The organism is Phocaeicola plebeius (assembly GCF_003437535.1).
GTDB lineage: Bacteria > Bacteroidota > Bacteroidia > Bacteroidales > Bacteroidaceae > Phocaeicola > Phocaeicola plebeius_A.
The window spans coordinates 115,343-173,013 of sequence record NZ_QSQT01000003.1; the positions used below are offsets into that span (position 1 = coordinate 115,343).

Genomic DNA, 57,671 nt, shown 5'->3' on the forward strand with positions numbered 1-57,671 from the left:
TCGTATTCTGAGCATACAGAAGAAAACTATCAGTTTTTAATTATTGATAAGTTCAATTCCGATGGATATTCTTTTAAAGTAAGTCCGTTGGTTGTTTATGGTTTGAAAGATAACTTAGCTATGGGAGGACGTTTTTCTTATGGACGTACTTTGACCAAATTTGATAATCTGAATTTTGATTTGGGAGATGATCTTTCAATTAATTTGAACGATACGTATGAACTGACGCATTCATACACTGTAATGGCTATCATGCGAAATTACATCAATTTGGGAAGTAGCAAACGATTTGCATTGTTTGCAGAAACACAGTTGAAATTTGGAGGTAGTCAGTCAAAACTTGTGACTAAATCAGGGCAGGAAGTGAGTGGAACCTATTCCACTTCTACTGATTTGGGTATTGGTGTTTCTCCGGGTATTGTTGCTTTTGTAAATAACTATACGGCTGTAGAAGTGAGTGTGGGAGTTCTAGGTGTGGATTTTGGCAAAGTACATCAGAAAAAAGACCAGATTTATACTGCAGATCGTTCTTCCAGTTCTGCAAATTTTCGTATTAACTTATTTTCTATTGGCTTAGGTATAGCCTTTTATTTGTAACAGAATGAGAAAGATAATATTATTCCTTTTCTTGTGCTTGGGAGTAAGTGTACAGAAAACTTTGTCCCAAGTACGCGATACGATTGTGATACATGATACGGTGTATGTTGAGAAACCTAAGAAAAAACCAATAACAGTAGATTCAAACAATCTGATAAAGATGAAAGCGATTGGTCGTTATGATCGTGGAATATTGAACTATCGTTTTGTTCCCAAAGGAAAATGGATTGGAGGATTAACCTTCTCGTACGTGAACTTGGACAGTGATAATAGCAGCATGTTGTATGCTATTTTGGGTGATATGGATGCTACGTTTACAATGAAGTCAATTCATCCGTTTGTGGGATATGCACTGAAAGACAATGTGGTGGTGGGAGCCAAGTTTGGTTACAGCCATATTGTGGGTGATTTGGGTAATATAGATTTGAATCTGGGAGATGATTTGAGTTTTAATATAGGAAATATGCGTTATACGGAAGATATGTATTCTTTCGGGGTTTTTAATCGCTCTTATGTGGGATTGGATGAAAATGGAATATTCGGATTGTTTAATGAAACAGCTTTGACTTATAAGCGGGGAACATCGAACTTTTCAGATGGAGAAGGAGATAGTATGACTCATACGGAGACAGATGTGAATGAGATACATCTGGGGATTAATCCGGGAGTAGCTGTTTATATTACTAAAAATGTGTGTGCGGAAATGTCCTTTGGAGTTGCCGGATTTAAGTATCGTTGGGAGAAACAACGGGATGACTCAGGAGCGGTAGGAAAAAGGAATAGTAGTGGCGCTAATTTTAAGATTAATCTTTTTAATATTAATATTGGTATAACCTTTTGCATGTAGTTATGTGGAATACATTATATAGAATTGCTATTAGTATAATACTGGCTGGTACTCTAAGCTGTTGCATCAAAAATGATATACCTTTTGCTAAGGTACCTCTTTCTATTACAGGTATAGAAGTTGAGGGGCAGTCGGGAAGTGCGGTCATTTCGGAAAGTGAAAGTACTGTGACGGTTACTTTGCAGGAAACGGTAAACCCTAAAAAGGTGATGTTGAAAACTTTTACTTATACAGAAAAGGCTTCTTCTACTTTGACAGCCGGTACAGAGATAGATTTAAGCCAGCCTTATGAGGTTACTTTATCCCTTTATCAGGATTATAAATGGGAGATAATTGGAAATCAGCCTATAGCACGTCGCATGATAATTGATGGGCAGCTTGGAAATTCGGAGTTTGATGTGAAAAATCATTTAGCTACTGCTTCAATTCGAAAGAGTGCTGATTTAAAGGATATTGTTTTGTCTGATTTAAAATTGGGACCAGAAGGAGCTTTGAATGACGGAGTGAGTGGAACTCCGGAGGTTCAATGGACATTTTATCGTGATTTTGCCCAGGCATCTGTACATGTGACTTTTAGTGATTTTGTGGATGAGACTTGGACTCTCCGCGTTTACAAAAGTGATAAGGATGTGGTTACAGAATCTGCTGATGGATGGGTTAATGTGGCATGGTTATATGGTGCTGGTGTGGCCGATACGGAATGTGGCTTTGATATTCGTGAAGATGGAAGTGAAGACTGGACACGTGTAGATCAGAAGTATGTGACCATGGATGGAGGTCAATTTACAGCTCGTGTCCCTCATTTGAAGGCGAATACTACTTATGAATGTCGTGCTTACTCTGGCGATCAGGTCGGAGATGTGGTAACTTTCTCTACCACGGAGACAGTATCTGTACCTAATATGGGATTTGAAGACTGGCATCAGGAAGAGAAGGTGATTTGTCCATGGGCACAGGACGGGACTCGATTCTGGGATACTGGAAACCATGGAAGTACTACGTTAAGCGAGAAAGATAATATTACATTATCTACAGAAGACATTCGTCCTGGTAGTACAGGGAAGTTGGCTGCTGTATTGAAATCTCAGAAAATTGTAGTAAAATTTGCTGCTGGAAATCTATTTATTGGTGAATATAAGGAGACAAAGGGAACTAATGGCGTTTTAGGTTTTGGAAGAAGTTTTACTTCCTATCCGACTCGTTTAAAAGGTTATTTTAAATATCAGACTGCTTTGATTACGGAAGCTATTGATAAATATGCTTCATTAAAGAATCAACCGGATACTTGTATCGTATGGGTAGCTTTAGGTGATTGGGAACTTCAGGAAAATCCTAATAGTGGTGAAAAAACTGCGGTGGAAGTGCAGACGGATGACAAGGGAACAGGAAAGTATTTTGATAAGAACGATTCGCATATCATAGCTTACGGTGAGATGACATGTGGAGAAAATGTAAATGAATACACTCCTTTCTCTGTGGAACTTGAGTATAGGGCAACGAATCGGAAACCTACAGCCTTGCTGATTGTTTGTTCTGCCAGCAAATATGGAGACTATTTTACAGGGGCTCCAGGGGCTACTATGTGGGTGGATGATTTTAGCTTGGAATATGATTATGATGATTAGTCAGTAAGGTTATTGTAAAAGAATTGTAGCTGAATTTAGCTATACCATGGTAAACAAGTGTATTACTTTATTTGTTAGTAATAGATGCAACAAACTGGATGCCAGGGATACCAGTCCCACGGGAGATGGAAAAACATGCTGGGAGGCTTCTTCTTCGAACCTGATGCACTGGTGGCTGAATGCGAACCGTAGTTATGTGGAACGTTATCTGGAATACAAACGTCGTCTGAACCCGGAATTTTCGATTCCTTCGGCTTATCCGGATTCAAAGCATAGTGAGATTTATCAGGGATTCAAGAATCGTTTTGGCAATAAGTCGGGGTATATCGTATCGGGTGTAAACTGGTTCTTGTCAGGAATCTGCAACCGGGTGATGTATCCTCAGGATGTGCCGGAACAGGAAAATGCGGGCTTCTTTTTTGACGTGTTCGGTCGATATTCGCTGGTGAAGCAGTATGGCAACGGGTATATGACGAAGGAGGAGTTTAATAACGCCATCAAATTGGCAAAGAAGCAGGGAATGGCCGTCGGACTGGATATTTTTATTCAAGGAGGTGGGCATGCCATAAATCTTTGGGGAGCTGAGTTTGATGAGAAGGGAGAGGTGAGTACGATTTACCTTGTAGATAACAACGATGGAAATTTGGGTGACTGGATTTACAAGGCTAAAATTGTGTATGAACAGGATGCTTCAAGTGGAGCTTTGTTTACTTATATGAAATGGGTTTATAATGAAGACTTGAAGATAAAAATTATGGATTTGGTACTGTTGGATAAAGGTACTTCTTATTGGGAGTCATTCTTTAAAAACAAAAACGGGTGAAACTTGAAAGTTCAAGTCCCACCCGGATTTATAAATTAAGAATTAAAGTTTTATACAATTCCCTGAGCCATCATAGCGTTAGCTACTTTCATGAATCCGGCTACGTTAGCACCCTTCACATAGTTGATATAACCATCGGGTTCTGTACCGTATTTCACGCAAGCTTCGTGGATGTTCTTCATGATGCTCTTCAGTTTTTCGTCTACTTCTTCCTGACTCCAGCTCAGCTTGATAGAGTTCTGAGTCATTTCCAGACCTGATACTGATACACCACCTGCATTGGCTGCCTTACCCGGAGCGTAAAGAATCTTCGCATCCTGGAATACGCGGATTGCTTCTGGAGTAGAAGGCATGTTGGCTCCTTCTGATACAGCAAATACGCCGTTTGCTACCAGTGCTTTAGCATCGTCACCGTTGATTTCATTCTGAGTGGCAGAAGGAAGAGCGATGTCTGCTTTTTCATTCCATGGACGAGCACCTGCTACATACTTGCAACCGTATTTTTCTGCATATTCACGGATACGTCCGCGATAGAGGTTCTTCAATTCCATGATGTAATCCAGTTTTTCGCGGTCGATACCGTCCGGATCATAGATGTAACCGTCAGAGTCGGACATGGTAACTACTTTAGCACCCAACTGAATCAGTTTTTCTACAGTATACTGTGCTACGTTTCCTGAACCAGATACCAGACAAGTCTTACCCTTGATGTCGATGTTACGAGTTTTCAGCATTTCCAGCAAGAAATAGATGTTACCGTAACCTGTAGCTTCCGGACGGATAAGTGAACCACCAAATTCACGGCCTTTACCAGTCAACACACCGCTGAATTCGCGAGTCAGTTTTTTGTACATACCGAACATGTAACCTACTTCACGGCCGCCTACACCTATATCACCGGCAGGAACGTCAGTTTCAGGACCGATGTGGCGCCACAATTCCAGCATGAATGCCTGGCAGAAACGCATTACTTCTGCATTTGACTTACCGCGTGGAGAGAAGTCAGATCCACCTTTACCACCACCCATCGGAAGAGTAGTCAGTGAGTTCTTGAAGGTCTGTTCGAATGCCAGGAACTTCAAAATTCCCAGGTTTACAGAGCTGTGGAAACGGATACCGCCTTTGTACGGGCCGATAGCGTTGTTGTGTTGTACACGGTAACCCATGTTGGTCTGGATGTTACCTTTGTCGTCCATCCAAGTGACGCGGAACTGGTATACGCGATCTGGAATACACAGACGTTCAATCAAGTTTACTTTGTCGAATTCAGGGTGTTTGTTGTATTCCTCTTCGATAGTTCCTAACACTTCTTCTACTGCCTGATGATACTCAGGTTCATTGGGGAATCTTCTTTTCAGATCTTCCAGAACTTTAGCTGCATTCATAATTAAAAAAGATTATCTGTCTTATTTATTGGTTTTGAAAAATCACAGTAATATGTTTCTTCTTGTTTGATGTGCCAAAAATATAGATAAAAATTTATTTATGCAACAATAAATCAAGAAAAGTGAGAAAAAAGCGTCAAAAATCCCTTTTTATCTATTTATTCGTGTTTATTTGTTTCTGCTTTTAAGAGATTTAATTACAGGGATAAACACCAAAGCTCCTGATATGAGAATCATAATGACAAGCGGACCGTCAATTTTGGGAGTAGAGGTGAGTACTAAAAAGCAAAGTGCGGCCCAGCATAAAGTAAGTACGACACATTGTGTATGATTGAGTGGTTTTCTCATGGCTTTTAGAAAAATAATACACGGAGGAACGGTGGCAAGGGTGAATGTTTGGCTTGCAGCTGCTCCTCCGTGTAGGGTGAAATAAATCAGTAATGTTTATTGTGCTTTTTTCTTCTTGTCGACAATGGCATCAATGCAGGCGATAGCTGTGATATTGACAATATCGCGTACAGAGCTTTCAATGTCGGTGAAGTGAATTGGTTTGTTCAATCCCATCTGAATCGGGCCGATTACTTCAGTTTCACTCATGCTTTGGATGAGTTGGTAGGTTGCATTGGCTGAACTCAGGTTAGGGAATACCAATGTGTTTACTTCTTTTCCTTTTAAGCGTGTGAAAGGATATTTCTCATCGCGAAGGGCATTGTTCAAGGCGAATTTCACTTGCATTTCACCGTCAATAGCCAAATCCGGGTATTCCTGATGCAGCTGGTTGATGGCTTCGTGTACCTTTGCCGGACTTCCTTCTGCATCGGAACCGAAGTTGGAGTAAGACAGCATGGCCATTACCGGTTCCTGGTTGAAGAAACGTACAGCCTTGGCCGACAGTTTGGCAATGTCTATCAAGGTATCGGTGTCCGGATGACGGTTAATCAATGTATCGGCAATGAAATAAGTTCCTTTCTTGGAGTTCAGAATATGCATGGTACCGAAATGTTTGTATCCCGGTTGGATACCGATAACTTCCTTGGCAACCTTGATCGTGTTGGAGTACTTGGTGTACAATCCGGTTACAAAGGCATCTGCTTCGCCGGTTTCCACCATCATCATACCAAAGTAGTTGCGTTCGAACATCTTGTCGTTTGCTTCCTGGAAGTTGGCTCCTTCGCGGGCACGTTTTTCGCAGAGGATGCGTGCATAACGTTCGCGACGTTCTGATTCACGGTCGTGGCGCAGGTTGACAATTTCAATGCCCTCCAGGCTCAGGTCAAGTTCCTTGGCTAATTTTTCGATGCGTTCTTCGTTACCCAAAAGAATCGGATGGCAGATACCTTCAGCTTTGGCTTCTACTGCAGCTTTCAGCATGTTCGGATGAATACCTTCGGCAAATACCACATGTTGCGGGTTGCGGCGAGCTGTTTCATACAACTGGCGGGTCAGCTTGTTTTCCTGTCCCATCAGTTCTCTCAAGTGATTCTTGTATTCATCCCAGTCGGTAATCTGTTTGCGGGCTACACCTGATTCCATGGCAGCCTTAGCTACGGCCATGGACACTTCGGTAATCAGACGCGGGTCGACCGGTTTCGGGATGAAGTATTCAGGTCCGAAAGTCAGGTTGTTCACATGATAAGCTTCGTTGACAACGTCGGGTACAGGTTTCTTAGCCAGGTCGGCAATGGCATGTACGGCAGCCAGCTTCATCTCTTCGTTGATGGCAGTGGCACGCGTATCAAGTGCACCACGGAAGATATAAGGGAATCCGATGACATTGTTTATCTGGTTCGGATAGTCAGAACGTCCGGTTGACATCAATACGTCCGGGCGAGAAGCCATGGCATCTTCGTATGAAATTTCCGGAGTCGGGTTGGCCAAAGCAAATACGATAGGATGAGAAGCCATGCTGCGTACCATATCCTGACTCAGCACGTTACCTCTGGAAAGGCCGAGGAATACATCGGCTCCCTTGATGGCTTCTGCCAGTGTGTGGATGTCAGTACGGTCGGTCGCAAAGTATCTTTTCTGTTCGTTCAGGTCTGTACGGTCTTTAGAAATCACCCCTTTACTGTCGAGCATGACAATGTTTTCCAGGCGTGCACCGAGAGCTACATATAATTTAGTGCAAGATACGGCAGATGCACCGGCACCGTTGACTACTATTTTTACCTCTTCAATTTTCTTTCCGGCTACTTCCAGCGCATTCAGCAATCCGGCACTGGAGATGATGGCTGTACCGTGCTGGTCGTCGTGCATTACCGGAATGTCCAGTTCTTCCTTCAGTCTCTGTTCTATTTTGAAGCATTCAGGAGCTTTGATGTCTTCCAGATTGATACCTCCGAAAGTAGGAGCAATGGCTTTTACCGCTTCGATAAATTTATCCGGGTCTTTTTCATTTACTTCAATATCGAATACGTCAATTCCGGCATAAATTTTAAACAGCAGTCCCTTTCCTTCCATTACGGGTTTTCCGCTCATGGCACCTATATCTCCTAAACCTAATACAGCTGTTCCGTTAGAGATTACGGCTACCAAGTTACCTTTGTCGGTATAGTCGTATGCGGTATCCGGATTCTTTTGGATTTCCAGACACGGTTCTGCTACTCCCGGTGAATAAGCCAATGATAAATCTCGTTGAGTTTGATAAGGTTTGGTGGGGACCACTTCTATTTTCCCCGGTTTGCCTTGTGAGTGATAGAGCAAGGCTGCTTCTTTCGTTATTTTTGTCATATTTCTTCGTTTTTTAGTTGTTTCAAAGAATAATGTATCGCGCAAATGTAGGAATAAAATAACAAATGGACTGTTTTTTTCTGAAAAAAACTATAAAATGAACGAAGGTTGTTTTGGAGTATTGAAGATTTTTTGTCGATAGTTTTTGTCGATTGGTCTGATAATATTGGCTATATGTAATGATATTAGGGCATTATGGTTATTCTTAGTTAAAGTCACTTTCCGGACCTTGATTTTTTTTCTATATTTGCACGATAAAAAACTAGAGAAGGGTGTAAAGTTTTCAGTGGAAAACTTTAATAGAGAGAAGAGATAAAACAAATTTTATATATGAATATAAGTATGAGCACAAAAAGAAACAGAAGTTTTTCTTCTAGCCGAGTGGCATTCTATGCATTGACTCTTTCGGTGCTGACTGCATGTGGAGGCGGTCAGGGGGGTATGAAAATGGGTGATGATGAATTTGCGGTTGAAACACTTGCAGCTGCTTCTAGCAATCAGACAACCCAGTATCCCGCTACAATTAAAGGTTTGCAGGATATTGAAATTCGTCCGCAAGTATCAGGATTTATCGTGAAGTTGTGTGTAGACGAAGGTGCTACAGTTCGCAAGGGACAAGCTTTGTTCCAGATTGATCCTACACAGTATAAGGCTGCATACGATCAGGCTAAAGCAAGCGTGGCTTCAGCAAAAGCTAACTTGGAAACTGTTACTTCAACTGAAGCAAACAAGAAGATGCTGCATGAGCAGAAAATTATCAGTGATTTTGAATACCAGACAGCTGTAAATAACCTGCTTTCTGCTAAGGCAAGTTTGGCACAGGCAGAAGCTTCTTATGCGGCTGCAAAACAGAATTTGGGCTTCTGTACCGTAACCAGTCCTTCAGATGGAGTTATTGGTACTTTCCCGTATCGTGTAGGTGCATTGGTTGGTCCTTCTGCAGCTGAACCGTTGACTACCGTTTCTCAGATTGGAGATATGTACGTATATTTCTCAATGACTGAAAAACAGTTGCTGGCTTTGACTAAAGCAGGTGGTACATTGAAGGAACAGTTGGAAAAGATGCCTGCTGTCAAATTGCAGTTGTCTGATGGAACAATGTATTCAGAAGAAGGTAAGATTGATGCCGTAAGTGGTGTAATCGACCAGACTACTGGTTCTGTAAGCATGCGTGCAATTTTCCCGAACAAGCAGAATATCCTTCGTAGTGGAGGTATGGCCAACGTGGTATTCCCATACACTATGAGCGACATTATCTTGATTCCTCAAACTGCTACTCAGGAAATTCAGGACAAGAAGTTTGTGTATGTATTACAGTCTGATAATACTATCAAGCATACAGAAGTGCAGGTTTCTAACTTGAATGATGGTAAACATTACATCGTGACAGGTGGGCTGAAGCCTGGGGATAAGATTGTTGTAGAAGGTGTTCAGACATTGAAAGACGGACAAAAGATTACTCCGATTACACAGGCTGAAAAAGAAGCTAAATTCCAGAAGGCGTTACAAGACCAGCGGGATGGTAACATTCAGACAGCTTTTAAATAATAAAAAATGATTCTTATGGTGCTGGGGGAATGTGTTTGATGAAAACCCTCGGGACTGTAATTATAAATGGTATTTAAAGAATGAAACTAGATAAATTTATTAACCGTCCGGTACTGTCAACCGTAATTTCTATTTTGATAGTAATTCTGGGTGTGATTGGTTTGGCCACCCTGCCGGTTACACAATATCCGGACATTGCACCTCCTACCGTATCGGTAAGAGCAACTTATACAGGTGCGAATGCACAGACTGTGTTGAACTCAGTGATTGCTCCGCTGGAAGACCAGATTAACGGTGTAGAAAACATGATGTACATTCAGTCTAGTGCCTCAAACAATGGTTCAGCTGATATCAGCATTTATTTTAACCAGGGTACTGACCCGGATATGGCTGCGGTCAACGTACAGAACCGTGTGTCTATGGCACAAGGTCTGTTGCCGGCAGAAGTTACCAAAGTGGGTGTGACCACACAGAAACGTCAGAACTCTATGTTGTTGATTTTCTCTTTGTATGATGCAGAAGATAAGTATAACATTGAGTTTATTGAAAACTATGCCAAGATTAACTTGATTCCGGAAGTTCAGCGTGTAAAAGGTGTGGGTGATGCCAACGTGATGGGTCAGGACTACTCTATGCGTATTTGGTTGAAGCCGGATGTGATGGCGCAGTACAATTTGGTTCCGTCTGATATCTCTGGTGTATTGGCAGAACAGAATATTGAAGCTGCACCTGGACAGTTTGGTGAACGTGGTAATCAGACTTTCCAGTACACCATTCGTTACAAAGGTCGTTTGCAGCAGACTGAAGAATTTGAAGATATTGTAGTGAAGGCTCTGCCTAACGGTGAAGTACTCCGTTTGGGAGATGTAGCCCGTATCGAACTGGGACGTCTGGCTTATACCTTTAATAATACAGTAAACGGTCATAAGGCTGTAACTTGTATCGTATTCCAGATGGCAGGAACCAATGCGACAGAAACAATCAACAACTTGTTGGATGTTATTAGTAAGGCTGAAGAAAGCTTGCCTGCCGGATTGAAGATTAACGTGGCTCAGAATGCCAATGACTTCTTGTATGCGTCTATTCACGAAGTTATCAAGACTTTGATTGAGGCGTTTGTGCTGGTGTTCATCGTAGTATATGTGTTCTTGCAGGATATGCGTTCTACATTGATTCCGGCCATTGCCATTCCGGTAGCCTTGATTGCTACTTTCTTCGTATTGAAACTGATTGGATTTAGTGTGAACTTGCTGACACTTTCGGCGATGGTGCTTGCCATTGCGATTGTGGTCGACGATGCCATTGTGGTGGTGGAAGGTGTACATGCCAAGTTGGACCAGGGATACAAATCATCTCGTGAGGCTTCTATCGATGCCATGAGCGAACTCGGTGGTGCACTGGTTTCTATTACATTGGTCATGATGTCCGTGTTTATCCCGGTAAGTTTCATGGGAGGTACGGCCGGTACATTCTATCGTCAGTTCGGTATTACGATGGCGATTTCTATCGCATTCTCTGCGTTGAACGCGTTGACACTTTCTCCGGCATTGTGTGCTATTTTCCTGAAACCGCATGATTCAGAACACAAGCAGAAGAAGATGAGTATGGTCGATCGTTTCCATACCTCTTTCAATGCTGCATACGATTCATTGCTGAAGAGCTATAAGAAGCGTGTCGTATTCTTTATTCATAAGAAATGGCTTTCATTCGGACTGGTGGCTGCATCTATCGTATTGTTGATGTTCTTTATGAAAACCACTCCGACTGGTATGGTGCCGAATGAAGATACCGGTACTATCATGGGTGCTGTGACATTGCCTCCTGGTACTTCTCAGGAACGCGCTATGGAAGTGTTGGCCAAGGTAGATAGCCTGGTAGCTGCAGAACCTGCCGTTCAGTCTCGTACTATCATTTCTGGATATAGCTTTATTGGTGGTCAAGGACCTTCTTACGGTTCTGTCATCATCAAGCTGAAAGACTGGGAAGAACGTTCCATGATGCAGAATTCAGATATTATCTATTCTACTTTGTTCTTGCGTGCACAGAAAGTCATTAAGGATGCACAGGTATTGTTCTTTGCTCCTCCGATGATTCCGGGTTATTCAGTATCAAGTGATATTGAGTTGAACATGCAGGATAAGACCGGTGGTACGCTGGATCACTTCTTTGAAGTGGTAAAAAGCTATACAGCTGCACTGGAAGCACGTCCGGAAATCAACTCTGCGAAGACTACCTTCAACCCGAGCTTCCCGCAGTATCAGCTTGACATTGATGCGGCAGCTTGTAAAAAGGCAGGTATCAGCCCGAGCGATATTCTTTCTACTATGCAGGGATATTTTGGAGGTTTGTATGCTTCTAACTTCAACCGTTTCGGTAAGATGTATCGTGTAATGATTCAGGCTGAACCGGATGCTACTAAAAACATGGAATCGTTGAACGGAGTGAAAGTACGTGGTAGCAATGGAGAAATGGCTCCTATCACACAGTTCGTAAGCATGAAGAAAGTATACGGCCCGGATATTATCAACCGTTTCAACCTGTATACTTCAATGAAGGTGATGGTGGCTCCTGCTTCTGGTTATACTTCAGGTCAGGCATTGCAGGCTATTGCTGAAGTGGCTAAGGAAAATCTTCCGATGGGATTCGGTTACGAATTGGGAGGTATGGCACGTGAGGAAGCACAGACAAGTGGCAGTACAACAGGTATTATCTTCGTACTTTGCTTCGTCTTCGTTTACTTGCTGCTGAGTGCCCAGTATGAAAGTTACATCCTGCCGTTGGCCGTATTGCTTTCTGTTCCGTTCGGTTTGATGGGTAGCTTCATCTTCGTCAACGGATTTAGTGCATTGGGAAGCATTCCTGCATTGAAGATGATTTTGGGAACCATGTCAAATGATATTTACATGCAGATTGCCTTGATTATGTTGATGGGTCTGTTGGCTAAGAATGCCATCTTGATTGTAGAGTTTGCTCTTGACCGTCGTAAACAAGGTATGAGTATTTCCTGGGCAGCCGTATTGGGTGCTGCAGCCCGTCTTCGTCCGATTTTGATGACTTCATTGGCCATGATTGTCGGTTTGATTCCGTTGATGTTGGCTATGGGTGTAGGAGCTCACGGTAACCGTACATTGGGTGCTTCGGCTATTGGTGGTATGTTAATCGGTATGATTTTCCAGATTTTCATCGTTCCGGTATTGTTCGTGGTATTCCAGTGGTTGCAAGAAAAAGTGAAACCAATGGAATGGGATAGCCTCGATGAAAGTGAAGTGGAAGCTGAAATTGAACAGTATTCTCCTAATACGCATAAATAAGATTGATAATGAAAAAACAGATAATAGGAATGATGTGTCTGGCTGCTATGATGAGCAGTTGCCACATTTACAAAGCTTATGACCGTCCGGAAACGATAGATGCCTCAGGTGTCTATCGTGACCCGGCTTCGGCAACCGATACACTGGCTGCCGATACGGCCAATATGGGAAACTTGCCTTGGAAAGAGATTTTCCGTGATGCCAAACTGCAGGCCTTGATTGAAGAAGGACTGGCTAACAATGTAGATATGCAGGCGGCTGCTCTCCGTGTACAGGAAGCGAAAGTGATGCTGACTGCCGCTAAATTGTCTTATTTGCCTTCTATTAATCTGGCTCCGCAAGGTTCTACAACCAGCATGGGAGGTGGAAACTATGTAAAGGCATACCAGCTTCCAGTGTCTGCCAGTTGGGAAATTGACTTGTTCGGAAAGATTTTGAATACCAAACGTGGGCAGAAAGTAGCCTACGAACAGAGCCAGTATGCAGAACAGGCTGTACGTTCACAGATTATTTGTGGTATAGCTAATGTGTACTATTCTTTGCTGATGCTCGACCGTCAGGTAGAAATTACGACTGAAACGGCTGCTATCTATAAAGAAAACGTACGAGTAATGGAAGCCATGAAAATTGCCGGTATGACAACCGAAGCTGCTGTAGCACAGATGCGTGCTGCCAGCCATCAGGTAGAGGCTTCGTTGATGGATTTGAAACGTCAGGTGCGTGAAACAGAAAATTCACTTGCTGTACTGTTGGCTAAGGCTCCTCAGACCATCGAACGCAGTACATTGGACGAACAGGTTATGCCGGAAGAACTGGCAGCGGGTGTACCGATGCAGTTATTGGAAAACCGTCCGGACGTGAAGATGGCTGAAATGACGCTTGCGGCTGCTTATTATACCACCAACTCTGCACGTGCAGCTTTCTATCCGGGCTTGAACATTACTGGTCTGGCAGGATGGACAAACGGTTCAGGTATTACAGTGGCTAATCCGGGTGAATTTATGCTGCAGGCTTTGGCTTCATTGGCTCAGCCTATTTTCAATAACGGTAAGCTGATTGCCAACCTGAAGGTTTCAAAGGCAGAAGAAAAGATTGCTCAGATGAATTATCAGCAGACTATTCTGGAAGCTGGAAAGGAAGTGAGCGATGCTCTGTATCTGTTCGATACACAGAATAAGAAACTGGTGGAAGACCGTGGACAGGTAGAGCAGTTGGATAAGGCAGTGACTTATACCAAGGCCTTGTTCCAGAGCGGAGATGCCACTTATCTGGAAATCCTGACCGCACAGCAGAATCTGCTGAGTGCACAGTTGTCAGAGGTAGCTGATAATTTCCAGCGTATGCAAGCTGTGATCAACTTGTACAGTGCGTTGGGAGGAGGAAGAAATTGATTAACCTTAAAATGAGAAAACTATGATAAGTCCTTTAGCTTATGTAGATCCGTCAGCCAAATTGGGTAAGAACGTGACGGTTCATCCATTTGCCTATATCGACAAGAATGTAGAGATAGGTGATGACAACGTGATTATGCCTTATGCCAGTCTGATGAGCGGCACACGTATGGGAAATGGAAATACAGTTTATCAGGGAGCTGTTGTGGCAGCAGTTCCCCAGGATTTTGCCTTTACAGGTGAAGAAACACTGGCTATTATCGGCAATAACAATGTGATTCGTGAAAATGCCGTGATTATTCGCGGTACACATGCTTCACATGCTACAAAAGTGGGTGATGGCAACTTCATCATGAGTGGAGCCCGTCTTTCTCATGACGTGGAAGTGGGTAACCGTTGCATTATCGGTAACGGTTCACAGGTTTCGGGCAACTGTATCATCTATGACAATGCCATCCTTACTTCCAATGTGCTGATGCAGGGAAATACACGTCTGGGAAGCTTCTCAGTAGTGCAGGGCGGATGCCGTTTCATTAAGGACATTCCTCCATATATTGTAGCAGCCCATGAACCGATTGCATTCTATAGCATTAATACAAAGGTGCTGGAGCATACCGGTTTTTCTGAAACCATTATCAAACACATTGCACAGGCATACCGTATCCTTTATAAGGCAAATACTTCATTGCATGATGCATTGGGACGTATTCGTGAACAGATTCCTAACGGACCGGAAATTGAAAACATTATCCAGTTTGTGGAAACTTCAAAATTAGGAATTATTCATTGATGTAGATAATGGCAGGGCGAAGAAAGGAAAACGACCGTGAAGAGTTAAAGTTGCGTGTGGTGGAAACAGCCTCCAAATCTTTTATGACTTTGGGGATTAAGGCTGTCCACATGGACGATATAGCAAGTTCGCTTTCTATATCCAAGCGTACGCTTTATGAACTGTTTGGAGATAAAGAAGAACTTCTGCTGGAAGTTTTCCGTTTTTATCGTCATTGTATGAATGAGTATATGCAAGAGATTGCTTCCAGCGCGAATAATGTGCTGGAAGTAATCCTTACATTTTATGAGCGTAAGTTCAATGAGTTGTGTTCGGTAAACCCTCTGTTCTTTCGTGACTTGCGCAAATATTCCAAGGTGTTGGACTATATACATGATGACCGTCGCAGGGGAGATGCTGATGCACTGGCCTATTTTCAAAAAGGGGTAGAGCAAGGTATTTTTCGTAGTGACATCAATTTTCAGATTATTAATCAGGCCATGGCCATGCAGATGGACTTATTGATTTATTCAGACATTACAGACCATTATCCGCTGGCCGAAATCTATAGTGAAATCACTATTCTACACATGCGGGGGATTACCACGGAAAAAGGTTACCGCATGGTCGATGATTTCTTGAAGAATATTCGAGAGAAACATACCAGATAATTTTGTACTTAAACTCCTCTATCTTTGATTTCTCGAAGATAGGATGCGGTTCGGCAATACTTGCACTCAAAAGCAAGCTTTTGGTTTGGTATTGCACTCACCTTTCGCTATCTTTGCACCCGGTTTTAGAGGAAAGTTCATGAAAAATAAATTATTATACACTTTTCTGTTCACCCTTCTGGTGGTGGCAGGCTTGTTTGCCATGCATTTTTTGCCGTCTGTTTCTTTTCGTGGCGAACCTTTGAGAAGGGTTGATTTGCTTTCAGACATTCGTATAAAGAAGGAAATAGCAGAACCTATGGATTCTGATACCTTGGTGTTGCCGCCTCCTGTAAAGCCTGCTTTTGTGGATACCTGCAAGAGTGGAATGGTCTGCATTGAAGAATATGCTGATTCTGCAGGGCGTGGAATGGAGTATTTCTATGAAGCTTTGGGAAAGGTGTCTTCTTTGGACCGCCCGGTACGTATTGCCTATTTCGGAGATTCATTTATTGAGGCCGATATTCTGACCGGTGATTTGCGCGAAATGTTGCAGAAGCGTTTTGGCGGATGTGGGGTGGGATATGTGCCCATCACAACGAAAATAGCTGGTTTCCGTCCTACGGTACACCATTCGTTTGGTGGATGGGGCAGTCACTCCATTACAGATTCCACCTATTTTGACCGTTCCCGTCAGGACATTTCCAATCATTATTTTATTCCTTCTTCGGGAGCTTATGTCAGCCTGAAAGGTGAGAAACGCTTCTTGTCGCATATTGATACCTGCGAAGTGTCTACCTGTTATTTCCTGACTTCCGATTCTTTGCGGTTGGCTGCATCTGTCAATGGAGGAGAGGCACAGCCATTTTCTGTGGGTGGAAAAGAAGAGTTGCAGTCTGTGTCTGTGAACGGACGTATCGGATCTGTGCGCTGGAAAGTGGAGCAGCTGGATTCTACAGCTTTGTTCTATGCCGTGACGATGGATCCGCGTCAAGGTGTGGTAGTCGATAATTTCAGTACCCGTGGAAGCAGCGGACAGCAGTTGGGTAATATTCCGATGTCGATACTTCGTCAGTATAACCGTCTGCGTACATACGATTTGATTGTGTTGCAGTACGGGCTGAATGTAGCTTCAGACAAGGTAATGAACTATACCTATTACAAGGATGCGATGAAACCGATAGTGGAGCGTTTGAAGACGGCCTTTCCGGAGGCTTCTGTCCTGATTGTCGGGGTGGGAGATAGAGAAAACAAGGATGAAAACGGCGAATTGCGTACCATGCCGGGGGTGAAGCGCCTGATTCGTTACCAGCAGGCACTTGCGGCAGAAACGGGTGTGGCATTCTGGAATATGTTCGAAGCCATGGGAGGAGAAGGTAGTATGGTAGAGATGGTGAACCACAAGCCTCAGATGGCCAATTATGACTATACTCACATCAATTTCAGGGGAGGAAAGCACATTGCCGGACTTTTGTTTGAAACGTTGATGTACGGCAAGGAACAGTACGAAAAACGAAAAGCTTATGAAATGGAGTGAGATACGTTTTTGGAGGATATTCTTCGGATTCCTTTTGGGGGCATTGCCGCTTTTAGCGCAGGATGTGTTGCCGGAGAAGTCGCGTCCGGACCGTCATTCCGGTCATGTGTCCGACAGCGAGGCCATGCAGCAGCTGATGCGCTTTGTGGAAGTCAGCAATCCGATGCCTGCCGGCTTTAAGGGAACAACTGAGAATACGATTACAGACCCTACGCATGAACTGGAGCCTTTCTGGCAGAAGCTTTCCGTGCTCGACCGTCCGTTACGTATCGTGCACATCGGCGATTCTCATGTGCGGGGGCATGTGTATCCTTATATTGTACGGCGTCAGCTGGAAGACGATTTCGGACGGGAGGCCGTGCTCGATATGCAGGTGAGTTACCGTACTTCGGGACTGGCGCAGGAAACGGGGGCCGCAGGAATTGTGTATCACATAGTAGGAGTAAACGGAGCGACTTGTGCTTCTTTTGCTACACCTGAGAATATTCGTCAGATTATCGAACTGAATCCGGACCTGGTTATTCTTTCGTTCGGCACCAATGAAGCGCATGGTCGCCGTTATTTTTCGGCGGAGCACTTGGCACAGATGGATAATCTGTTAGAAGAATTGAAGAAAGGATGTCCGCAGGCGGTATATCTGCTGACCACTCCTCCCGGAGCGTATGTCCGCAATGGCCGACGGGGCGCAAGAGTAATCAATCCTCGTACGAAATTAGTGGTAAAGACAGAACTGGATTATGCGGCTTCGCGGAAACTCGCTATATGGGATATGTATCACGTGGTAGGAGGTGAACGTTATGCTTGTCTGAACTGGAGTAATGGAAACTATTTCCAGCGTGACAAGATTCATTTCACGCAGGAAGGATATATTTTGCAGGGACTATTATTACACGAAGCGATTATCAAATCATACAACAATTATGTGGAAACTCAACTGGACGGAACTTGGAATTGACTTGGACAGACTGAAAGAGGTATTGACATACGATGCGGCGCAGCCGATGATTTTCAGCAGCGGCTTCTTCCTGCTTCTTTTTCTCGGATTCAGCCTGGTGTATCTGCTTTTGCAGAAACGGACTACGGCACGCCTGCTGTTTGTCACCTTGTTTTCTTATTATTTCTATTATAAAAGCAGCGGAACCTATTTCTTCCTGCTGGGCATTGTCACGGTGTCCGACTTCCTGCTGGCGCGCAGGATGGAGATGACGGTGGAGCACTGGAAGCGGAAGATGCTGGTGGTGTGCAGCTTGTGTATCAACCTCGGGCTGCTATGTTATTTCAAGTACACCAATTTCTTTTACGAAATGCTGGCTCCGTTGTGGAACGGACGGTTCGAGCCGCTGGACATATTCCTTCCGGTAGGGATTTCTTTCTTTACCTTCCAGTCGCTGAGCTATACCATCGACGTGTACCGGCGTGATTTGAAACCCTTGTCCAGTCTGCTGGATTATGCTTTCTATGTGTCTTTCTTCCCGCAGCTGGTGGCAGGACCTATCGTGCGTGCCCGCGATTTCATTCCGCAAATCCGCCGGCCCTTGTCCGTCACGTCCGAGATGTTCGGTCAGGGCATCTTCTTTATCGTGAGCGGTTTGTTCAAGAAGGCGGTGATTTCGGACTACATCAGCGTGAACTTCGTGGAGCGTATTTTCGACAATCCGGGATTGTATTCCGGACTGGAAAACCTGTTTGGGATTTACGGATATGCCTTGCAGATATACTGTGACTTTTCGGGCTACAGTGACATGGCTATCGGACTTGCCCTGCTGCTGGGATTCCATTTCCCTCCCAACTTTGATTCGCCTTATAAGGCGGACAGTGTGACCGATTTCTGGCATCGCTGGCACATCTCCTTGTCTACCTGGTTGCGCGACTATCTGTATATTTCCCTGGGCGGTAACCGAAAGGGAAAAATCCGTACCTACATCAACCTGATACTGACCATGCTTTTAGGTGGTTTGTGGCACGGTGCTTCGTGGAACTTTGTGGTGTGGGGCGGATTGCACGGAGTGGCATTGGCCTTACATAAGTTTTTCCGTAACCTATTGGGGCGGCCCAAACAATATCGCAGCCGGGGAATACGTAAATTCTTTGCCGTGGTGCTGACCTTCCATTTTGTGTGTTTCTGTTGGATATTCTTCCGAAACTCCACGTTTGAGGCTTCGGTGACTATGATTCGCCAGATATTTACAGCCTTCCATCCGGAATTGCTGGAGCAGCTTTTGACGGGCTACTGGAAAGTGTTTGCATTGATGGGAGTAGGCTTCTTGCTTCATTTCTGTCCCGACAGCTGGCAGAATGCGTGCAGCCGGGGCATGGTGCGTATGCCGCTCATAGCCCAGGCACTGATAATGATTGCGCTGATTTATCTGGTCATTCAGGTGAAAAGCAGCGATATTCAGCCGTTTATCTACTTCCAGTTCTGATGTGTGAGGTCGTATAGGCGTGTAAGAGTAAAACTATTTTAGTTTTCACTCCCTATTTTTTCAGGAAAAAATTAGGAGAAAAGACCGAATAATTGTATTTTTGTCACGCTTTCGAAATATCCTTTCTCAAAAAAGGACGTTGGAAAGTGTGCTTATTGATATTTGCGCCCGTAGTTCAATGGATAGAATAAAGGATTCCGGTTCCTTCGATTGGGGTTCGACTCCCCACGGGCGTACATAAAGCTTATTAGACTGAAAAAGAACGGTTTAATAAGCTTTTTTGTTTATAGATACCAGCCTTCAGACATCGCGATTTGTACTTTCGGAAAAAACGCTCCTACGTTTGTGCTAAAACGCCTTTGCGTTTGATATAAAACGTACTTGCGTTTCATGTAAAACGCACTTGTGTTTTAAGTAAAACGTACTTGCGTTTTGATTGAAGCGTCAAAGCGTTTTCCGGTAAATGCAAAGGCCTTTTCTGAGGGTGAAAAAAATCACTGTTTAAAGTTGACTGAGAGATGAAAAACTACATGTTTGAAATTTGTGCGAACTCTGCAGAGAGTTGCGTGGCTGCCCAGCAGGGAGGTGCTCATCGGGTAGAATTGTGTGCCGGCATGCCGGAAGGTGGAACTACTCCGTCGTTGGGCGAGATAAAAGTGGCCCGTAAGTTGATTGACATCCGTCTGCATGTCATTATCCGTCCGCGTGGAGGAGATTTTCTGTACACGCCTTCTGAACTGGAGATTATGGAAGAAGATATTCGGGCTGCCCGTCAGGCGGGAGCTGATGGAGTGGTGTTCGGTTGCCTTACACCGGAAGGCGAGCTGGACAAGCCGGCCATGCAGCGTCTGATGGAAGCTTCCAAAGGACTTTCGGTGACTTTCCACCGTGCATTTGATTATGTCAAATCTCCCCGTGAGGCACTTGAAGAACTGATAGGCATGGGGGTGAACCGTGTGCTGACTTCTGGCCAGATGCCTACGGCCATGGAAGGGGCACCTTTGCTGGCTGAACTGGTGAAGCAGGCGGGCGACCGCATTATCATCATGCCGGGCTGCGGAGTGAACGAACATAACATTGCGGAACTGGCCCGTGTGACGGGAGCCGGTGAGTTCCATTTTTCGGCACGCGAACAAAAAGAAAGCCGGATGCTTCTTCGCAATCCGGCTTTGTCGATGGGAGGTACGGATATGGATGAATATGCTCATCCGGTCACGACTCCCGAAAAGGTGCGTCGCACCATTGAGGCGCTTACAGTCCGTGGATAACATGGAGCAGTTGCTCGCCCATGCCGATGGTGTATCCGTGTGATTCGAAGACTACACGGTTGAACGTATCGCCCAGGATAATCACCGGCAGGGTGGGTTTGCTGCCCAGCTTCATATTTTCAGCAATCATTTTCAGAATGCTTCCGTCTTTGTCTATACCGAACACTACGTTCGACGGAAGGTTAGGGAATTCCTTGCGGTCGAATTTCTTATAGGCCGCTTCGTCAGTGAAGAGCAGTACAATCGTACGTCCCCATTTCTCAAATTCCGCTTTCTTTACTTCGATGTCTTTCAGGGCATGATTGGTCGGTTCCTGACCTACGCCCAATACGCCGACAATGTAATATCCTCTTCCGGTAGTGTTGAGGACAGATACTTGTTCATCGGTGCCCGGACGGGTGTAGAGTGCTTCGGAATTGAAGCTGCCGATGACACGTACTTCTTCCGTATTGTTGCGCATGCAGAGAGGAGTCACTGTGGTCTTTCCTTTGTCGACAGAGAAGAATGAAACCTGGCTCAATACGCCTCCGTTGGCCATACGGCTACCCGTTACCATCATATAATAACCGGTCGACATGCTGCTTCCGTTTTTCAGCAGAGAAGCCCAGCTGGCATCTTCCGGATGGTTCTGCAACTGGAATGTGCCGTTGTCATACTTCGACAGGGTGAAGTGAGTGTAATATTTCGGATTGTCCAGTCGAGGAATAGCCTGGTAAGTAGCTTTCAATACACCTTCCGACAGACTTCCACCTTCTGAACTTTCAAAGTCCACCAATACCGGTTTTCCGTTGAGGCGGTAGCAGATGTTACCGTTTACTTCATCCTTCCAGGCGGGGATACCTAAGCTACGGGCAGCAGCTACGAAGAAAATGTCTCTGGACTGTGAGTCGGTTACACGGCTGCGCCATACACCTTCGGGTGAGGTAATGGTGAATATCGTACTCAGGTCGTTGCGGATAGACAGGCTGTCCTTACACCATTTCATGAGCACTTGCGGGTCAGCTTTGATTTGTGCGGCTAGTTCGGCAGACAAGGCTTTCTGCAGGTAGGTACGGTAAGGAGTCAGCATTTCAGTGGCAATACGCGGTGCAAGCACTTCTTTTACGTCAGCTTTCGCATCGGTAGCATACAAATGGTCTTCCAGAATGCTGCAAGGTGTGTCGCGCAGGTCTTTATCAGCCAGTGTGCTGAGCAATTCCAATGCACGGGCACCCTGTCCCTTTTCCGCAGCATTCGACAGGAACTGCATGATGTCCGCATGGTTTCCTCTGGATTTCAGAATGTATGTGCTTGTTTGGTTCACATCCAGTTTCAGTCCTTCTGCAAAAGCCTTGGCCTTTTCTTCGGTGGGGAAGCTGGCTACGTAAGCATTGCGGATAGAATCTTCCTGAGCCATACGCCGGTTGTTTTCCTTACGCTGTGCATCGGTCACTTCCGGGAAGTTGGCTTTTTCAGCCGGTGGCACAATGTGCAAGGTATCGGTAAATACATCTCCCGGACGGTGAGAAAGCGTTAATGTGACTTCTTTATCTTTTCCGAAAGAAACTTTCTGCAAGCCGAAGTGGTCATTTGCCGAAGCGTAGACTACCATGTCGCCCAATCCGGCAGAAAGTGATGCTTTTCCTTGTGCGTCGGTCGTTTTGTTGGCTACGGTGAAGAATTCAGCGTAATTGTAAATCTTGAACTCTACGTGTGCACCTTCTACGGCCTTACCCTGAGCATCTACCACCGTGACAGTGACGGGGGCACTCTGTCCGTAGTTGTCGATGATGTTGATTTCCGTATAGTTGGCAGTGGTTTTCATCACTTCTTCCGGTCCGTCGTATGCACCGAATACTTTGGTGTGCATCAGCATACCTCTGCTGGCAGGAGCATTGAACCATCCTAAGTTCAGTACCGGTTCCGGTTCGCAGGCACCAAGGAAGTACCATTTGCCGTCCACCCAGGCTTCTACCCAGGCATGGTTGTCGTCAGTATGTGCCCAGCGCGGGGTGTACACCTGACGGGCAGGGATACCTACGGCACGGAGAGCGGCTACCAGGAAGGTCGATTCTTCACCGCAACGTCCGTAAGCTGTTTTCACAGTAGCCATCGGGGCACTGGTACGGATGTCGGTCGGGGTATAGATTACTTTTTCATGGCACCAGTGGTTTACTTCCAGCACGGCATCGTACATGGATAGTTTTTCCACACGCGGCATCAGTTCCTGGCGGAACACTTCGCGTGCATTATCCAGGTTTTCGTTGTTTACTCTGACAGGGAGTACAAAGTGGCGGAATATCATGTCGGGAATTCCGGCTCCCCATGAAGTCTCTTTTCGGTTCTGAAGTGCCAGACGTACATTTTTCAGGTAGAATTCTCCGGAATAGTCGGAAATATCGCCCGGAGTCATGTAGGCATACAGGAACATCATGGCTTCCCGTTCCTCCAGCGACATGTCTTCATTGAAGATGTCAAAAAGATTTCCCCGGTTGAGAATCTCCTTCTTCTGTCCGAAATCAGCTTCCACTTTGTTACGGTAGTCGGTCTCTTTCAGAAAATGGTTGGGAGAAGTCGAGGTACACGACGGGAAGAGGCAACTGAGCCAAAATGCAAATGCGGGAATGAGTAGTTTTTTCATGCAGATAAAAAGATTTGGTAAATACAGAAATAAAAAAGACACGGAAACGAGAAGTTCTTCCTTTCGGGGTGAACTTCTGCGTTTCTGTGTCTTTTGGCTTAAAATGTGATATGCACTTAAATAGGTTTATATTCTACAAATGCTTCCATAGCTTCATAGCAAGCCAGACCTAACTGGTCGTAAAGTGAAGCAGTTCCGCGGTTGCGGTCTTCACTTCTCTGCCAGAACAGACGTTCGTCATTGCCCAGGAACGGTGCGCTTTCCATCTGAGACTGGTGTTTCAGGATAGAGTTACGTTTTGCACGAAGTTCTTCCGGACTCAACGGTACGGCCATTTCGATGTTTTCGATTTCCCATTCTGCCCATGCACCACGGTACATCCAGATGCGGCAGTCTTTCAGCCATTCTGCACCGGCATTCTTTTCTTCATCGATAGCGGCAAAAACAGCGTCCGTACATACGCGGTGAGTACCATGCGGGTCGGCCAAGTCGCCGGCTACATAAATCTGATGAGGTTTCACTTCGCGGAGCAGGTTGAGCACGATTTCTACGTCGGCCTCGCTGATCGGGTTCTTTTCAATCTTTCCGGTTTCATAGAACGGAAGGTCAAGGAAGTGACAGCGGCTGAGCGGAATACGGTTGAATGTACAAGCAGTACGAGCTTCACCACGACGAATCAGACCTTTGATGGTCAGGATGTCGCGTGTATCCATGTCGCCTTCTTTCTTGGTAGAGAAGAACTGTTTGATTTCAGCATATTTGTCGCTGATAACCTTGTCTTCACTATTTTCGAACAACTGGTTAAAACCGTTGATGAAATGCATGAAACGTACTACTTCTTCATCGCCTACGGCAATGTTTCCGGAAGTTTCGTAAGCCACGTGTACTTCATGTCCCTGCTGAACGAGACGGCGCAGTGTACCTCCCATGGAGATTACATCGTCATCCGGATGCGGAGAGAATACCACCACACGTTTCGGGAACGGTTTGGCACGTTCCGGACGATAAGTATCATCGGCATTCGGTTTACCACCCGGCCATCCGGTAATGGTGTGCTGCAGGTCGTTGAATACCTTGATGTTGGCATTGTAGGCAGAGCCGTAAAGAGCCAGCAGTTCGCTCAAGCCGTTTTCATTATAGTCCTTGTTGGTCAGTTTCAGAATAGGCTTGTTCAGTGTAGTACACAACCATACGATGGCACTTCTTACCAGTTTGTCGTTCCATTCGCAGCTGGTTACCAGCCATGGACGCTGAATACGAGTCAGATGAGCTGCCGCAGCCAGGTCTACGCAAACAGAAGTGTTGGCATGAAGCTGCAGGTAAGATGCCGGCAGTGTATCACTTACCTTGTCTTCCACTGCACTTCGGATGATGTCAGCTTTGTCTTCACCCCAGGCCAGCATATAAACTTTTCTGGCTCCCATAATGGTATTGATACCCATGGTGATGGAGCAGGGAGGAAGATTGTCTACACCGATATTATGTGCAGCTTCAGAACGAGAAGTTGCATCAATCAAAATCAGGCGGGTAGTAGAGCTGGCATGTGAACCAGGTTCGTTCATACCGATGTTTCCTTCACGTCCGATTCCCATGATAACCATATCAAGACCTCCAAAGGTCTGTATACGCTGTTCGTACAAACGGCAGTGTTCGATGATGGCTTCCTGAGGGATGCTACCGTCCATTGTAAAGATATTCTGGCGGTCAATGTCTATCTGTGAAAGGAAAAGCTTGTTCAGGTGGCTGAAACTGCTTCCAGCACCTTCGGTCAGCGGATAATATTCATACAGGTTGAAGAATACCACGTTGCGGAAACTTACGCCTTCATCCTTGTGTTTCCGAATCAGTTCGGTGAACAGCGGACGCAGGGAAGCACCTGTACCTATGGCAATGGTACAGAATTTTCCTTCACGCTGTCTGTCCTGTATCTTTGCGACGATTTCATTGGCAATCTGTACCACACCTTCTTCGCTTGTTTCGAAGATGTTGGTCGGGATTTTTTCCAGTCGTGTCAGGACAGAACGTTCTACTGCGTTTCCCGGACGATAGTAACGTGGGGAAACGCGATTCAGTGAAATTTGAGAGCTAAGATTGGTTCTCATGATTCAGCGAATTAGAGGTTGTTTTTTTCAATATCTTTGAAGTACTTGTAGGTACCAACTTTCAGTTCGTCAGTAGCTGCTTCGTCACATACGATGATACCGTGCTGGTGCATCTGCAATGCGCTGATAGTCCACATCTGTGTGATGCCGCCTTCTACTGCATGCTGCAATGCACGTGCCTTGTTATGTCCGTTACAGATAATCAGTACTTCTTTAGCAGAAAGTACAGTACCAACTCCTACGGTCAATGCTGTCTTAGGCACTTTGTTCACGTCGTTGTCGAAGAAACGTGAGTTAGCGATGATGGTATCAGTAGTCAGTGTTTTCACACGTGTGCGTGAAGTCAGTGAAGAGCCCGGTTCGTTGAAAGCAATGTGACCGTCAGGACCGATACCTCCTAAGAACAGGTCGATGCCGCCGAACTTTTCAATTTCTTTTTCATAGTTGGCACATTCAGCTTCCAGGTCGGCTGCGTTACCGTTCAGGATGTGAATGTTTTCCTTGCAGATGTCAATATGATTAAAGAAGTTATTGAACATGAATGAATGGTAGCTTTCAGGATGAGATTCCGGCAAGCCTACGTATTCGTCCATATTGAAAGTCACTACATTCTTGAATGATACCACTCCCTTCTTGTTTAATTCAATCAGGGCCTTATACATACCCAGAGGAGATGAACCTGTGGGAAGTCCTAATACAAACGGTTTTTCTTTAGTAGGATTAGCTGCGTTGATTTTTTTTGCAACATAGTTTGCTGCCCAGTTGGACAGAGAACTGTAATCGGGTTCAATGATTAATCTCATGGTGGTTAGAATTTTGAATATTGAAATTAAATTAACTTGTTTCTTTCTCCTTTGTGATAAGAATTTTCTTACTCCATGCAAATATATCAAAGCTTACTCAGAAAGGCAAATAAAAAAATAGTTTTTTTATGCATGAGTTTTTAAAGAAAAATTCTACATTTGTAAATGTTTCTATAAAAAATAACAAATATGGGTCAGACTCTATTGAAGAATATACAGAAAGGCGTAAAAAGTGCATTGGTAAAGCAGCGTATCATTACGCACCTGATTTATGCGGGAAGCACTACAATCACAGATTTGTCCAAATCGATGGGACTAAGTGTGCCTACCGTGACAAAGTTTGTGGATGAAATGTGCAAGGAGGGATATGTGAACGATTGTGGAAAACTGGAAACCAGTGGAGGTCGTCATCCAAGTTTGTATGGACTGAATGCGGATTCTGCCTATTTTATCGGGGTAGCGATGGCGGTACAGTCGTTAAGCCTGGGGGCAATCAACTTTAAGGGGGATGTGCTTCAGACCAAGATGGAAATTCCGTTCAAGCTGGAAAATACACCGGAATGTTTGGAACATATCTGTCAGGAAATAGAAACATTTATCGATGAACTTCCGTGCGACAAATCAAAGATTCTGAATATCTGTATTGGTATGACCGGACGAGTAAATCCGGAAACGGGCTGCAGCTATACGCATCTGACTTTTGGTGAGAAACCTTTGGCAGAGATGTTCTCCGAAAGATTGGGTATTAATGTGTGCATTGATAACGATAGCCGTGCAATGGCATACGGAGAATATATCATGCGCTCGGAGAAATGTCCGAAGAACCTGATTTATGTGAATGTAAACTGGGGGTTGGGACTCGCTATCATCATTGACGGTAAACTGTATTCGGGAATGTCTGGTTTTGCGGGTGAGTTTGGACATAATTACGGATATGATAACCAGCAGATCTGTTATTGCGGAAAGAAAGGCTGTATTGAAACGGAGGTATCCTGCTCGGCTTTGTATCGGAAGTTTATTGCCCGTTTGCGTCAGGGAGAAAACTCTGTGTTGCTGAAAGAGAAATCCATCGATGAAATAACTTTAGCAGATATTATTTCTGCTGTTCGTCGTGAAGATGTGCTGGCCATTGAGCTGGTGGAAGAGATTGGCGCGAAACTGGGACGTCACATTGGTGACCTGATTAATGTGTTCAATCCGGAACAGGTAATTATCGGAGGAGAATTCTCGAAGGTAGGAGAGTATTTGTTGCCTCCGGTTATTTCGGCAGTCCGTAAATATACGCTGAATTTAATGTATAAGGATTCGGATATTGTATTGTCGGAACTGAAAGAAAAGGCAAACGTCATAGGAGCTTCTCTGTTGTCAAGAAGTAAGTTGTTTGCATTGGAATAAAATTTTGTTGAGATAAAAAATCCCCGGAAAGTGAAGTTGTACTTCGGTTTTCCGGGGATTTTTCTTTATAGGGATGTATCTTGTAAACTTTGACGGCATGTCTCCCAGTTTTCGTTGAAGGCAGCCATGGAGGGGAACAGGATGTTGGCACCTTCTTGCAGAAGCACGTCGTTTGGAAGCGGACCGGTGTTCAGTGCAATGGTGAAGATACCGGCAGCTACTCCAGCTCTGACTCCTAACGGCGCATTCTCAATGACTACCGCTTCGTTGGCTTGTATGCCGGCTTTCTGCAAGGCCATCAGGTAAGGTTCAGGATTGGGCTTTCCATATTTTACATCAAAAGCGGTTACCATCAGTTCTCGTTGGAAGATGTCGGGGAAGTAGTGGTTCAACTTGTCCAATAACGAGAGTTGTCCGGAGCCGGTTACAACCATCGGAATCAGTCCGTCTGCTTTTATTTTTTTCAGGACCTCGAATGCGCCGGGCATAGGGTCGGCTTTGGGCAACTGATTGAATATGTCGCTCTTGGTCTGGTAGATTCGTTTGATTTCTTCTTCATCGGCCTCATAGCCTCTTTCTCTTTGGCTGACGATGTTGATGGTTGCCGCACCGGTACGTCCTTCGTGGAGGTAGGCTTCCTCTTTGCTCAGGCTCATTCCGTATTGCTTCATTGCCTTATGCCAGGCGGTGGCATGGTTCTTCATGGAGTCGAACAATACTCCGTCCATATCGAACAATACGGCCTTTAAGTCGATGCGTGTATAATGATGGGTGGTAAGATATTGGTTGATTTCTTGTTGGAACATGATGATATGGTTTATAATATTCAGGCACGCATTACATGAATGCACTTTCCTTGTAGAAAGAAAGAGTGCTTTTCATGTAATTCGTGCCTGTCAATTAAAAACGGAGTGATAGACTCTCGTTTATTTATTTTTTCAGACGAGCCCGGATTGCTTCAGATTCTTTTTCGTATCCCGGCTTGTTCAGAAGAGCAAACATGTTTTTCTTGTAAGCTTCTACGCCCGGCTGGTTGAACGGATTTACTTCGAGCAGGTATCCGCTGATTCCGCAAGCCTTTTCGAAGAAATAGATAAGCTGTCCCAAGTAGTATTCGTTCAATGAAGGAACGCTTACACGCAAGTTAGGAACTCCACCGTCTACGTGTGCAAGCTGTGTACCGAGTTCGGCCATCTTGTTTACTTCGTCGATGCGTTTGCCTGCCAGGAAGTTCAGGCCATCCAGGTTTTCTTCATCGCTCGGGAAGTGAAGTTCGTGGCTTGGAGTTTCTACAGAAACCACTGTCTCGAAGATGCTGCGTTCACCCTGCTGAATCCACTGTCCCATAGAGTGCAGGTCAGTAGAGAAGTCTACAGAGCTCGGATAGATACCTTTCAGGTCCTTGCCTTCAGATTCACCGTACAGCTGTTTCCACCATTCCATGAAGTAGTGAAGTTTCGGCTGGAAGTTTACTAAGATTTCAATTTTCTTTCCGCTCTGATACAGTTCGTTACGAGTAGCAGCATACAAAGCAGCCGGGTTTTCGTACATGTTTTCGTTGGCACAAACTTTTTCCATTTCGCAAGCGCCGGCAACCAGCTGGTCAATGTCGATTCCAGCTACTGCAATAGGAAGCAAGCCTACCGGAGTCAATACAGAGAAACGTCCGCCTACATTGTCAGGAATGATGAATGATTTGTAACCTTCCTTGTCGGCTGTTGTACGGGCTGCACCTTTCTTGGCATCTGTAACAGCTACGATAACCTTGCGAGCCATTTCCTTGCCTCTCTGGTCTTCACACTGCTTTTTCAACAGACGGAAAGCAAGAGCGGTTTCAGTAGTTGTTCCAGATTTAGATATGTTGATTACACCAAATTTTTTGTCTTTCAGGAATTCAGTCAGTTCGAACAGGTAGTCTTCGCTGATGTTGTGTCCGGCAAAAATAATAGTAGGCTGTCCGGCTTTTTTCTCCTGCAACCAAGCAAAGCTGTTTGACATAGCTTCGATGACTGCGCGTGCGCCTAGGTAACTTCCTCCGATACCAGCTACGATTACTACGTCGCAGTTTTCGCGAAGTGTCTGTGCGGTAGCTTTCAGGTCATCCAAGTGTTCCTTTGTGATGGAAGAAGGTAAATGCAACCAACCCAAGAAGTCGTTTCCTAAGCCTGTGCCTTTTTCCAGCGTTTCCATACAAGCTTTTACCTTTGGTTCATAAGAAGCCAATTTTTCCTTAGATATAAAATCTAAAGTCTTTTCAATGTTCAGATTAATGTTTTCCATAACTGTTTTCTGATTTTATCTAAATGAGTCAGTTAATAATTTGATTTCTATCATTGGTGATATACGTTCGTAAAGAATATTATAGACGGCATCCACAATGGGCATATTGACATGCAGGTGCTTGTTCAGTTCCTTGATACATTTGGTTCCGTAATATCCTTCGGCAATCATTTCCATTTCAATCTGGGCACTTTTTACGGAATATCCCTTACCAATCATGGTACCGAACACGCGGTTACGGCTGAAATTGGAATAAGAAGTCACGAGAAGGTCGCCCAGATAGGCTGAATCGTTTGTACAGCGGTTTACGGGATGTACGGTATCTAAGAACCGGTTCATTTCCTGTAAGGCATTGGACACCAGCACGGCCTGGAAGTTGTCTCCATATTTCAGACCGCTGCAGATTCCGGCTGCAATGGCATATACATTCTTCAACACAGAAGCATATTCAATGCCGGCTACGTCCGTATTGACCGAAGTCTTGATGTAATGCCCGGCCAGTTGCCGTGCAAACATCTTGGCTTTTTCAATGTCTTTGCATCCCACGGTGAGATAAGAAAGTCGTTCCAATGCTACTTCTTCCGCATGACAGGGACCTGCCAGTACGGCTATGTTGTTTTCAGGAACGTCATAAATCTTATGGAAATAATCGGATACGATAAGGTTTTCGTCGGGTACGATACCCTTGATGGCAGTAACGATGAATTTATCCTTCAGCTTGGTTTTTAGCTTTTTGAGGTGACTTTTCAGATACGGTGAAGGTGTGACAAAGATCAGGGTATCCGACTCTTTCACTACCTTGTTGATGTCTGATGAAAAGTTGATGCATTTCATGTCGAAACGCACACTTGTCAGATAGGCTGGATTGTGACCCAGACGCTTGAATTCTTCAATTCGGTCGTCACGGCGCATATACCAGTTTATGGATTCAGCCTGGGTTAAAATGATTTTAGCTATAGCAGTGGCCCAGCTGCCTCCCCCCATAATCGCTATTTTCCCGGGTAATTTCATACTCTTATATTTAATGAAAAACAGATATGAAGGACAAGACATGTGCTTTGTCCTTCATACACTTTCATTCATTTATTTAATCTTTTCTATCCAGCCAGCTACTTCGTCTACTGTGGGGTTGGCAAGTTCCAGTTTGTATTTCTTGTTGATGCCACAAATATCCTGATGAAGTTTCTGCGGATTCACGTCCTTCATGTCAGTCACGAGGTTGTATCCGGCTTTCTGAATTACCGGAACCCAGTCTTCTGCGATTCCTAATTCCATGAATTTAGCAGGCGCATCTTTCGGGATTACTTTTTCCGGACGCATCTGCGGGAAGAACAACACTTCCTGAATGGTACTCTGACCGGTCATCAGCATTACCAGACGGTCCATACCGATACCCATACCTGAAGTAGGAGGCATACCGTATTCCAATGCACGAACGAAGTCCTTGTCGATAATCATTGCTTCGTCGTCTCCCTTTTCACTCAGTCTCATCTGCTCTTCGAAGCGTTCCAGCTGGTCAATCGGGTCGTTCAATTCAGAGTATGCGTTACACAACTCTTTACCGTTCACCATCAGCTCAAAGCGCTCTGTCAAATCTGGATTGCTGCGGTGTTTCTTTGTCAGCGGAGACATTTCGATAGGATAGTCAGTGATGAAAGTCGGCTGAATGTAGTTGCCTTCGCAGAATTCGCCGAAGATTTCGTCAATCAGCTTACCCTTACCCATGGTGTCATCAATTTCCATGTTGAGCTTCTTGCAAACTTCACGAATCTGTTCTTCGTTCATGCCTGTCAGGTCATAGCCAGTGAATTCCTTGATAGAATCCAGCATGGTTACACGTTTGAACGGAGCTTTGAAGTTAATCATGTTGTCGCCTACCTGTACCTCTGTAGTACCGTTTACATCCAGACAGATTTTTTCAATCATGTTTTCTGTAAACTTCATCATCCAGTTGTAATCCTTGTAAGCAACGTAGATTTCCATACAGGTAAATTCCGGATTGTGTGTACGGTCCATACCTTCGTTACGGAAGTTTTTACCGATTTCATACACACCTTCGAAACCACCCACAATCAGTCTCTTCAGGTACAGCTCACTGGCAATACGCATGTACAATGGAATATCCAATGCGTTGTGGTGAGTGATAAACGGACGTGCCGCAGCACCTCCGGCAATAGACTGAAGAATCGGAGTTTCTACTTCGATATATCCTTTCGAGTTGAAATACTCTCTCATAGAGTTGTAGACCTTGTTCCGTTTCAGGAAGATTTCTTTAACTCCGTCGTTTACTACCAAGTCTACATAGCGCTGACGGTAACGGAGTTCAGGGTCTTCAAACTTATCGTAAGCCACTCCATCTTTGTATTTTACAATCGGGAGCGGACGAATTGATTTCGACAATACAGTCAGTTTCTGTGCATGGATAGAGATTTCGCCCATTTGGGTACGGAATACAAAACCTTCGATTCCTACGAAATCGCCCAAATCCAGCAAGCGTTTGAAAACTACATTATATAAATCTTTGTTTTCATCCGGACAGATATCATCGCGGGTTATATATACTTGTATACGGCCTTTAGAATCCTGTAATTCAATGAAAGACGCTTTTCCCATTACACGACGAGACATGATACGTCCTGCAACGGATACTTTGCGAGGTTCAGCATCATCTTTGAATTCGGCTTTTATGTCAGTCGAAAAAGCGTTGGTTACATACTCGGCAGCAGGGTATGGTTCAATCCCCATTGCTCTCAACTCATTCAGGCTGTTACGTCTGATTATTTCCTGTTCGCTTAATTCTAATACGTTCATTTGTTAGTATATTAACTCATTCTGGGCACAAAAATAAAAAACATTTTGCAAATAATCCCTATTTATAAGGTTCTTTTAGAATAAAAAGCCACGACTCTTGCGTGAAAAACAGGCAGCAGGCTAGGGTTTTATCATCGTGGCTTTGACGTTTTTACCTTGACACGTACGTGACGAGGTCTTGACACGTTCGTGCGGATGTCTCGTCACGTTCGAGTCGAGACCTTGACAGCAACGTGTCGAGGTATTTTTGTATAAGCGTTTGCAGAAATATACAATTACGTGTGTCTTTAAAGTATTTTGATGCTAATTTTTGGTTTCTATGATTAATTTGTTACCTTTGGGCGTTTCTAATGAATGAAAAGCATGAAAGTTATTTTATTACAGACAGATATTTGTTGGGCCGATCCTGCAGCCAATGTGGCTTACATGGATAAACTCATCAGTGCCCACGCACAAGGAACAGACTTGTTTGTTCTACCGGAAATGTTTTCCACCGGATTTTGTACTTCGCCGGAAGGCATTGCCGAATCATCCGATAGTGCTACCCTTCGGTGGATGAAGCAAAAAGCTGCCGAACGTAATTGTGCGATTGCCGGAAGTGTTTCGGTCGAGGAAAACGGAAAGTTCTATAACCGCTTCTATTTTGTGCATCCTGACGGAAACGTGCAGTGGTACAATAAAAAGCATCTGTTTACGTATGGAGGGGAAGACAAACACTATACGGCCGGACAGGAACGGGTGGTTGTGAATTTCCGTGGTGTTCGTTTCCTGCTGGAAGTTTGCTATGACCTGCGTTTCCCGGTATGGTCACGCAACCGGGGCGACTACGATGCGGCGATTTATGTAGCCAGCTGGCCTTCGCCCAGAGTGGAAGCCTGGAAAGCTTTGTTGCGTGCCCGTGCCATCGAGAACCAGTGCTATGTACTGGGGGTAAACCGGGTCGGGAAGGATCCCTATTGCGAATATAGCGGAGGAACAGCGGGCATAGACCCGTATGGTAAAACACTTTCTGCCTGTGCGGATGGGGAAGAAGGCTTTGCAGAAGTTGTGATTGATATGGAGGAACTGCAATCGTTCCGGAAAAAATTCCCGGTATTGAACGATGCCGACTCTTTTACACTGAATTAATTTCTATATTATATGAAAAATAAACGCTTATTGTTGGGCGACCAGGCCATTGCGCTGGGAGCCATTCACGCGGGGATTTCGGGAGTGTATGCTTACCCGGGAACTCCCTCTACTGAAATTACGGAATATATTCAAAACTCTCCTATAGCAAAAGAACGCGGTTTGCACAGCAGCTGGTGCACCAATGAAAAAACAGCCATGGAGGCTGCATTGGGTGTTTCTTATGTAGGAAAACGCGCCTTGGTCTGCATGAAACACGTGGGAATGAACGTGTGTGCCGATGCATTTGTCAATTCTGCCATTACAGGTGTGAATGGAGGGGTAGTGGTACTGGCTGCCGATGACCCGTCCATGCATTCTTCTCAGAATGAACAGGATTCCCGTTTTTACGGCAAGTTTGCCCTGATTCCGATTCTGGAACCGTCTTCCCAGCAGGAAGCTTACGACATGATGTCGTATGCATACGACCTTTCGGAACAAATGCGTACGCCGGTACTGATGCGCATTACTACCCGCATGGCGCACTCTCGTGCGGCAGTCGAAGTACAGGAGTCAGGAAAGGAAGTGACTTGCACAGGGCGTCCGTCGGTTCCTTCTGATTGGGTACTCTTGCCCGGTAATGCCCGCCGCCGGTATGTGGAAGCCATCGCTACTCAGGAAAAGTTGCGTGATGAGGCTGAACAGTCTGCATTTAATCGGTTGGCTGGTCAGGAAGGAATGGCTGAGAAGGGAATCGTGGCTTGTGGAATCGGTTACAACTACGTGATGGAAAACTATCCGGAAGGATGTCCGTATCCTTTGCTGAAGATTTCACAGTATCCTTTACCGGTGGAAGCCTTGACTCGTCTGGCCGACTCTTGTAAAGAGATTCTGGTAGTGGAAGATGGACAGCCTTTTGTAGAGGAACAGCTGAAAGGCATTCTTCCTTCTAAATATGTGGTGAAAGGTCGTTTAAGTGGTGAGTTGCCCCGTACGGGAGAACTGACACCAGACAATGTGCGTCAGGCTCTGGGACTTTCTTGTGAACCGGTTTATGCTGCTGCTCAGAATGTAGTTCCTCGTCCTCCTGCCTTGTGTAAGGGGTGCGGACATCGTGATGTATACGATGCACTGAATAAAGTAGCTGCCGAATATCCGGATGCCAAGATTTTCGGTGACATCGGTTGCTATACACTGGGCGCACTTCCTCCGTTCCGTACGTTGAGCAGTTGCGTGGATATGGGAGCTTCCATTACCATGGCCAAAGGGGCTGCGGATGCAGGCTTGTTCCCGTCTATTGCAGTGATTGGCGACTCCACATTTACTCACTCTGGAATGACCGGTCTGCTGGATGCCGTGAATGACAAGTCCAATATCACGGTGGTTATTTCTGATAACTTGACTACTGCCATGACCGGAGGACAGGATTCAGCCGGAACCAATAAGTTCGAAGCCATTTGTCTGGGCTTGGGAGTAGAACCGGAACATGTGCGGGTTGTAGTGCCGCTTCCTAAGAACATGGAAGAAATTACCCGTGTTATTCGTGAGGAAATAGAATACAACGGTGTATCTGTCATTATTCCGCGCAGGGAATGTATGCAGACTTTAAACCGGAAACTGAAACAGCAAAAAGCACAGAAACAATGAAAACAGATATTATACTTTCAGGAGTTGGCGGACAGGGAATCTTGTCCATCGCTACGATTATCGGAGAAGCTGCCCTTCATTTAGGGTTGAACTTGAAACAAGCCGAAGTACATGGAATGAGTCAGCGCGGAGGGGATGTTCAGTCTAACCTTCGCTTGTCGGATGCCCCGATTGCTTCTGACCTGATTGCCTTGGGAACGGCTGATATGATTATCTCACTGGAGCCGATGGAAGCTTTGCGCTACCTGCCGTATCTGTCAAAAGACGGATGGATTATTACTTCGGCTGCTCCTTTCAAAAACATTCCGAACTATCCGGACGAAGAAAAGCTGATGCAGGAATTGAAGTCACAGCCTCATGTGGTGGTGCTGGATGTGGAAAATCTGGCGAAAGAAAACCACATGCCAAAATCGGCTAATGTCATTCTGTTAGGGGCTGCCGCTCCTTTCCTGAAAATCCTGGATGCAGAAGTTTTGCGCGAAAGTGTAGGCCGTATTTTTGCATCAAAAGGCGAAGAAGTGGTGCAGATGAACTATCGTGCCTTCGATATAGGTCATGAATATGTCAAACAGTTGAAATTCTGAGAGCCTATGAGTCGCGTGTTTAGTGAAGAGCTGGTAAATTCCGTAGCGAAGGAAATGAAAGTGGCCGACTTGGCCAATGCCACCATAGGGGATGTGTTGCTGGTAGCTTCCCGCCTGGAAGAACTGACAGGTATTCCTTTTATCCGGATGGATCAGGGTTCTCCTGGTCTTCCGGCCAATAAAATAGGTATTGAGGCAGAGAAGAAAGCTCTCGATAGAGGAGTCGGTTCGCAATATCCGGCAGCTGCCGGAGTGGCAGAACTGAAACAGGCTGCTTCACGTTTCGTGAAAGCCTTTATCGATATTGATATTTCTCCGCGGTCATGTCTGCCTACTACCGGTTCTGTGGCAGCATCTTTCGGTGCTTTTATCGCCTGTACCCAGCGAATCCCGGGAAAGAATAAGGTCTTGTTCATTGATCCGGGTTTCCCGATACAGAAATCTCAGTTGCGCATTTTAGGCATTGAGTGGGAGTTGTTCGACATTCATGATTTCCGTGGCGAACCGCTGCGTGCCAAACTGGAAAGTTTCCTGTCGAAGGGAGATATTGCCGCTGTGGTATATTCTAACCCTAATAATCCGGCATGGATTTGTCTGGAAGAAAGTGAGTTGAAGATTATCGGAGAATTGGCTACGCAGTACGATGTGATTGTGCTGGAAGACCAGGCTTATTTCTGCATGGACTTCCGTCATGCGTTTGGCCGTCCCTATCAGCCGCCTTTTGTACCTACGGTCGCACGTTATACCGATAATTATATTCTGATGTTGTCGGCATCCAAGATTTTCAGCTATGCCGGCCAGCGTATAGCTTTAGCCTGCGTGTCCGATAAATTGTTTGATACGCAGTATCCGGCACTGGCAGCCCGTTATGAAGACTCAGGTGTATTCGGGCCGACTTTCATTGCTTCTATCATGTATATGATTACTTCCGGTTGCACGGCTACTACCCAGTATGCCATGGCCGAAATGTTGGAGAAATCCATTTCAGGAGAAATCAACTTTGTAGAAGATGTGCGCGAGTATGAACGTCGGGCACGCCGGATGAAGCAGATTTTCACCGACCACGGTTTCTCGATTGTGTATGATAAGGATGTCACTCAGCAGGTGGGCGATGGCTTCTTCTTTACCTTGGGATACCCCGGACTGACAGGAGGCGAATTGCTGCGTGAATTGATGATGTATGGGGTGAGCAGTATTTCCTTGTCTACCACCGGAAGTGAACAGCAAGGAGTGAGAGCCTGTACGTCGCGCATGCGTGAAGAACTTTATCCGGTGCTGGAGGAACGTATGAAAGCATTCCAGGCCGACCATCCGCTGAAATAAGGAATCACAAAACTACTACTGAAATAAAGAAAAACACAGCTTATGATTTGGAATCCGAACAAAGAATGTATGCCGCGTGAACAGATGCGCGAGCTGCAAGGAAAACGCTTATGCAAACTGGTGCAGTATGTGTACCATAATGTACCTTTCTATCGTCATAAAATGCAGGAAATGGACCTGACTCCAGATGATATCCGGAGCATAGACGATATTACCAAACTGCCTTTTACTACCAAACAGGATTTACGTGACAATTATCCTTACGGACTGATGGCGGCTCCTCCTTCAGAGGTGGTGCGTGTACATGCTTCTTCCGGTACAACGGGTAATCCTACGATTGTGGGCTATACACGTCGTGATTTGTCCATCTGGTCGGAAGTGATGTCACGCTGCTTGTCGGCATACGGGGTGACCCGTGACGATACTTTCTCCGTAAGCTATGGCTATGGATTATTTACCGGAGGATTGGGCGCACATTATGGAGTAGAGAACTTAGGAGCTACCGTAATTCCGGCTTCTACAGGAAATACGGAAAAGCATGTACGTTTGATTCGCGATTTGCACATCACGGGTATTGCCTGTACCCCTTCGTATGCCTTGTATCTGGCAGAGGTGGTAGAAAAGATGGGTATCCGTAAAGAGAAATTAGGACTGCGCATCGGTGCGTTTGGAGCAGAACCTTGGACGGAAAACATGCGTCAGGAAATACAGAACCGTTTGGGCTTGAAGGGATACAATATTTATGGACTAAGTGAGATTATGGGTCCGGGTGTATCTTACGAATGTCAGGAACAGTTTGGCTCTCATATCAACGAAGACCATTTCTATCCGGAAATTATCGATCCGGTTACCCTGGAATCCCTTCCGTACGGCACACAGGGAGAACTGGTGTTTACCACATTGACCAAAGAAGGTATGCCGCTGTTGCGTTACCGCACGAAGGACCTGACTTCGCTGATTGCTGACCCATGTCCGTGTGGCCGTACCAGTGTGCGTATGACGCCGATTATGGGCCGAAGCGATGATATGCTGATTATCCGTGGTATCAATGTCTTCCCGTCTCAGGTAGAAAGTGTTATCTTGGGCATGAAGGAATTCGAGCCGCAATATATGCTGGTGGTAGACCGCAAGAACAACCTGGATACTCTGGAAGTGCAGGTAGAAGTGCGTCGTGACTTCTTCAGTGACGACATCGGTTCCATGTTGAAGTTGAAGAAAACACTGTCCGACCGCTTGAAGAGTGTATTGTCCATCAGTGCCGATGTGAAACTGGTAGAACCGAACAGCATTACCCGTAGCGAAGGGAAGTCCAAGCGTGTGATAGATAAACGAGTATTGGTATAACTAAAGCAAAAAACTATGATAATTAAGCAATTGTCTGTTTTCTTGGAAAACAAGACCGGAAGAATCAATGATGTAGTGCATACTTTGGGAGCAAACGGTATTAATATGCATGCTTTCAGTATGGCTGAGACAGCCGATTTCGGTATTCTGCGACTGATTGTGTCCGATGTGGACAAGGCGGTAGAAGTATTGCGTGAAAAGAATTTTGCCGTGATGTCGACCGATGTGGTTTGTCTTTCGTGTGCCAATGTGCCCGGCTCGTTGGCTGTGGTATTGGAATACTTGGCCGAAGAGCAGATTTTCATTGAGTATATGTATGCGTTTGCACAAGCCGATCAGGCTCATGTGGTTATCAAGCCGAATGACATGTCACAATGTCTGAAAGTGCTTGAGGCACATCATTGTCATGTGTTGGCAAAAGAAGAATTGTAAATTCTATATGCAAATTCCCCCGTCACGGTTTTAGGTTGGCGGGGGAATTTTTATTGTTAGAATAAGCTCCATGAAACGGTCAGACCTGCCATGACGATGGCTACCATGCTCATCAGTTTAATCAGGATGTTCAGGCTGGGACCGGAGGTATCTTTAAACGGGTCCCCTACCGTATCGCCTACGACTGTGGCCCGGTGTACTTCACTGCCTTTCCCGCCAAAGTTTCCTTCTTCCACGTATTTCTTGGCATTGTCCCAGGCACCTCCGGAATTGGCCATGAAAATCGCTAAAATGAAACCTGAGGAAAGTCCTCCTATCAGCAGACCGATGACGCCCGGCACACCAAACAGCAGACCTGTCACAATGGGGGCGATGATGGCCAGCAGTGACGGGAATACCATTTCTTTTTGTGCACCAAGAGTGGAAATCTGTACACAGCGTGCGTAGTCAGGTTCAGTCTTTCCTTCCAGAATACCTTTGATTTCACGGAACTGCCGGCGTACTTCCTCTACCATGTGGGCAGCTGCTCTTCCTACAGCATTCATGGTCAGTCCGCAGAACAGAAAGGCCATCATGCTACCGATAAACATTCCCGAAAGTACCTTGGGATTCATAAGCGTGACATCGTAGAACATCATGAAGTCCGTGAATCCGGCTTCCCGAATCATTACTTCCAGTCCGTTGGGAAGTTCCAGTACGGTGGTACCGATACGTTCCAGGCCGATGCGTATTTCTTCAATATAAGAAGCCAGTAGTGCCAGTCCGGTCAGGGCGGCAGAACCGATGGCGAAACCTTTACCCGTAGCGGCTGTGGTATTGCCCAGTGAATCCAATGCATCCGTGCGTTTACGGACTTCTGCTCCCAAACCACTCATCTCCGCATTACCGCCGGCATTGTCGGCAATCGGCCCGTAGGCATCCGTGGCTAATGTGATGCCCAAAGTGGACAGCATACCCACGGCAGCAATACCGATGCCATAAAGTCCCATGCTGATGTTGGTAAAATCGAAACCAGAGGCCAGCCAGTAGGACAGGATGATGCCGGTTACAACTGCAATGACCGGAATCGTAGTCGATACCATTCCTAATCCGATACCCGAAATGATGACGGTAGCCGGACCTGTCTTTCCGCTTTCCGCCAGTTTTTGAGTAGGCTTGTAGGATTGGGAAGTGTAGAATTCAGTAGACTGTCCGATGACGATACCCACAATCAGTCCGATGACTACAGCCAGTGAAATATACAGCCAGTTATCAATTTGTAGTACCCAAAGAATGCTAAAGGTGGCGATGACAATCAATCCCGCACTGAGGTTGGTGCCTGTAGATAAAGCCTTGAGCAATTCCCTCATGCCTGCATTTTCTTTGGTACGTACGGCAAAAATACCGATGATGGACAAGATGATACCTACGGCTGCAATCAGCATCGGAGCGATGACGGCTTTAAACTGCATGGCGGTATCTCCCGTGCCGACATAGGCGGCAGCTCCCAGGGCAGCGGTAGCCAGAATCGAGCCGCAGTAGGATTCGTAGAGGTCGGCTCCCATTCCGGCTACATCACCTACGTTATCGCCTACATTGTCGGCAATCGTAGCCGGGTTGCGCGGGTCGTCTTCCGGAATGCCCGCTTCTACTTTCCCCACCAGGTCAGCTCCCACATCGGCCGCCTTGGTATAAATACCTCCTCCTACACGGGCAAACAAAGCCTGGGTGGAGGCGCCCATTCCAAAAGTCAGCATCGTGGTGGTGATGACACACAACTTGGCAGTGGGATTCAATGCATCTTCCGGAATACAGAAATCCAACAGCAGGTACCAGAAAGAAATATCAAACAATCCCAGTCCTACGACCACAAGTCCCATAACCGCTCCACTGCGAAATGCTACCTTCAATCCTTTGTTCAGAGAGTTGCGTGCGGCATTTGCCGTACGTGCAGAGGCATACGTAGCGGTTTTCATGCCTAAATAACCTGACAGACCGGAGAAAAAGCCTCCTGTGAGGAATGCTACGGGTACCCACGGATTTTGCAAGTTGAACCCATAGGCCATGATGGCAAACAAGGCAGCCAGTCCGATAAATACAAGGGTAACTATTTTATATTGCTGTTTCAGGTAAGACATGGCTCCTTTCCGGACATACGATGCAATGCGTGCCATGGTGGGGGTACCTTCGCTTTCCTGCTTCATTTGCCGGTAGAAGTATCCGGCAAGTGCCAATGCCAGCAGCGATGCCGCCGGGACCAGCCAGAATAGATATGTTTCCATAATACAGTTGAATAAGAGTTTCTCCAAACTTACAAAAAATCCCGAAGAAAACGAATAAAATGCGGGAGATTCTACTGGCAGAAAAGGCGGATAATTGGGCTTTTATGTGATGGCTCTGTTTTTTTCTAAGTTCGGTAAGTTTATTCGGAAACTTTTCAAGGTTTTTTTATGTTTCCCGTCGCGGAACCGTATGTTTTCCGTTCGGGAACCCTACGTTTTTGCGACGGGAAACATAGGGTTTGCAGTAGGAAAACGTAGAAAACGAACAAGAAAAATAGCAAGAATATGCAGGTAATTTTCAATTTAAGGATAATGACGTGTCAAAAAGTTTTCCGGAATGCGGTAAAAACCAGCCCTCTGTTATAAAGGGATGAGGTTTTGTGGCAGATTGTTGTTTTTTATTTAATACAAGTGTGATATTGTGAGATATTTTCAATATATTTGCGCACGAAGTTATAAAAGATTGTTCAGATGATTTACGACATGGAAATGCAGAAGACGTTCTATGCGTCGTATGCAGAAAAAGTAGAAAAGGCCCGTAAGAAACTGGGGCGTGCCATGACTTTGGCTGAAAAAATATTGTATGCACATTTATACGACGAAAACACGATGGCTGCTTTCCGTCGGGGGGAAGAGTATGTTAACTTCCGTCCGGACCGCGTAGCCATGCAGGATGCGACGGCCCAGATGGCGCTGCTGCAGTTTATGAATGCGGGAAAATCCGTTTCAGCTGTTCCTGCTACCGTACATTGTGACCATTTGATTCAAGCATATAAAGGAGTGGAAGAGGATTTGCCTTCTGCTTGCACTACTAATAAAGAGGTATACGATTTTCTGAAAAGTGTGGCTTCGAAGTACGGCATCGGCTTCTGGAAACCGGGAGCAGGTATCATTCATCAGGTCGTACTTGAGAACTATGCGTTTCCGGGTGGCATGATGGTGGGAACCGACTCACACACCCCGAATGCCGGTGGATTGGGTATGATTGCCATTGGCGTGGGCGGTGCCGACGCAGTGGACGTAATGACCGGTATGGAATGGGAATTGAAGATGCCGAAACTGATTGGTGTGAAGCTGACCGGTGCGTTGAACGGATGGGCTTCACCAAAAGATGTGATTTTGAAACTGGCAGGTATTCTCACCGTGAAGGGAGGAACGAATGCCATTATTGAATATTTCGGAGAGGGAACCCGCTCGTTGTCTGCTACCGGAAAGGCTACTATCTGTAACATGGGAGCTGAGGTGGGAGCTACGACTTCTGTTTTCCCTTATGATGAGGAGATGAAGCGCTACCTCTGCGCTACCGGACGTGAGGATATTGCCGAACTGGCTGAGGCTAATGCGGCCGATTTGCGGGCAGATGCGGAAGTGGCACAGCAGCCGGAGAAATATTACGACCGTTTGATTGAAATCGACCTTTCTGCACTGGAACCGTATGTGAACGGACCGTTTACGCCCGATGCAGCTTGTCCGGTATCGGAATTTGCTGCCCGTGTGAAGAAGGAAGGGTTCCCGCAGAAGATGGAAGTGGGATTGATTGGTTCTTGTACCAACTCTTCTTATCAGGATTTGAGTCGTGCAGCTTCGGTAGCCCGTCAGGTAAAGGCAAAAGGTTTGAAGATGCAGGCTTCGCTGATTATCAATCCGGGTTCGGAACAGGTATATTGCACGGCTCAGCGCGACGGCATGATTGAGGACTTGAAGAGCATCGGCGGTGTGGTGATGACCAATGCCTGCGGTCCTTGTATCGGACAGTGGAAGCGTGTGACTGACGATCCGCTTCGGGCTAATTCTATCGTGACTTCGTTCAACCGTAACTTTGCCAAGCGTGCCGATGGCAATCCGAACACACATGCGTTCATTGCTTCACCGGAAATGGCTGTGGCGTTTGCCATTGCGGGCGACCTGTGCTTTAATCCGCTGACGGATACACTGAAGAATGAGAAGGGAGAAGAGGTCAGACTTGATTCGCCGACGGGGGAAACACTGCCGCTGAAAGGATTTACAGTAGATGACAATGGCTATGTGGCTCCTTCGGCCGACGGAGGAAAGGTGGAAGTGACCATTCAGCCGGACTCACAGCGCTTGCAGAAACTGGAACCGTTTGCTGCATGGAATGGAGAAGACTTCATGGAACTTCCGCTGCTGATTAAGACGCAGGGAAAATGTACTACCGACCACATCTCTATGGCCGGACCATGGTTGCGCTTCCGCGGACACCTGGAAAATATTTCCGATAATATGCTGATGGGGGCTGTCAATGCATTCAACGGTAAGACTAACTGCGTATGGAATCAGTTGACTGGCGAATATGAAGCCGTTTCGGCAGTGGCCAAGCAGTACAAGGCAAAGGGCATGGGCTCTATCGTAGTGGCAGAAGAAAACTACGGAGAGGGTTCCAGTCGTGAACATGCCGCCATGGAACCGCGCTTTCTGAACGTGCGGGTAATCCTGGCCAAGAGTTTTGCCCGTATTCATGAAACAAACTTGAAGAAACAGGGTATGCTGGCACTGACTTTTGCCGACAAGAACGATTACGACAAGGTGCGTGAGCACGACCGGATTTCTATCTTGGGGTTGCAACGCTTTGCTCCGGGTAAACCGTTGCATGCCGTATTGACGCACGAAGACGGCACGACAGAAACATTCGAAGTGCTTCATACCTATAATGAAATGCAAATTAACTGGTTTAAGGCCGGTTCAGCCTTGAACACCTTTAAAAAATGAGAGAAATGAGCAATAAGATGTATATGCAGGACGGGAAACTGGTGGTTCCCGATCACGTAGTGATTCCTTTTATCGAAGGGGATGGAGTAGGAGCAGAAATCACTCCGGTTTGTCAGAAAATTGTCAATACAGCAGTAGAGCTGGCTTACGTAGGCAAGCGCCGCATTGAATGGAAAGAGGTGCTGGCTGGTGGAAAGGCTTTTGAGCAGACTGGTGAATGGTTGCCGGAGGCTACGCTGGAAGCATTCAAGGAATATCTGGTAGGTATCAAAGGTCCGTTGACCACTCCGGTGGGCGGTGGTATCCGTTCGCTGAATGTGGCATTGCGTCAGACGCTTGATTTGTATGTCTGCCTGCGTCCGGTACGCTGGTTCAAAGGAGTCGTTTCTCCGGTGAAAGAGCCGCACAAGGTGAACATGCACATTTTCCGTGAAAATACGGAAGACATTTATGCGGGTATCGAATGGGAACAAGGTACACCGGAAGCACAGAAATTCTATGCTTTCCTTCGTGATGAGATGGGTGTGACTAAGGTACGTTTCCCGGAAACCTCTTCATTTGGTGTGAAACCTGTGTCAAAGGAAGGTACCCAGCGACTGGTGCGTGCAGCCATTGAATACGCGTTGCAACACGGCTTGCCGTCAGTAACACTGGTGCACAAGGGAAATATCATGAAGTTTACGGAAGGAGGTTTCAAGCGCTGGGGATACGAAGTGGCTGAAACTGAGTTCAAGGACCAGACTTTCACCATGAACGAATATGACCGCTTGAAGAAAGAGTTGGGTGAAGAGTCTGCCAAGGCTGCCGTAGCCAAAGCCATCAACGATGGAAAAGTGGTGGTGAAGGATTGCATTGCAGATGCTTTCCTGCAAAATACCCTGCTCATTCCGGAAGAATATTCGGTCATTGCTACGCTGAACCTGAACGGTGATTATGTGTCCGACCAGCTGGCAGCCATGGTGGGCGGTATCGGTATCGCACCGGGAGCCAACATCAATTACAAGAGCGGACATGCCATCTTTGAAGCGACTCACGGCACGGCACCGAACATTGCCGGAAAGAATGTGGTGAATCCGTGTTCCTTGCTGCTCTCTTCTGTCATGATGCTGGAGTACATGGGCTGGAAAGAAGCTGCCCAACTGATTGTGAATGCCTTGGAGAAAGCTTTCTCGAAAGGAGAGGCTACTCATGATTTGGCGCGTTTTATGCCGAATGGCCACGCGTTGGGCACGAATGAATTTGGACAGAAAATCATTTCTTTGCTGTAATAGTCGGAGGATTTTCTTGTCGGAGTGTTTTTAATGGATAAAAAGAGAAGTTTATGAAGAAAGAATATATAGTTTACAAACTTTCCGAGTGTGCCAAGCAGGCATGCCGCATCGACAATGAACTGTTCACGAAATACAATGTAAAGCGGGGGCTGCGTAACGAAGATGGTACGGGTGTGCTCGTGGGACTGACAAAGATTGGTAATGTGGTGGGCTATGAACGTACCGACCAGGGATTGAAGGCTATTCCGGGCAAGTTGTTCTATCGCGGATACGATTTGGATGACATTGCTCATGCCTTGCTGCGCGAGAAGCGTTTCGGCTTTGAGGAAGTGGCTTACCTGTTGTTGTCGGGTGAACTTCCGGACAGCGAACAACTGGCTTCGTTCAAGGAGCTCATCAATGACAACATGCCGCTGGACAAGAAGACGACCATGAACATTATCGATCTGGAAGGGCAGAACATCATGAACATCCTGGCACGTAGTGTGCTCGAAATGTACACGTTCGACCCGAATCCGGATGATATTTCACGCGACAACCTGATGCGTCAGTCCATCGAACTGATTTCAAAGTTCCCGACCATCATTGCGTATGCGTATAGCATCTATCGTCACAGCATACATGGACGTTCGCTGCACATTCGCCATCCGCACGAGAATCTGTCGCTGGCCGAAAACTTCCTTTACATGATTAAGAAAGAATACACTCCACTGGAAGCGCGTATGCTCGACTTGCTGCTGGTGCTTCAGGCAGAGCATGGAGGTGGTAATAACTCAACATTTACCGTACGTGTCACCAGCTCTACTCGCACGGATACGTATTCTAGCATTGCAGCCGGAATCGGTTCGTTGAAAGGTCCTCTGCACGGAGGTGCCAACATTCAGGTGGTCAAGATGTTCCATCACTTGAAAGAGGTGATTTCTGACTGGACGAATGTAGACGAAATCGATACTTATCTGACCCGCATGCTGAACAAGGAAGCCTACGATGGCAGTGGATTGATTTACGGTATCGGTCATGCGGTGTACACGATTTCCGATCCGCGTGCCGTATTGCTGAAGGAACTGGCTGGTGAATTGGTGGCAGAAAAGGGATGTGAGAAAGAATTTGCTTTCCTTGAACTCCTGGAACAGCGTGCCATTGAATGCTTCAAGAAAGTGAAAGGAACCAAGAAGCAGGTTTGCTCGAATGTGGATTTCTATTCAGGCTTTATCTACGAACTGATGGGTTTGCCGCATGAAATCTATACGCCGCTGTTTGCCATGGCCCGTATTGTGGGATGGACGGCACACCGTATTGAGGAACTGAACTTCGAAGGTCGTCGCATTATCCGTCCGGCGTACAAGAACGTACTGGAGGAAGTGGACTACAAGCCGATTGGAGAAAGATAAAAGTTCAAGTGATTTTATATGGAGGAAGCGACAGAAACCCGATAATGAGGTATCTGCCGCTTCTTTTCTTTTTAGGAATGTCGGCTAAATTGTGTACCTTTGCGGCGTTTTTATCGTAAAATCAGAAAATATGAATAGCTTGAAAGGTTTTTTCTATGGGATTGCCACTTCGGTAACATTTGGTTTGATACCCTTGTTTACGCTGCCTTTGATGCAGAAAGGGATGGTGTTTGATTCGATTCTTTTTTATCGTTTTCTCTTTGCCACCTTTGCATTGGGTGCCATGATGAAAATAAAGAAGGAGTCATTTCGTATAGAAAGCCGTGATATTCCGATGTTTCTTTTGTTGGGACTGCTGTACACAGGATCAGCTATGTTCCTGTTCTGGGGATATGGATTTATGGGAGCCGGGGTAGCCACGACACTTCATTTTACCTATCCCGTATTTGTGACCTTGCTGATGTTGGTCTTGTTCCGTGAGAAAGCTTCCTGGGTAACGTGGGTAGCTATTCTGCTGGCAATATATGGCGTATCTGAACTTTCGTTGAAGGGAGATGAGTTGTCGGCCGATGCGACGGGAGTGATTATTGTCCTGCTTTCAGCCGTATGTTATGCGGGCTACATTGTAGCAGTCAATAAATCAAGATTGCGTGACATGAGCGGACGGAAATTAGCTTTTTACGTATTTATCGTAAGTACGGTGCTGTTTGCCATAAAAGCGTTGACCAATCAGGGAATACAGCCTGTGCCGGATGCAGTTTCAATCGGTAATCTGTTCTTGCTGGCGGTGGTGCCTACTGTTATTTCCAATATTACCTTGGTCTTGGCCGTACAGAATATTGGTGGAACAATGACTTCGGTATTGGGAGCCATGGAGCCAGTGACGGCCGTATGTATCGGTGCCTTGATTTTTGGGGAAGAGTTTACCATGCAGGAAGGCTGGGGAATATTCCTTATCTTGGTGGCCGTTACCTTAATTGTGCTGACCCGGACCATCCAGAAAAGTTTGTCGACGGTAGTACGCAAAATTCGTCCGCGTCATGCTTGACACGGACGAACCTTGCGGTGGGAAAATCACGATTTCCCGTATAGTTTGTTGATAAGGTCGTTTCGACCGATTTTCCGTAATTCGTTGATAATGGCCTTCCGTTCCTCAGGTTTATACCAGAAGAAGAACATGCGCTGGGCAAGTTTTTCACGAGGGGTCTTGGCCGAGAATACCGGTTCCAATGTGTAGGGATGTACGCCTGTGTACCATGCTTCCGTAGAGACGGTCATGGGAGTAGGCGTAAAGTCCTGTACCTGCTCCAGATGGAAGTCCAGTTTCTTGGTGATGACCGCCAGTTCGGCCATGTCCTCTTCCGTACAGCCAGGGTGACTGCTGATGAAGTAGGGGATAATCTGTTGCCTTAATCCCGCTTCTTTGTTGATTTTGTCAAAGATACGCTTGAACTCGTAGAACTGCTCGAACGGTGGCTTGCGCATCAGGTATAGCACTTTGTCACTGGTATGTTCCGGAGCTACTTTCAGTCGTCCGCTTACGTGACGTGTAATCAGTTCGCGAGTATATTCCTTGGTACTCTGGTTGGTCTTTGCATCTTTACTCTGATGCAGAAGCAGGTCGTAACGCACTCCACTACCGATAAAGCTTTTCTTGATACCCGGCAAACTGTCTACTGCATGGTATATCTCTAATAACGGCTGGTGGTCGGTATTCAGGTTCGGGCAGACTTTAGGATGGATGCACGACGGACGTTTGCAGCGACGGCAAAGAGCCGTATCTTTTCCACCCATTTGGTACATGTTGGCCGAGGGACCTCCCAAATCACTCAGATACCCTTTGAAGTCAGGCATTTCAGCGATGGCTTTCACTTCCTTGAGAATACTTTCCTTGCTTCGGCTGACAATGAACTTTCCCTGATGAGCCGAGATGGTACAGAAAGCACATCCGCCAAAGCATCCGCGGTGGATGTTGACAGAGAACTTGATCATTTCATAAGCCGGAATCCGCTTGTTTTTGTATTTAGGATGCGGAAGGCGGGTGTAAGGCAGGTCGAACGACATGTCCAGCTCTCCTTGCGTCATGGGAGGATAAGGTGGATTGGTTACCACCGTCTGCTTTCCTACCTGCTGAAGGATGCGGGCTGCCGCATAGCGGTTGGATTCTTCCTCAATATGTCGGAAGTTCTGTGCCTGCTTTTTCTTATCCTTCAGGCATTCTTCATGCGAATAGAGTGTCAGGTCGCCTTGGCCGTTCGGATTTTCTGGCAGAGCGGCTACCTCTTTCTGTGAAATCAGGTAGGCTGTTTGTGGAATGTCGTGCGGCAAGTCTCCAGCATGAACTTCTCCTTTTACTTCAAGCAAGCGCTCGCTCAGTTCTGTAATGGGTTTTTCTCCCATTCCGTAAATAAGCAGGTCGGCTCCTGATTCTACCAAGATGGAAGGACGTAATTTCTCTTCCCAATAATCATAGTGCGTCAGGCGTCGAAGAGAGGCTTCGATACCGCCTAAAACCACCGGTACGTCAGGGTACAGTTTTTTCAGAATCTGCGTATAGACAATGCTGGGATATTCCGGGCGCATGTCATGGCGTCCGTCGGGCGTATAGGCATCTTCGCTTCTCAGCCGTCGGTTGGCCGTATACTTGTTGACCATGCTGTCCATACATCCGGCAGATACGCCGAAGAACAGTCTTGGTCTTCCCAGTTTCTTGAAGTCGCGCAGGTCATCGCGCCAGTTGGGCTGGGGGATGATGGCTACTTTCAGTCCTTTGGCTTCAAGCATTCGTCCGATGACGGCAGCACCGAAAGAAGGATGGTCCACGTACGCATCTCCACTGAAGATGATGACGTCAAGTTCGTTCCATCCCCTCAGTTCAGCCTCTTTCTTGGTAGTAGGCAACCAGTCGGTCAGCTTGTATTCTTTCAAGGCGTTTCTTTAATTGTGGTTTTCTTCAGTTTCTTCTTGTTCCTCTTTCTCTTCTTTTTCTCTTTCCCATTTGATATAAAGAAGGATGAGCTGGTGTAAGCCGAACGCTTTCATGTTGTTGTGATAAATCACGTCAATGCACAGGTCGAGCAAGTCCTTGCTGTTTTCTTCCATGGACGCAATGAGCGAACGGATGTTCAGTTTCAGTTTGTCGAGCACGGTTTCGTCCACAATTCCGTTGCTGTCAATAAGCTGTTGGAAGAGCGAATATTTTTCAATGGTTTCCAGATGCTTTTCAGAAATTTCCATGCTGCGTGTGCCGGAAGCGTTGGTCTGTATGGTATACATAATATGATAATTTTAAAGTTTATGTAACAAAGGTATTTTTTTTCTGGATACGATGACTCGTTTTCTCTCTTTTCTTTAGGGATTTTTGTGTATTTTCGGCTGGTGGAAACGCGGTGCCTGCCTTATCTTTGCCTGACGGATATGTTTCAGACAATATACCTACAAATGGTGATTGCGGGTGTTGAAAGGATTCTCTTATTTTGCAGTGTGAATTTATGAATACGATATTTATGTGTAACAATACTACGCGAATGTATAAACCCACCGACAAGATGGGCGACTTGATTTGTGAGAATTATGCTCTTCTGCAGGTGATGAGCCGTTTTGGCATCTCATTAGGGTTTGGTGACAAGTCCGTGCAGGAAGTGTGCGACATGAATCAGGTGGATTGCAATACATTCCTGATAGTGGTCAATTTCCTGGGCGAGGAGAGCAATCATATTCACGACCATTTGCAGGGACTTTCCATTCCTGCACTGGTAGAATACCTTAAAAAGGCTCATTCCTATTTTCTGGATTTCCAGTTGCCTACCATCCGGCGGAAACTGATAGAGGCAATCGACTGTTCATCGGAGAATGAAGTCGCTTTTCTGATTGTGAAGTTTTTCGATGCATACGTGCACGAGGTACGCAAGCACATGGAATATGAGAATGAAAAGGTATTTACTTATGTGGAACATTTGCTGAAGGGAGAACGGCTGAAAGATTACAGCATCGGAGTTTTTGCCCGTCACCATGACCAGATCAATGCCAAGTTGACCGAGCTGAAAAATATCATTATCAAATATTATCCGTCGGGCGGGGACAACCAGCTGCTGAATGCTACCTTGTTCGATATATTTAGTTGTGAGGAGGATTTGGCTTCGCACAACCGGGTGGAAGATTTTATTTTCGTGCCCGCAATCATGGAGTTGGAAAAGGAGATAAAATGAAACCGCAGGAAACAATATACATTGCTGTGGCAGATACGTCGATGATTATTCGCAGCGGACTCGTGTCTGTGTTGAGGCGTCTGCCTGATTTGCCGGTACAGGTAATCGAGGTTTCTTCAGAAGAGGGCCTGAAGCATTGTATGGAGGCACATACTCCACAAATTTTGATTATAAACCCTCAATTTGGAGGATGGTTCGATGTGGCTGCTTTCAAGCAGGAATATCCGGAAGCTGCCATGAAATTCGTGTCGCTGATTTACACGATGGTGGATGCCAACCAGTTGAAAGGCTACGATGATTCGGTCAATTTATTTGACGACGTGGATTCTTTGTCGCATAAGGTGTCGATGCTGATGAACGTGCCGGATGAGGAAGAAAGCGACCAGGACTCATTGAGCCAGCGGGAAAAAGAAATCGTAGGTTGTGTGGTGCGAGGAATGACCAATAAGGAAATTGCCGAAAAACTCTATATTTCCGTGCATACGGTCATTACGCATCGCCGGAACATTACGCGAAAATTACAGATTCACTCGGCCGCCGGACTGACCATTTATGCCATCGTAAATAAGTTGGTAGAGTTGAGTGAAGTGAAAATGAATCTTTAGAAAGGTCGTTATTTGGATTAATTCTAAAATACCTACATTTAGGTATTGCGGGTACAGCCTTTAACACCTATCTTTGCAGTGTTAGTCATATAGAAATTACGTAAACCACAAAAGTAAAAGAAGTTAGTTATTAGTTGGGTGCGCCCTGCGAAGTGATTCGCGGGGCGCACGCATTTTTTACATTTTGTTATGGTGGTTTAAATCGTTTTCAAAATCTGAAATAAAGTTTTCATTTCCCGAGAAAACCTTTTACTTTTGCTCGAAAGAAGACGAATAACAGATTTTAAGTATATGAAAGTAGGATTATTTATTCCCTGTTATATCAATGCCGTTTATCCGCAGGTGGGAGTGGCTTCTTTTAAGTTGCTGAAAAGCCTGGGGGTGGATGTAGATTATCCGCTGGACCAGACTTGCTGCGGACAACCGATGGCAAATGCAGGATTTGAAGAAGAGTCAGTAGAGTTGGCCAAACGTTTTGACCGTCTTTTTGAACAGTATGATTACATTGTAGGCCCGTCGGCCAGCTGTGTGGTATTTGTGCGTGATCATTATGGACAGTTATTAGCCAAGGAACCTCATCGTTGTGCCAGCGAGGGCAAAATTTATGATATCTGCGAATTTATTCATGACGTGGTGAAACCCACTTCCTTGCAGGCTTCTTTCCCTCACAAGGTCAGTATCCAGAACAGTTGTCATGGAGTGCGCCTGATGCACCTTTCTTCACCGAGCGAATTGAATATCCCGTATTATAATAAGCTTCGTGATTTGCTTTCCTTGGTGAAAGACATTGAAGTGGTAGAACCGGAAAGACCGGATGAGTGTTGTGGATTTGGAGGTATGTTTGCGGTAGAAGAACACGCCGTATCCGGACAGATGGGACGTGACAAGGTAAAACGTCATATAGATACGGGGGCAGAATATATCGTAGGTGCCGATGGCTCCTGTCTGATGCATCAGAACGGGATAATTGCCAGAGAGAAGTTGCCTATCAAAACCATTCATATTGTAGAAGTTTTAGCTGCAGGACTATGAGTACGAAACATTCAAAAACCGCCGAGAAGTTTCAGGAAAATAAGGAACTGGCGGGATGGCATGACCAGACCTTGTGGATGATGCGTGCCAAACGAGATAAGATTAGCCGGGAGGTACCGGAATGGGAACAGTTGCGCGACATGGCTTCTGCCATCAAGATGTACAGCAACAGTCACCTGGATTTGCTTTTGCAGGAGTTTGAAAAGAACGCACAGGCAAACGGAGCCCATGTGTATTGGGCGAAAGATGCCGATGAGTATTGTTCTATAATCTATAATATTCTGCACGGACACAATGTGCATCGCTTTATCAAGAGTAAATCGATGCTGGCCGAAGAATGTGGACTGAATGAATTCCTGATTCAGAAAGGAATTGATGTGGTGGAAAGTGATTTGGGAGAAAGAATCCTTCAGCTGATGCATAAGAAACCCAGTCACATCGTGGTGCCGGCCATCCATATCAAGAAGGAGGAAATCGGTGAACTGTTTGTGAAAGAGATGGGCACGGAGCCGGGCAACAATGACCAGACTTATTTGACGCATGCGGCACGTAAGAATCTGCGTCATAAGTTTATTGAAGCAGAAGCAGCCATGACTGGTGCTAATTTTGCCGTGGCTTCTACGGGTGAGTTTGTGGTGTGTACCAATGAAGGTAATGCGGATATGGGTACTTCGCAACCTAAATTACAGATTGCAGCTTTCGGGCTGGAGAAGATTGTGCCAGACCGTGAGGCACTGGGCGTATTTACCCGCTTGCTGGCACGTTCTGGTACCGGACAACCTATCACGACCTATACCTCGCATTATCGTAAACCCCGCAAAGGAGGTGAACTGCACATCATTATCGTAGATAACGGGCGTAGTAATATTCTGGCTGATCAGGAGCATGTAAAGACATTGAACTGCTTGCGATGCGGAGCTTGCATGAATACATGTCCGGTGTACCGTCGTTCCGGCGGATATTCTTATACCTATTTTATTCCGGGCCCGATTGGCATTAATCTGGGAATGCTGAAAGCACCTTTACACTATTATGATAATGTATCGGCCTGTTCTTTGTGTTATTCTTGCCAGAATGTGTGTCCGGCGAAAGTAGATTTGGCAGACCAGATTTATCGTTGGAGACAAAAACTGGATGGCTTGGGAGTAGCCAGCTCGTCCAAGCGTCTCATGTCGGGCGGTATGAAGGTGCTGATGGAACATCCGTCTTTATTTAATTTGGCTCTGGCACGGGCTTCGTGGGTGAATTCTTTCCCTCGTTCACTGGTGTACAATGGATTGAATGACTGGGGAAAAGAACATGAAATGCCACAGTTTGCTAAGGAAAGTTTTAATGAAATGTGGAAAAAGGGTAAAGTAAAATAGGGAAGCTATGAGTAGTAGAGAAGATATATTGCAGAACATACGTCGTAATACGCGAGTACGTTATGAAAAGCCGGACTTGTCTGCATTGGAACAAGGAGCAATTACGTACGCTGATCAGGTAGCACAATTCTGTAAGGTTGTGGCAGAAGTCGGCGGACGTGTGGTGACGGTCAATGAGGGAGAAGATGTCAATGCGCTGGTCCGTAAATTGTATCCGGATGCCAAACGTATTGCTTCCAATCTGAAGAATATAACCTGTGCCACTTTTCATCCTGACGATGTGGAGGCTTCTGCTGATTTGGATGGCACAGACCTGGCTGTGGTAGACGGACGCATCGGTGTGTGTGAAAACGGAGCTGTCTGGGTACAGCAGGATGTGGAACAGCGTGCGGTGTACTTTATTTCTGAGGCCTTGATACTTCTGCTCGACCGGAAAAATCTGGTAAACAACATGCACGAGGCGTATCAGAAAATAGATACAGGAGAGTATGGTTACGGTGTATTCATCTCTGGTCCATCAAAAACGGCGGATATTGAGCAGGCGCTGGTGATGGGAGCACACGGAGCGCGTGAACTGACCGTTTTATTACTGTAATAAGGTAACAGATAGAAAAAAGGAGTCCCGGTATCTTTGAACTTGGATACCGGGACTCCTTTTTGTGTTGATTCCCCAATGACAGGGTTTATCGGTGCTGCATGGCCTGTTGATTGAAAGGTTTTGCAGTTTCCGTAATATTGTGGTTGTTGTTCAACTCTAAGAACTGTGTACCTGTCCACCACAATATGTTCATGACAATTACTGCCAGTATGACAGTGAAGGCCGTAATCCTGGCTTCCAGTTGTTTGCTGGAAATTCTTTTAAAATTTTCTTTTCCCATCTCGGTTTTATTCACTAACCTTCTTTTCTCCATATAGTAATTATAGTCTTATTATTTCCTGTTGTCTGACTAATAAATGACACATATATGTAAATACTGCATGAGGGTGATAAATTTTTTCAGAAAAAGTTGCAGTTTTTTATTTTAAGTTGGAGTCGGTCAGTACTTCTTAAGGAGTACTGAGATTGAGTAATTTGTTGTAAACTAATTACTTAGTTTATGTAAACCGTCCTGAAGTACTTTTCAAACAATTCTTTCGCTTCATCTAATTGCGCTTGCGTGTTGAGTTGTACATCTTTCAGCTGGTAGTCCATTTTCATGGCTTCATATTTATGTACACCTAGAGTGTGATAGGGAAGTATCTCAACCCGTTCAATCATGCGATAGTCTTTGAAATGCTCGCCGAGTGCTTCTATGTCTTCTTTAAAGTAGCTGTACTTTTGTACCAGTACATAACGCAGCCAGAACGGTTTCTGGTTTTCTTCAAGCCAGGCTGCAGTTTTCAGGGTTTGTGCATTACTTCTGGAGGTGAGTGCTTTATGACGTTCGTCATTGAACTCTTTTACGTCAAGTAGTACGAGGTCTGCCAGCGAAAGCAACTCCTTTACATCTTCGTTCCAGATTCCGCCATTTGTATCTATGCAGATATGAATGCCCGCTTCTTTCAGCATGCGGAATAAAGGAACCAAGGCTTTTGCCTGAAAGGTCGGTTCTCCTCCACTGAAAGTAATGCCTCCTTTCTTCCCGAAAAAAGGTTTTTGGCTTACAGCCATCTTGAGAATCTCTTCAGGAGCAGTTTCTTTACTTTCACCTTTGGCATCAATAGTATCGGGATTGGCACAATAAAGGCATCGGAAATTACAGCCTTGCAAGAAAACAACGAGACGTATTCCCGGACCGTCGTATGTGCCTAATGATTCGTATGAATGTACTCTAATCATGATAGGATAAAAAATAATAGACACAAACTACCGGACTGAAAATCCGGGTAGCTTGTGTCCAGTTAAAATTATATACTCTTTATGCAAGAATTACATGCGTTCGTGGAAGCTGCGTGAAATTACTTCCAGCTGATGCTCACGGCTCAGTTTGATGAAGTTCACCGCATAACCAGATACACGAATTGTCAGCTGAGGATATTTTTCCGGATGCTCCATGGCATCTTCTAGCATTTCCCGGTTCAATACGTTTACGTTCAGGTGATGCGCACCTTTCACGAAGTAACCGTCCATCATCGTTACTAGGTTCTCGATACGGTTTTCCATATCTACTCCCAAAGATTTCGGTACGATAGAGAAGGTATTACTGATACCGTCCTGTGAGTCACGGTAGCGCAATTTAGCTACAGAACTCAGAGAAGCAATGGCACCGTTCTTGTCGCGCCCGTGCATCGGGTTAGCTCCAGGAGCAAATGCTACACCTTTGGCACGGCCGTCTGGAGTGGCACCTGTTTTCTTACCATACATCACATTTGAAGTAATGGTCAGGATAGACAAGGTCGGTTTGGCATTCTTGTAAACCGGCAATTTCTTCAATTCTTCGTCGAAGTAGTAAATCAAGTCTACTGCCAGGTGGTCTACGCGGTCATCGTCATTTCCGAAGCAGGGGAATTCACCTTCGATGTCGAATCCTTCTGTCAGTCCGATGTCGTTACGGCGAGCTGTTACCTTTGCATACTTGATGGCAGACAATGAGTCAACAGCGATAGACATACCTGCCACACCGTAAGCCAGGTTGATAACCGGGTCAGTATCTACGAAAGCCATCTGAGCCTTTTCGTAATAATACTTGTCGTGCATGTAGTGGATGATGTTCATGGCTTCGTTGTACACGCGTGCCATTTCTTTCAGCACTTTCTTATAGTTGGCAAGCACTTCTTCAAAGTTCAATACATCACCGCTCAATGCCGGAATGTCCTTTACCATCAGTGTGCCGGTGTTTTCACAGCGTCCGCCGTTGATAGCCAGCAGCAATGCCTTAGCCAGGTTACAGCGTGCACCGAAGAACTGGATGTGACGGCCGATGTCCTGATAAGATACACAGCAAGCGATACCGTAGTCGTCAGAGTTACGTACTTCACGCATCAGGTCGTCGTTCTCGTACTGGATAGAAGATGTATCGATAGAAACCTGTGCACAGAAGTTCTTGAAACCTTCCGGCAGTTCCGGACTCCACAGCACGGTCAAGTTCGGTTCTGGTGAAGGACCGAGGTTGTACAATGTCTGCAAGAAACGGAATGAAGTCTTGGTTACTTTTGTACGTCCGTCGTTGAAGCGTCCGCCGATAGACTCAGTCACCCATGTCGGGTCGCCGGCAAAGATGTCGGTATAAGCCTGCATACGCAAGTGGCGTACCATACGCAGTTTGATAACAAACTGGTCAATCAACTCCTGTGCATGTGCTTCGTCAAGCAGGCCATGAGCCATATCATATTCAATATAGATATCCAGGAAAGACGATACGTTACCCAATGACATGGCAGCACCATCCTGTTCTTTTACGGCAGCCAGGTAAGCCATGTATACCCACTGAACAGCTTCCTGTGCATTGTGAGCCGGACGTCCCAGTTCAAGACCGTATTG

At 45.7% G+C, this 57,671-nt stretch carries 45 protein-coding genes and 1 tRNA gene (2 of these 46 running past the window's edge); 30 read left to right on the forward strand and 16 right to left on the reverse strand.

Annotation, left to right across the window (positions count from 1 at the left end; all coding sequences use genetic code 11):
* The 4 genes in view from DXD04_RS02770 to DXD04_RS02785 are tightly spaced (at most 46 nt apart) and all read left to right on the forward strand, a layout consistent with a single transcriptional unit that may run on beyond the window.
* On the forward strand, positions 1 to 597 hold the 3' portion of the coding sequence (locus DXD04_RS02770) for a hypothetical protein (RefSeq protein WP_178270031.1). The gene continues 129 nt to the left of window position 1, outside the view; 597 of the gene's 726 nt are visible here — the last part of the coding sequence; its start codon lies off the left edge, out of view; its stop codon occupies positions 595 to 597.
* Between the two features lie 4 nt (positions 598 to 601).
* Positions 602 to 1,444: a hypothetical protein gene (locus DXD04_RS02775; RefSeq protein WP_117670662.1), complete on the forward strand. Its 843-nt coding sequence runs from the start codon at positions 602 to 604 to the stop codon at positions 1,442 to 1,444.
* A gap of 2 nt (positions 1,445 to 1,446) precedes the next feature.
* Complete coding sequence (locus tag DXD04_RS02780) at positions 1,447 to 3,069, forward strand: PCMD domain-containing protein (RefSeq protein WP_117670664.1); 1,623 nt, start codon at positions 1,447 to 1,449, stop codon at positions 3,067 to 3,069.
* A 46-nt stretch (positions 3,070 to 3,115) separates the two neighbouring features.
* Positions 3,116 to 3,892, forward strand: a complete 777-nt coding sequence (locus tag DXD04_RS02785) for an IdeS/Mac family cysteine endopeptidase (protein WP_117670667.1) — start codon at positions 3,116 to 3,118, stop codon at positions 3,890 to 3,892.
* A gap of 50 nt (positions 3,893 to 3,942) precedes the next feature.
* On the opposite strand, the gene DXD04_RS02790 is transcribed toward DXD04_RS02785, so the two are convergent.
* From DXD04_RS02790 to DXD04_RS02800, 3 genes are all read right to left on the reverse strand, one after another.
* Positions 3,943 to 5,277, reverse strand: coding sequence for an NADP-specific glutamate dehydrogenase (locus DXD04_RS02790; protein WP_022053469.1), 1,335 nt, complete (start codon positions 5,275 to 5,277; stop codon positions 3,943 to 3,945).
* A gap of 168 nt (positions 5,278 to 5,445) precedes the next feature.
* Positions 5,446 to 5,625 (reverse strand): hypothetical protein, encoded by a 180-nt coding sequence (locus DXD04_RS16835; RefSeq protein ID WP_081458118.1) that lies wholly within the window; start codon positions 5,623 to 5,625, stop codon positions 5,446 to 5,448.
* A gap of 96 nt (positions 5,626 to 5,721) precedes the next feature.
* Positions 5,722 to 8,007: an NADP-dependent malic enzyme gene (locus DXD04_RS02800; protein ID WP_117670669.1), complete on the reverse strand. Its 2,286-nt coding sequence runs from the start codon at positions 8,005 to 8,007 to the stop codon at positions 5,722 to 5,724.
* Positions 8,008 to 8,349: 342 nt separating this feature from the next.
* On the opposite strand from DXD04_RS02800, the gene DXD04_RS02805 reads away from it, so the two are divergent.
* The 10 genes from DXD04_RS02805 (at position 8,350) to DXD04_RS02850 (ending at position 20,904) form a co-directional block, all read left to right on the forward strand.
* The gene (locus tag DXD04_RS02805; RefSeq protein WP_178270032.1) at positions 8,350 to 9,555 is read left to right on the forward strand and encodes an efflux RND transporter periplasmic adaptor subunit; all 1,206 of its coding nucleotides are present in this window, start codon (positions 8,350 to 8,352) and stop codon (positions 9,553 to 9,555) included.
* Between the two features lie 80 nt (positions 9,556 to 9,635).
* The gene (locus DXD04_RS02810; RefSeq protein WP_117670671.1) at positions 9,636 to 12,866 is read left to right on the forward strand and encodes an efflux RND transporter permease subunit; all 3,231 of its coding nucleotides are present in this window, start codon (positions 9,636 to 9,638) and stop codon (positions 12,864 to 12,866) included.
* A gap of 8 nt (positions 12,867 to 12,874) precedes the next feature.
* Positions 12,875 to 14,257, forward strand: a complete 1,383-nt coding sequence (locus DXD04_RS02815) for an efflux transporter outer membrane subunit (RefSeq protein WP_117670673.1) — start codon at positions 12,875 to 12,877, stop codon at positions 14,255 to 14,257.
* Positions 14,258 to 14,279: 22 nt separating this feature from the next.
* On the forward strand, positions 14,280 to 15,047 hold the full coding sequence (gene lpxA, locus DXD04_RS02820) for an acyl-ACP--UDP-N-acetylglucosamine O-acyltransferase (RefSeq protein WP_022053474.1): 768 nt from the start codon (positions 14,280 to 14,282) through the stop codon (positions 15,045 to 15,047).
* A gap of 8 nt (positions 15,048 to 15,055) precedes the next feature.
* Entirely contained in the window at positions 15,056 to 15,697 is a 642-nt protein-coding gene (locus DXD04_RS02825; protein ID WP_022053475.1) for a TetR/AcrR family transcriptional regulator, read from the forward strand.
* 139 nt (positions 15,698 to 15,836) lie between these two features.
* Entirely contained in the window at positions 15,837 to 17,213 is a 1,377-nt protein-coding gene (locus DXD04_RS02830) for an SGNH/GDSL hydrolase family protein (protein ID WP_117670675.1), read from the forward strand.
* Entirely contained in the window at positions 17,200 to 18,168 is a 969-nt protein-coding gene (locus tag DXD04_RS02835; protein ID WP_117670677.1) for a GDSL-type esterase/lipase family protein, read from the forward strand. The genes DXD04_RS02830 and DXD04_RS02835 overlap by 14 nt, the downstream gene beginning before the upstream one ends.
* A complete protein-coding gene (locus tag DXD04_RS02840; protein ID WP_117670679.1) occupies positions 18,134 to 19,636 on the forward strand; it encodes an MBOAT family O-acyltransferase in 1,503 nt (500 codons plus the stop codon). The genes DXD04_RS02835 and DXD04_RS02840 overlap by 35 nt, the downstream gene beginning before the upstream one ends.
* 164 nt (positions 19,637 to 19,800) lie before the next feature.
* Positions 19,801 to 19,872: transfer RNA gene (locus DXD04_RS02845), tRNA-Arg, on the forward strand.
* 282 nt (positions 19,873 to 20,154) lie between these two features.
* Positions 20,155 to 20,904 (forward strand): copper homeostasis protein CutC, encoded by a 750-nt coding sequence (locus DXD04_RS02850; RefSeq protein WP_117670681.1) that lies wholly within the window; start codon positions 20,155 to 20,157, stop codon positions 20,902 to 20,904.
* Here the strand turns inward: DXD04_RS02850 and DXD04_RS02855 are convergent.
* The 3 genes from DXD04_RS02855 to nagB all read right to left on the reverse strand — a co-directional run bounded on the left by DXD04_RS02855 (position 20,888) and on the right by nagB (position 26,429).
* Positions 20,888 to 23,524 (reverse strand): transglutaminase domain-containing protein, encoded by a 2,637-nt coding sequence (locus DXD04_RS02855; protein WP_117670683.1) that lies wholly within the window; start codon positions 23,522 to 23,524, stop codon positions 20,888 to 20,890. The two genes, DXD04_RS02850 and DXD04_RS02855, sit on opposite strands and share 17 nt — an antisense overlap.
* A gap of 116 nt (positions 23,525 to 23,640) precedes the next feature.
* Positions 23,641 to 25,626 carry a glucosamine-6-phosphate deaminase gene (locus tag DXD04_RS02860; protein WP_117670685.1) on the reverse strand — a complete coding sequence of 662 codons (1,986 nt, stop codon included), beginning with the start codon at positions 25,624 to 25,626 and terminating at the stop codon, positions 23,641 to 23,643.
* Positions 25,627 to 25,637: 11 nt separating this feature from the next.
* Positions 25,638 to 26,429, reverse strand: a complete 792-nt coding sequence (gene nagB, locus DXD04_RS02865) for a glucosamine-6-phosphate deaminase (protein WP_007561183.1) — start codon at positions 26,427 to 26,429, stop codon at positions 25,638 to 25,640.
* A 189-nt stretch (positions 26,430 to 26,618) separates the two neighbouring features.
* Between nagB and DXD04_RS02870 the strand changes: the two genes are divergently transcribed.
* Positions 26,619 to 27,824: an ROK family transcriptional regulator gene (locus DXD04_RS02870; RefSeq protein ID WP_022053483.1), complete on the forward strand. Its 1,206-nt coding sequence runs from the start codon at positions 26,619 to 26,621 to the stop codon at positions 27,822 to 27,824.
* Between the two features lie 65 nt (positions 27,825 to 27,889).
* Here the strand turns inward: DXD04_RS02870 and DXD04_RS02875 are convergent, their stop codons facing one another.
* From DXD04_RS02875 to lysS, 4 genes are all read right to left on the reverse strand, one after another.
* Complete coding sequence (locus DXD04_RS02875; RefSeq protein WP_117670687.1) at positions 27,890 to 28,630, reverse strand: inorganic diphosphatase; 741 nt, start codon at positions 28,628 to 28,630, stop codon at positions 27,890 to 27,892.
* A 124-nt stretch (positions 28,631 to 28,754) separates the two neighbouring features.
* Positions 28,755 to 30,104 carry a glucose-6-phosphate isomerase gene (locus tag DXD04_RS02880; RefSeq protein WP_117670689.1) on the reverse strand — a complete coding sequence of 450 codons (1,350 nt, stop codon included), beginning with the start codon at positions 30,102 to 30,104 and terminating at the stop codon, positions 28,755 to 28,757.
* Between the two features lie 15 nt (positions 30,105 to 30,119).
* Positions 30,120 to 31,115: an NAD(P)H-dependent glycerol-3-phosphate dehydrogenase gene (locus DXD04_RS02885; protein WP_117670691.1), complete on the reverse strand. Its 996-nt coding sequence runs from the start codon at positions 31,113 to 31,115 to the stop codon at positions 30,120 to 30,122.
* A 72-nt stretch (positions 31,116 to 31,187) separates the two neighbouring features.
* A complete protein-coding gene (gene lysS, locus DXD04_RS02890) occupies positions 31,188 to 32,915 on the reverse strand; it encodes a lysine--tRNA ligase (RefSeq protein ID WP_117670693.1) in 1,728 nt (575 codons plus the stop codon).
* Between the two features lie 363 nt (positions 32,916 to 33,278).
* Here lysS and DXD04_RS02895 point away from each other — a divergent pair, with 363 nt between their 5' ends.
* Genes DXD04_RS02895 through DXD04_RS02920 form a run of 6 tightly spaced genes read left to right on the forward strand, consistent with a single transcriptional unit; the run spans position 33,279 to position 39,352 of the window.
* The gene (locus DXD04_RS02895) at positions 33,279 to 34,043 is read left to right on the forward strand and encodes an amidohydrolase (RefSeq protein ID WP_117670768.1); all 765 of its coding nucleotides are present in this window, start codon (positions 33,279 to 33,281) and stop codon (positions 34,041 to 34,043) included.
* Positions 34,044 to 34,055: 12 nt separating this feature from the next.
* Positions 34,056 to 35,669, forward strand: coding sequence for a thiamine pyrophosphate-dependent enzyme (locus DXD04_RS02900; protein WP_117670695.1), 1,614 nt, complete (start codon positions 34,056 to 34,058; stop codon positions 35,667 to 35,669).
* On the forward strand, positions 35,666 to 36,253 hold the full coding sequence (locus DXD04_RS02905) for an indolepyruvate oxidoreductase subunit beta (protein WP_117670697.1): 588 nt from the start codon (positions 35,666 to 35,668) through the stop codon (positions 36,251 to 36,253). The genes DXD04_RS02900 and DXD04_RS02905 overlap by 4 nt, the downstream gene beginning before the upstream one ends.
* A 6-nt stretch (positions 36,254 to 36,259) precedes the next feature.
* Complete coding sequence (locus tag DXD04_RS02910) at positions 36,260 to 37,576, forward strand: aminotransferase class I/II-fold pyridoxal phosphate-dependent enzyme (RefSeq protein WP_117670699.1); 1,317 nt, start codon at positions 36,260 to 36,262, stop codon at positions 37,574 to 37,576.
* A 42-nt stretch (positions 37,577 to 37,618) separates the two neighbouring features.
* A complete protein-coding gene (locus tag DXD04_RS02915; RefSeq protein ID WP_117670701.1) occupies positions 37,619 to 38,920 on the forward strand; it encodes a phenylacetate--CoA ligase family protein in 1,302 nt (433 codons plus the stop codon).
* 15 nt (positions 38,921 to 38,935) lie between these two features.
* Complete coding sequence (locus DXD04_RS02920) at positions 38,936 to 39,352, forward strand: amino acid-binding protein (protein ID WP_117670703.1); 417 nt, start codon at positions 38,936 to 38,938, stop codon at positions 39,350 to 39,352.
* Positions 39,353 to 39,408: 56 nt separating this feature from the next.
* Here DXD04_RS02920 and DXD04_RS02925 read toward each other — a convergent pair whose 3' ends face one another.
* Entirely contained in the window at positions 39,409 to 41,613 is a 2,205-nt protein-coding gene (locus tag DXD04_RS02925; protein WP_117670705.1) for a sodium-translocating pyrophosphatase, read from the reverse strand.
* Positions 41,614 to 42,084: 471 nt separating this feature from the next.
* Here DXD04_RS02925 and DXD04_RS02930 point away from each other — a divergent pair, with 471 nt between their 5' ends.
* The 4 genes from DXD04_RS02930 to DXD04_RS02945 all read left to right on the forward strand — a co-directional run bounded on the left by DXD04_RS02930 (position 42,085) and on the right by DXD04_RS02945 (position 48,050).
* A complete protein-coding gene (locus DXD04_RS02930; protein WP_117670707.1) occupies positions 42,085 to 44,340 on the forward strand; it encodes an aconitate hydratase in 2,256 nt (751 codons plus the stop codon).
* Positions 44,337 to 45,608: an NADP-dependent isocitrate dehydrogenase gene (gene icd, locus DXD04_RS02935; RefSeq protein ID WP_177298350.1), complete on the forward strand. Its 1,272-nt coding sequence runs from the start codon at positions 44,337 to 44,339 to the stop codon at positions 45,606 to 45,608. Before DXD04_RS02930 ends, icd begins: the two co-directional genes overlap by 4 nt.
* Before the next feature lie 53 nt (positions 45,609 to 45,661).
* Positions 45,662 to 47,002 carry a citrate/2-methylcitrate synthase gene (locus DXD04_RS02940; protein WP_007561217.1) on the forward strand — a complete coding sequence of 447 codons (1,341 nt, stop codon included), beginning with the start codon at positions 45,662 to 45,664 and terminating at the stop codon, positions 47,000 to 47,002.
* A gap of 130 nt (positions 47,003 to 47,132) precedes the next feature.
* Positions 47,133 to 48,050 carry a DMT family transporter gene (locus tag DXD04_RS02945; RefSeq protein WP_117670709.1) on the forward strand — a complete coding sequence of 306 codons (918 nt, stop codon included), beginning with the start codon at positions 47,133 to 47,135 and terminating at the stop codon, positions 48,048 to 48,050.
* A gap of 26 nt (positions 48,051 to 48,076) precedes the next feature.
* Here the strand turns inward: DXD04_RS02945 and DXD04_RS02950 are convergent, their stop codons facing one another.
* Together DXD04_RS02950 and DXD04_RS02955 are read right to left on the reverse strand one after the other, a co-directional pair.
* On the reverse strand, positions 48,077 to 49,930 hold the full coding sequence (locus DXD04_RS02950) for a YgiQ family radical SAM protein (protein WP_117670710.1): 1,854 nt from the start codon (positions 49,928 to 49,930) through the stop codon (positions 48,077 to 48,079).
* 9 nt (positions 49,931 to 49,939) lie between these two features.
* A complete protein-coding gene (locus DXD04_RS02955) occupies positions 49,940 to 50,278 on the reverse strand; it encodes a hypothetical protein (protein WP_007561228.1) in 339 nt (112 codons plus the stop codon).
* A 230-nt stretch (positions 50,279 to 50,508) separates the two neighbouring features.
* Between DXD04_RS02955 and DXD04_RS02960 the strand changes: the two genes are divergently transcribed.
* The 5 genes from DXD04_RS02960 to DXD04_RS02980 all read left to right on the forward strand — a co-directional run bounded on the left by DXD04_RS02960 (position 50,509) and on the right by DXD04_RS02980 (position 54,806).
* A complete protein-coding gene (locus DXD04_RS02960; protein ID WP_258362730.1) occupies positions 50,509 to 51,210 on the forward strand; it encodes a hemerythrin domain-containing protein in 702 nt (233 codons plus the stop codon).
* Entirely contained in the window at positions 51,207 to 51,815 is a 609-nt protein-coding gene (locus DXD04_RS02965; RefSeq protein ID WP_022053502.1) for a response regulator transcription factor, read from the forward strand. The genes DXD04_RS02960 and DXD04_RS02965 overlap by 4 nt, the downstream gene beginning before the upstream one ends.
* 291 nt (positions 51,816 to 52,106) lie before the next feature.
* The gene (locus DXD04_RS02970; protein ID WP_022053503.1) at positions 52,107 to 52,847 is read left to right on the forward strand and encodes a (Fe-S)-binding protein; all 741 of its coding nucleotides are present in this window, start codon (positions 52,107 to 52,109) and stop codon (positions 52,845 to 52,847) included.
* On the forward strand, positions 52,844 to 54,211 hold the full coding sequence (locus tag DXD04_RS02975) for a lactate utilization protein B (RefSeq protein ID WP_117670712.1): 1,368 nt from the start codon (positions 52,844 to 52,846) through the stop codon (positions 54,209 to 54,211). Before DXD04_RS02970 ends, DXD04_RS02975 begins: the two co-directional genes overlap by 4 nt.
* A gap of 7 nt (positions 54,212 to 54,218) precedes the next feature.
* Positions 54,219 to 54,806, forward strand: coding sequence for a LutC/YkgG family protein (locus DXD04_RS02980; protein ID WP_117670714.1), 588 nt, complete (start codon positions 54,219 to 54,221; stop codon positions 54,804 to 54,806).
* 88 nt (positions 54,807 to 54,894) lie between these two features.
* Here DXD04_RS02980 and DXD04_RS02985 read toward each other — a convergent pair whose 3' ends face one another.
* From DXD04_RS02985 to pflB, 3 genes are all read right to left on the reverse strand, one after another.
* Complete coding sequence (locus DXD04_RS02985) at positions 54,895 to 55,089, reverse strand: hypothetical protein (RefSeq protein ID WP_117670716.1); 195 nt, start codon at positions 55,087 to 55,089, stop codon at positions 54,895 to 54,897.
* A gap of 212 nt (positions 55,090 to 55,301) precedes the next feature.
* The gene (gene pflA, locus DXD04_RS02990) at positions 55,302 to 56,030 is read right to left on the reverse strand and encodes a pyruvate formate-lyase-activating protein (RefSeq protein WP_117670719.1); all 729 of its coding nucleotides are present in this window, start codon (positions 56,028 to 56,030) and stop codon (positions 55,302 to 55,304) included.
* A gap of 90 nt (positions 56,031 to 56,120) precedes the next feature.
* Positions 56,121 to 57,671 carry the 3' portion of a formate C-acetyltransferase gene (gene pflB / locus DXD04_RS02995; RefSeq protein WP_117670721.1) on the reverse strand. 672 nt of this gene lie beyond the right edge of the window, so only the last 1,551 of its 2,223 coding nucleotides appear in the window; its start codon lies off the right edge, out of view — the gene reads right to left on this strand; the stop codon is at positions 56,121 to 56,123.

What these genes read in the sequence shown, in the direction of transcription:
- DXD04_RS02945 (WP_117670709.1), top strand. Translation starts at nt 47,133, where the DNA reads ATGAATAGCTTGAAAGGTTTTTTCTATGGGATTGCCACTTCGGTAACA.
- DXD04_RS02850 (WP_117670681.1), top strand. Translation starts at nt 20,155, where the DNA reads ATGAAAAACTACATGTTTGAAATTTGTGCGAACTCTGCAGAGAGTTGC.
- DXD04_RS02900 (WP_117670695.1), top strand. Translation starts at nt 34,056, where the DNA reads ATGAAAAATAAACGCTTATTGTTGGGCGACCAGGCCATTGCGCTGGGA.
- DXD04_RS02905 (WP_117670697.1), top strand. Translation starts at nt 35,666, where the DNA reads ATGAAAACAGATATTATACTTTCAGGAGTTGGCGGACAGGGAATCTTG.
- DXD04_RS02775 (WP_117670662.1), top strand. Translation starts at nt 602, where the DNA reads ATGAGAAAGATAATATTATTCCTTTTCTTGTGCTTGGGAGTAAGTGTA.
- DXD04_RS02965 (WP_022053502.1), top strand. Translation starts at nt 51,207, where the DNA reads ATGAAACCGCAGGAAACAATATACATTGCTGTGGCAGATACGTCGATG.
- DXD04_RS02895 (WP_117670768.1), top strand. Translation starts at nt 33,279, where the DNA reads ATGAAAGTTATTTTATTACAGACAGATATTTGTTGGGCCGATCCTGCA.
- DXD04_RS02805 (WP_178270032.1), top strand. Translation starts at nt 8,350, where the DNA reads ATGAGCACAAAAAGAAACAGAAGTTTTTCTTCTAGCCGAGTGGCATTC.
- DXD04_RS02870 (WP_022053483.1), top strand. Translation starts at nt 26,619, where the DNA reads ATGGGTCAGACTCTATTGAAGAATATACAGAAAGGCGTAAAAAGTGCA.
- pflA (WP_117670719.1), bottom strand. Translation starts at nt 56,030, where the DNA reads ATGATTAGAGTACATTCATACGAATCATTAGGCACATACGACGGTCCG.
- DXD04_RS02810 (WP_117670671.1), top strand. Translation starts at nt 9,636, where the DNA reads ATGAAACTAGATAAATTTATTAACCGTCCGGTACTGTCAACCGTAATT.
- DXD04_RS02915 (WP_117670701.1), top strand. Translation starts at nt 37,619, where the DNA reads ATGATTTGGAATCCGAACAAAGAATGTATGCCGCGTGAACAGATGCGC.
- DXD04_RS02830 (WP_117670675.1), top strand. Translation starts at nt 15,837, where the DNA reads ATGAAAAATAAATTATTATACACTTTTCTGTTCACCCTTCTGGTGGTG.
- nagB (WP_007561183.1), bottom strand. Translation starts at nt 26,429, where the DNA reads ATGAGATTAATCATTGAACCCGATTACAGTTCTCTGTCCAACTGGGCA.
- DXD04_RS02960 (WP_258362730.1), top strand. Translation starts at nt 50,509, where the DNA reads ATGTGTAACAATACTACGCGAATGTATAAACCCACCGACAAGATGGGC.
- DXD04_RS02880 (WP_117670689.1), bottom strand. Translation starts at nt 30,104, where the DNA reads ATGGAAAACATTAATCTGAACATTGAAAAGACTTTAGATTTTATATCT.
- DXD04_RS02800 (WP_117670669.1), bottom strand. Translation starts at nt 8,007, where the DNA reads ATGACAAAAATAACGAAAGAAGCAGCCTTGCTCTATCACTCACAAGGC.
- DXD04_RS02790 (WP_022053469.1), bottom strand. Translation starts at nt 5,277, where the DNA reads ATGAATGCAGCTAAAGTTCTGGAAGATCTGAAAAGAAGATTCCCCAAT.
- DXD04_RS02860 (WP_117670685.1), bottom strand. Translation starts at nt 25,626, where the DNA reads ATGAGAACCAATCTTAGCTCTCAAATTTCACTGAATCGCGTTTCCCCA.
- DXD04_RS02840 (WP_117670679.1), top strand. Translation starts at nt 18,134, where the DNA reads ATGTGGAAACTCAACTGGACGGAACTTGGAATTGACTTGGACAGACTG.
- DXD04_RS02955 (WP_007561228.1), bottom strand. Translation starts at nt 50,278, where the DNA reads ATGTATACCATACAGACCAACGCTTCCGGCACACGCAGCATGGAAATT.
- icd (WP_177298350.1), top strand. Translation starts at nt 44,337, where the DNA reads ATGAGAGAAATGAGCAATAAGATGTATATGCAGGACGGGAAACTGGTG.
- DXD04_RS02970 (WP_022053503.1), top strand. Translation starts at nt 52,107, where the DNA reads ATGAAAGTAGGATTATTTATTCCCTGTTATATCAATGCCGTTTATCCG.
- DXD04_RS02815 (WP_117670673.1), top strand. Translation starts at nt 12,875, where the DNA reads ATGAAAAAACAGATAATAGGAATGATGTGTCTGGCTGCTATGATGAGC.
- DXD04_RS02910 (WP_117670699.1), top strand. Translation starts at nt 36,260, where the DNA reads ATGAGTCGCGTGTTTAGTGAAGAGCTGGTAAATTCCGTAGCGAAGGAA.
- DXD04_RS02885 (WP_117670691.1), bottom strand. Translation starts at nt 31,115, where the DNA reads ATGAAATTACCCGGGAAAATAGCGATTATGGGGGGAGGCAGCTGGGCC.
- DXD04_RS02825 (WP_022053475.1), top strand. Translation starts at nt 15,056, where the DNA reads ATGGCAGGGCGAAGAAAGGAAAACGACCGTGAAGAGTTAAAGTTGCGT.
- DXD04_RS02920 (WP_117670703.1), top strand. Translation starts at nt 38,936, where the DNA reads ATGATAATTAAGCAATTGTCTGTTTTCTTGGAAAACAAGACCGGAAGA.
- lysS (WP_117670693.1), bottom strand. Translation starts at nt 32,915, where the DNA reads ATGAACGTATTAGAATTAAGCGAACAGGAAATAATCAGACGTAACAGC.
- DXD04_RS02785 (WP_117670667.1), top strand. Translation starts at nt 3,116, where the DNA reads ATGGTAAACAAGTGTATTACTTTATTTGTTAGTAATAGATGCAACAAA.
- DXD04_RS16835 (WP_081458118.1), bottom strand. Translation starts at nt 5,625, where the DNA reads ATGAGAAAACCACTCAATCATACACAATGTGTCGTACTTACTTTATGC.
- DXD04_RS02975 (WP_117670712.1), top strand. Translation starts at nt 52,844, where the DNA reads ATGAGTACGAAACATTCAAAAACCGCCGAGAAGTTTCAGGAAAATAAG.
- DXD04_RS02855 (WP_117670683.1), bottom strand. Translation starts at nt 23,524, where the DNA reads ATGAAAAAACTACTCATTCCCGCATTTGCATTTTGGCTCAGTTGCCTC.
- DXD04_RS02875 (WP_117670687.1), bottom strand. Translation starts at nt 28,630, where the DNA reads ATGTTCCAACAAGAAATCAACCAATATCTTACCACCCATCATTATACA.
- DXD04_RS02940 (WP_007561217.1), top strand. Translation starts at nt 45,662, where the DNA reads ATGAAGAAAGAATATATAGTTTACAAACTTTCCGAGTGTGCCAAGCAG.
- DXD04_RS02780 (WP_117670664.1), top strand. Translation starts at nt 1,447, where the DNA reads ATGTGGAATACATTATATAGAATTGCTATTAGTATAATACTGGCTGGT.
- DXD04_RS02980 (WP_117670714.1), top strand. Translation starts at nt 54,219, where the DNA reads ATGAGTAGTAGAGAAGATATATTGCAGAACATACGTCGTAATACGCGA.
- lpxA (WP_022053474.1), top strand. Translation starts at nt 14,280, where the DNA reads ATGATAAGTCCTTTAGCTTATGTAGATCCGTCAGCCAAATTGGGTAAG.
- DXD04_RS02925 (WP_117670705.1), bottom strand. Translation starts at nt 41,613, where the DNA reads ATGGAAACATATCTATTCTGGCTGGTCCCGGCGGCATCGCTGCTGGCA.
- DXD04_RS02835 (WP_117670677.1), top strand. Translation starts at nt 17,200, where the DNA reads ATGAAATGGAGTGAGATACGTTTTTGGAGGATATTCTTCGGATTCCTT.
- DXD04_RS02985 (WP_117670716.1), bottom strand. Translation starts at nt 55,089, where the DNA reads ATGGGAAAAGAAAATTTTAAAAGAATTTCCAGCAAACAACTGGAAGCC.
- DXD04_RS02930 (WP_117670707.1), top strand. Translation starts at nt 42,085, where the DNA reads ATGATTTACGACATGGAAATGCAGAAGACGTTCTATGCGTCGTATGCA.